Source organism: Luteibacter aegosomatissinici, assembly GCF_023078495.1.
GTDB classification, from domain to species: domain Bacteria; phylum Pseudomonadota; class Gammaproteobacteria; order Xanthomonadales; family Rhodanobacteraceae; genus Luteibacter; species Luteibacter aegosomatissinici.
The window spans coordinates 3670293-3727963 of the sequence record NZ_CP095742.1 but is presented as its reverse complement, the minus strand read 5'-3'; the positions used below and the strand labels follow the sequence as shown (position 1 = coordinate 3727963).

Annotated in this window: 47 protein-coding genes (2 of these 47 cut by a window edge); 32 read left to right on the top strand and 15 right to left on the bottom strand. The window is 64.8% G+C overall.

The window, feature by feature from the left end; translation table 11 throughout:
- From flhB to L2Y97_RS16675, 14 genes are all read left to right on the top strand, one after another.
- On the top strand, positions 1-993 hold the 3' portion of the coding sequence (gene flhB / locus L2Y97_RS16740; RefSeq protein ID WP_247428832.1) for a flagellar biosynthesis protein FlhB. The gene continues 153 nt to the left of window position 1, outside the view; only the last 993 of its 1146 coding nucleotides appear in the window; its start codon lies beyond the left edge, outside the window; it ends in the stop codon at positions 991-993.
- A gap of 6 nt (positions 994-999) precedes the next feature.
- Positions 1000-3111 (top strand): flagellar biosynthesis protein FlhA, encoded by a 2112-nt coding sequence (flhA, locus tag L2Y97_RS16735; protein WP_283248288.1) that lies wholly within the window; start codon positions 1000-1002, stop codon positions 3109-3111.
- 100 nt (positions 3112-3211) lie between these two features.
- Entirely contained in the window at positions 3212-4570 is a 1359-nt protein-coding gene (flhF, locus tag L2Y97_RS16730) for a flagellar biosynthesis GTPase FlhF (RefSeq protein ID WP_247428830.1), read from the top strand.
- A 69-nt stretch (positions 4571-4639) separates the two neighbouring features.
- Positions 4640-5515, top strand: coding sequence for a MinD/ParA family protein (locus L2Y97_RS16725; protein ID WP_247428828.1), 876 nt, complete (start codon positions 4640-4642; stop codon positions 5513-5515).
- A complete protein-coding gene (locus L2Y97_RS16720; RefSeq protein ID WP_247428826.1) occupies positions 5512-6243 on the top strand; it encodes an RNA polymerase sigma factor FliA in 732 nt (243 codons plus the stop codon). Before L2Y97_RS16725 ends, L2Y97_RS16720 begins: the two co-directional genes overlap by 4 nt.
- A gap of 30 nt (positions 6244-6273) precedes the next feature.
- Positions 6274-6675 (top strand): chemotaxis response regulator CheY, encoded by a 402-nt coding sequence (gene cheY / locus L2Y97_RS16715; RefSeq protein ID WP_247428824.1) that lies wholly within the window; start codon positions 6274-6276, stop codon positions 6673-6675.
- A gap of 9 nt (positions 6676-6684) precedes the next feature.
- Complete coding sequence (locus L2Y97_RS16710; protein WP_247428822.1) at positions 6685-7326, top strand: protein phosphatase CheZ; 642 nt, start codon at positions 6685-6687, stop codon at positions 7324-7326.
- Positions 7327-7333: 7 nt separating this feature from the next.
- Positions 7334-9448, top strand: a complete 2115-nt coding sequence (locus L2Y97_RS16705) for a chemotaxis protein CheA (protein WP_247428820.1) — start codon at positions 7334-7336, stop codon at positions 9446-9448.
- A 1-nt stretch (position 9449) separates the two neighbouring features.
- Positions 9450-10190 carry a flagellar motor protein gene (locus L2Y97_RS16700; protein WP_247428818.1) on the top strand — a complete coding sequence of 247 codons (741 nt, stop codon included), beginning with the start codon at positions 9450-9452 and terminating at the stop codon, positions 10188-10190.
- Positions 10187-11074, top strand: a complete 888-nt coding sequence (gene motD / locus L2Y97_RS16695; RefSeq protein WP_247428789.1) for a flagellar motor protein MotD — start codon at positions 10187-10189, stop codon at positions 11072-11074. The genes L2Y97_RS16700 and motD overlap by 4 nt, the downstream gene beginning before the upstream one ends.
- Positions 11074-11865, top strand: coding sequence for a ParA family protein (locus tag L2Y97_RS16690; RefSeq protein WP_247428787.1), 792 nt, complete (start codon positions 11074-11076; stop codon positions 11863-11865). Before motD ends, L2Y97_RS16690 begins: the two co-directional genes overlap by 1 nt.
- Complete coding sequence (locus tag L2Y97_RS16685) at positions 11862-12443, top strand: hypothetical protein (RefSeq protein ID WP_247428785.1); 582 nt, start codon at positions 11862-11864, stop codon at positions 12441-12443. The genes L2Y97_RS16690 and L2Y97_RS16685 overlap by 4 nt, the downstream gene beginning before the upstream one ends.
- On the top strand, positions 12440-12889 hold the full coding sequence (locus tag L2Y97_RS16680) for a chemotaxis protein CheW (protein ID WP_247428783.1): 450 nt from the start codon (positions 12440-12442) through the stop codon (positions 12887-12889). Before L2Y97_RS16685 ends, L2Y97_RS16680 begins: the two co-directional genes overlap by 4 nt.
- Before the next feature lie 80 nt (positions 12890-12969).
- A complete protein-coding gene (locus tag L2Y97_RS16675) occupies positions 12970-13386 on the top strand; it encodes a DUF2802 domain-containing protein (protein WP_247428781.1) in 417 nt (138 codons plus the stop codon).
- Between the two features lie 13 nt (positions 13387-13399).
- Here L2Y97_RS16675 and L2Y97_RS16670 read toward each other — a convergent pair whose 3' ends face one another.
- The 6 genes from L2Y97_RS16670 to L2Y97_RS16645 form a co-directional block, all read right to left on the bottom strand.
- Complete coding sequence (locus tag L2Y97_RS16670; RefSeq protein ID WP_247428779.1) at positions 13400-13687, bottom strand: hypothetical protein; 288 nt, start codon at positions 13685-13687, stop codon at positions 13400-13402.
- On the bottom strand, positions 13684-13920 hold the full coding sequence (locus L2Y97_RS16665) for a hypothetical protein (RefSeq protein WP_247428776.1): 237 nt from the start codon (positions 13918-13920) through the stop codon (positions 13684-13686). The genes L2Y97_RS16670 and L2Y97_RS16665 overlap by 4 nt, the downstream gene beginning before the upstream one ends.
- Before the next feature lie 113 nt (positions 13921-14033).
- A complete protein-coding gene (locus L2Y97_RS16660) occupies positions 14034-17783 on the bottom strand; it encodes a translocation/assembly module TamB domain-containing protein (protein ID WP_247428774.1) in 3750 nt (1249 codons plus the stop codon).
- Between the two features lie 11 nt (positions 17784-17794).
- Positions 17795-19561: an autotransporter assembly complex protein TamA gene (locus tag L2Y97_RS16655; RefSeq protein ID WP_247428772.1), complete on the bottom strand. Its 1767-nt coding sequence runs from the start codon at positions 19559-19561 to the stop codon at positions 17795-17797.
- 209 nt (positions 19562-19770) lie between these two features.
- Positions 19771-22371 carry a glycosyltransferase family 2 protein gene (locus L2Y97_RS16650; RefSeq protein ID WP_247428771.1) on the bottom strand — a complete coding sequence of 867 codons (2601 nt, stop codon included), beginning with the start codon at positions 22369-22371 and terminating at the stop codon, positions 19771-19773.
- 204 nt (positions 22372-22575) lie between these two features.
- On the bottom strand, positions 22576-23043 hold the full coding sequence (locus L2Y97_RS16645) for a Dps family protein (RefSeq protein ID WP_247328329.1): 468 nt from the start codon (positions 23041-23043) through the stop codon (positions 22576-22578).
- A 117-nt stretch (positions 23044-23160) separates the two neighbouring features.
- Here L2Y97_RS16645 and hrpA point away from each other — a divergent pair, with 117 nt between their 5' ends.
- The gene (gene hrpA, locus L2Y97_RS16640) at positions 23161-27051 is read left to right on the top strand and encodes an ATP-dependent RNA helicase HrpA (RefSeq protein ID WP_247428769.1); all 3891 of its coding nucleotides are present in this window, start codon (positions 23161-23163) and stop codon (positions 27049-27051) included.
- The gene (locus L2Y97_RS16635) at positions 27048-29171 is read left to right on the top strand and encodes a bifunctional (p)ppGpp synthetase/guanosine-3',5'-bis(diphosphate) 3'-pyrophosphohydrolase (protein WP_247428768.1); all 2124 of its coding nucleotides are present in this window, start codon (positions 27048-27050) and stop codon (positions 29169-29171) included. Before hrpA ends, L2Y97_RS16635 begins: the two co-directional genes overlap by 4 nt.
- A 3-nt stretch (positions 29172-29174) precedes the next feature.
- Here L2Y97_RS16635 and L2Y97_RS16630 read toward each other — a convergent pair whose 3' ends face one another.
- On the bottom strand, positions 29175-29750 hold the full coding sequence (locus L2Y97_RS16630; RefSeq protein ID WP_247428766.1) for a YggT family protein: 576 nt from the start codon (positions 29748-29750) through the stop codon (positions 29175-29177).
- On the bottom strand, positions 29747-30571 hold the full coding sequence (proC, locus tag L2Y97_RS16625) for a pyrroline-5-carboxylate reductase (protein ID WP_247428764.1): 825 nt from the start codon (positions 30569-30571) through the stop codon (positions 29747-29749). Before proC ends, L2Y97_RS16630 begins: the two co-directional genes overlap by 4 nt.
- Before the next feature lie 117 nt (positions 30572-30688).
- On the opposite strand from proC, the gene L2Y97_RS16620 reads away from it, so the two are divergent.
- On the top strand, positions 30689-31726 hold the full coding sequence (locus tag L2Y97_RS16620) for a type IV pilus twitching motility protein PilT (protein ID WP_247428762.1): 1038 nt from the start codon (positions 30689-30691) through the stop codon (positions 31724-31726).
- Positions 31727-31862: 136 nt separating this feature from the next.
- A complete protein-coding gene (locus tag L2Y97_RS16615) occupies positions 31863-33026 on the top strand; it encodes a PilT/PilU family type 4a pilus ATPase (RefSeq protein ID WP_247428760.1) in 1164 nt (387 codons plus the stop codon).
- Between the two features lie 84 nt (positions 33027-33110).
- On the opposite strand, the gene L2Y97_RS16610 is transcribed toward L2Y97_RS16615, so the two are convergent.
- The 5 genes from L2Y97_RS16610 to L2Y97_RS16590 form a co-directional block, all read right to left on the bottom strand.
- Positions 33111-33476, bottom strand: coding sequence for a BON domain-containing protein (locus L2Y97_RS16610; protein WP_247428758.1), 366 nt, complete (start codon positions 33474-33476; stop codon positions 33111-33113).
- Between the two features lie 288 nt (positions 33477-33764).
- Positions 33765-35513 carry a hypothetical protein gene (locus L2Y97_RS16605; RefSeq protein WP_247428756.1) on the bottom strand — a complete coding sequence of 583 codons (1749 nt, stop codon included), beginning with the start codon at positions 35511-35513 and terminating at the stop codon, positions 33765-33767.
- A 76-nt stretch (positions 35514-35589) separates the two neighbouring features.
- Positions 35590-36516: an aspartate carbamoyltransferase catalytic subunit gene (locus tag L2Y97_RS16600; protein WP_247428754.1), complete on the bottom strand. Its 927-nt coding sequence runs from the start codon at positions 36514-36516 to the stop codon at positions 35590-35592.
- Positions 36517-36551: 35 nt separating this feature from the next.
- A complete protein-coding gene (ruvX, locus tag L2Y97_RS16595; protein ID WP_247428752.1) occupies positions 36552-36971 on the bottom strand; it encodes a Holliday junction resolvase RuvX in 420 nt (139 codons plus the stop codon).
- A 3-nt stretch (positions 36972-36974) separates the two neighbouring features.
- Positions 36975-37541, bottom strand: coding sequence for a YqgE/AlgH family protein (locus tag L2Y97_RS16590; protein ID WP_247428750.1), 567 nt, complete (start codon positions 37539-37541; stop codon positions 36975-36977).
- A gap of 91 nt (positions 37542-37632) precedes the next feature.
- Between L2Y97_RS16590 and L2Y97_RS16585 the strand changes: the two genes are divergently transcribed.
- On the top strand, positions 37633-37962 hold the full coding sequence (locus tag L2Y97_RS16585) for a hypothetical protein (RefSeq protein ID WP_247428748.1): 330 nt from the start codon (positions 37633-37635) through the stop codon (positions 37960-37962).
- Positions 37963-37998: 36 nt separating this feature from the next.
- On the opposite strand, the gene L2Y97_RS16580 is transcribed toward L2Y97_RS16585, so the two are convergent.
- Both L2Y97_RS16580 and gshB read right to left on the bottom strand, forming a co-directional pair.
- Entirely contained in the window at positions 37999-38862 is an 864-nt protein-coding gene (locus L2Y97_RS16580) for an energy transducer TonB (RefSeq protein ID WP_247428747.1), read from the bottom strand.
- Positions 38859-39800, bottom strand: a complete 942-nt coding sequence (gene gshB, locus L2Y97_RS16575) for a glutathione synthase (protein WP_247428745.1) — start codon at positions 39798-39800, stop codon at positions 38859-38861. The genes L2Y97_RS16580 and gshB overlap by 4 nt, the downstream gene beginning before the upstream one ends.
- A 302-nt stretch (positions 39801-40102) precedes the next feature.
- Between gshB and pilG the strand changes: the two genes are divergently transcribed.
- The 13 genes from pilG to L2Y97_RS16510 form a co-directional block, all read left to right on the top strand.
- On the top strand, positions 40103-40459 hold the full coding sequence (pilG, locus tag L2Y97_RS16570) for a twitching motility response regulator PilG (protein ID WP_045831092.1): 357 nt from the start codon (positions 40103-40105) through the stop codon (positions 40457-40459).
- Between the two features lie 32 nt (positions 40460-40491).
- Positions 40492-40863 (top strand): response regulator, encoded by a 372-nt coding sequence (locus tag L2Y97_RS16565; RefSeq protein WP_139984296.1) that lies wholly within the window; start codon positions 40492-40494, stop codon positions 40861-40863.
- Between the two features lie 13 nt (positions 40864-40876).
- On the top strand, positions 40877-41422 hold the full coding sequence (locus tag L2Y97_RS16560; protein ID WP_247428743.1) for a chemotaxis protein CheW: 546 nt from the start codon (positions 40877-40879) through the stop codon (positions 41420-41422).
- 171 nt (positions 41423-41593) lie between these two features.
- Positions 41594-43624, top strand: coding sequence for a methyl-accepting chemotaxis protein (locus L2Y97_RS16555; protein WP_425492776.1), 2031 nt, complete (start codon positions 41594-41596; stop codon positions 43622-43624).
- Between the two features lie 4 nt (positions 43625-43628).
- Positions 43629-50069, top strand: a complete 6441-nt coding sequence (locus tag L2Y97_RS16550; RefSeq protein ID WP_247428740.1) for an Hpt domain-containing protein — start codon at positions 43629-43631, stop codon at positions 50067-50069.
- Complete coding sequence (locus L2Y97_RS16545) at positions 50062-51777, top strand: chemotaxis protein CheB (protein WP_247428737.1); 1716 nt, start codon at positions 50062-50064, stop codon at positions 51775-51777. The genes L2Y97_RS16550 and L2Y97_RS16545 overlap by 8 nt, the downstream gene beginning before the upstream one ends.
- On the top strand, positions 51774-52244 hold the full coding sequence (locus L2Y97_RS16540; protein ID WP_247428735.1) for a chemotaxis protein CheW: 471 nt from the start codon (positions 51774-51776) through the stop codon (positions 52242-52244). The genes L2Y97_RS16545 and L2Y97_RS16540 overlap by 4 nt, the downstream gene beginning before the upstream one ends.
- A 188-nt stretch (positions 52245-52432) precedes the next feature.
- Positions 52433-52630, top strand: a complete 198-nt coding sequence (gene hemP / locus L2Y97_RS16535) for a hemin uptake protein HemP (protein ID WP_247428733.1) — start codon at positions 52433-52435, stop codon at positions 52628-52630.
- A 93-nt stretch (positions 52631-52723) separates the two neighbouring features.
- Positions 52724-53287, top strand: a complete 564-nt coding sequence (locus L2Y97_RS16530; protein ID WP_247428730.1) for a hypothetical protein — start codon at positions 52724-52726, stop codon at positions 53285-53287.
- Between the two features lie 172 nt (positions 53288-53459).
- The gene (locus L2Y97_RS16525) at positions 53460-54731 is read left to right on the top strand and encodes an efflux RND transporter periplasmic adaptor subunit (RefSeq protein ID WP_247428728.1); all 1272 of its coding nucleotides are present in this window, start codon (positions 53460-53462) and stop codon (positions 54729-54731) included.
- A 31-nt stretch (positions 54732-54762) separates the two neighbouring features.
- Positions 54763-55479 (top strand): ABC transporter ATP-binding protein, encoded by a 717-nt coding sequence (locus L2Y97_RS16520; RefSeq protein ID WP_247428726.1) that lies wholly within the window; start codon positions 54763-54765, stop codon positions 55477-55479.
- A gap of 29 nt (positions 55480-55508) precedes the next feature.
- Positions 55509-56816 carry an ABC transporter permease gene (locus tag L2Y97_RS16515; protein ID WP_247428724.1) on the top strand — a complete coding sequence of 436 codons (1308 nt, stop codon included), beginning with the start codon at positions 55509-55511 and terminating at the stop codon, positions 56814-56816.
- Positions 56817-56828: 12 nt separating this feature from the next.
- A protein-coding gene (locus tag L2Y97_RS16510) for an ABC transporter permease (RefSeq protein ID WP_247428722.1) crosses the window boundary here: on the top strand, positions 56829-57671 show its 5' portion. 378 nt of this gene lie beyond the right edge of the window; the window shows 843 of its 1221 coding nt (coding positions 1-843); its start codon is at positions 56829-56831; its stop codon lies off the right edge, out of view.

Below are 57671 nucleotides of genomic sequence, written 5' to 3'. Positions count from 1 at the left end.
GCCCAGATGGCGACCCACGCCGCCAACATCATGCGCGTCGGCCTGAACTACGGCCGCGAAGACCTGTTCGCCGCCAATGGCCTGGAGCGCGCCCTGATGACGTGCGTGCTCGAGGCCCTGCGCATGCTGGGCCCGCTGTTCGCGGTGACCGTGGCCGCCTCGGTGGCCGCGCCGGCGTTGATGGGCGGCCTGAACTTCTCGTTTGAAGCGCTCGTGCCGAAGTTTGAGCGGCTGAACCCGATCGAGGGTTTCTCCCGCCTCGTATCGAAGAACGGCCTGGTCGAGCTGGGCAAATCCCTGCTGAAGCTGCTCCTGATCGGTGGCGCCCTGGCCTGGTACCTGCGCAAGAGCACCGTGGAGATGTACGCCGTCGGCTCCGGCCCGGTGGAGGAGGGTATCGCCCATGCCTTTGGCATGTTCGGCAGCGCCTCGCTCATCTTCGCGGTGGCCCTGGGCGCCATCGGCCTCATCGATGCGCCGTGGCAGAAGTACAGCTTCATGTCGAAGATGAAGATGACCAAGCAGGAAGTGAAGGACGAGCACAAGGAAAACGAGGGCTCGCCGGAACTGAAGTCAAAAATCCGCCAGATGCAGCACCAGATGGCCCGTCGCCGCATGATGGAAGACGTGCCCACGGCGGACGTCATCATCGCCAACCCGACGCACTTTTCGGTGGCCCTGAAGTACGACGAAAACCGCATGGGAGCGCCGCGCGTGGTGGCCAAGGGCATGGATGTGATCGCCCTGCAGATCCGGCAATTAGGCACGGATTCGAAGGTGCCTGTGGTGGAAGCGGCCCCGTTGGCACGAGCCTTGTATCACACGACGGAAATCGGACGCGAAATCCCCTCGGCCCTGTACGTGGCCGTGGCCCAGATCCTGGCCTACGTGTTCCGGTTGAAGCAGGCGATCGCCACCGGCGATCTCCCGCCCGATATGCCCCAGCAGGATATCGATCCGGAGCTGATGGGCCCCTACCGCATGGATAAGTGATTACAGATGGCAGCCTCCCCGAACTTCATGGGCACTTTCCGGCAGATCGGCCGGCGTGGCGTGGCCGCCCCGGTGGCCATGCTGATCATGCTCGGCATGATGATGCTGCCGCTGCCGCCGTTCATGCTGGACCTGCTGTTCACGTTCAACATCGCGCTGTCGCTGGTGATCCTGCTGGCCACCATGTACGTCATGCGGCCGCTCGAACTCGCCTCGTTCCCGACGGTGGTGCTGTTTGCCACCTTGCTGCGCCTGGCCCTGAACATCGCTTCCACCCGCGTGGTGCTGCTGCACGGCCACAATGGCCCGGGCGCGGCCGGCAAGGTGATCGAGGCGTTCGCCGAGTTCGTCATTGGCGGTAACTTCGCCGTTGGTTTCGTGGTGTTCGCCATCCTCACCATCATCAACTTCGTGGTGGTGACCAAGGGTGCTACGCGCGTCTCGGAAGTGACCGCCCGCTTCACCCTCGATGCCATGCCGGGCAAGCAGATGGCGATCGACGCCGACCTCAACGCCGGCCTGCTCACCCAGGAACAGGCGCGCGAGCGCCGCCAGGAAGTCCGCGAAGAAGCCGATTTCTACGGTTCGATGGATGGTGCCTCGAAGTTTGTCCGCGGTGACGCCACCGCCGGCATCCTCATCCTCGTCATCAACATGCTGGGTGGCTTCTTCATCGGCATGTTCCAGCACGGCCTCTCGGCAGGCGAAGCGGCCCGTACGTACACGCTGCTCACCATTGGTGATGGCCTGGTCGCCCAGGTCCCCGGCCTCATGCTCTCCATCGCCACCGCGGTCATCGTCACCCGCGTGTCGAAGTCGCAGGAAATGGGCAAGCAGGTGTTTGGCCAGCTGTTCGGCCAGCCGAAGGCGCTGGCAGTGGCGGCCGCGGTGCTCGGCACCATGGGCCTGATCCCGGGCATGCCCAACATTCCGTTCCTGTTGCTGGCCGGCCTCGCCGGGTTCGGCGCGTGGAAGTTGCACCAGCGCAAGCTGATGCCTGCCGGTGCCGTGGGTGGCACGGCGGGTGCGCCTGGCACTGAGCTGGCCGCACTCGAGGCCGCGCCGCCGGCCGAACGCCTCGAGCTCTCGTGGGAAGACGTGGCCCAGGTCGATACGGTCGGCCTGGAAGTGGGCTACCGCCTCATCCCGCTGGTCGACAAGGCCCAGGGTGGCGAGCTCATGGCGCGCATCAAGTCCGTGCGCCGCAAGCTGTCCCAGGAACTGGGTTTCCTTGTCCCGTCGGTGCACATCCGCGACAACCTCGACCTGGCCCCGCACGGCTACCGTATCTCGCTGATGGGGGTGCCCATGGGCGAAGCGGAAATCCACACCGAGCGCATGCTCGCCATCGACCCGGGCCGCGTGCACGGCACGATCAACGGTATCGCCACCCGCGACCCGGCCTTCGGCCTGGATGCGGTATGGATCGAGCCGGGCCTGCGTGAGCACGCGCAGACCCTGGGTTACACCGTGGTCGATCCGGCCACCGTCATCGCCACCCACCTTTCGCACATCCTGCAGAACCACTCGCACGAGCTCATCGGCCACCAGGACGTGCAGCAGCTGCTCGACCGCCTGGCCCAGCAGACCCCGAAGCTGGTGGAAGACCTGGTACCCAAGCGCCTGTCGCTCGGCGTCGTGGTCAAGGTGTTGCAGAACCTGCTGGCCGAGCGCGTGCCCATCCGCAACTTCCGCGGCATCGTCGAATCGCTGGCGGAGCATGCAGGCCAGAGCCAGGATCCCGGCGTACTCGCCGCCGCGGTGCGCGTCACCCTGGGCCGCCAGATCGTGCAGGAAATCGCCGGGCTCGGCACCGAGGTGCCCGTCATTACTTTGGCACCGGAACTGGAACAGATTTTGCTCCAGTCCCTGCAGGGCGGCGGTCCCGCCGGTGCGGCCGTGGAGCCGGGCCTGGCCGATCGCCTGCAGAAGAACGTGGCCGATGCGGCACGGCGGCAGGAAGCCGCTGGCGAGCCGGCCGTTTTGCTGGTCTCCCCGGCACTTCGTCCATGGCTTTCGCGCTTCGTGCGGCATGTGGCCCAAAACCTGCATGTACTTGCGTACAACGAGGTTCCGGACAACCGCCGCGTCAAGCTGGTGACGGCCCTGGGACGATAGGAATGAGACACCGCTCGGGGAAATCGCCCGGCGGACGTGACAGAACAAGGTGGCGCCGCAGGCAAGCGGGGCGCCGATCGATGAAGACAGGATCGAACGCATGAAAATCAAACGATTCGTTGCTCCGGATATGCGCCAGGCCATGCGCCAGGTGCGTGATGAGCAGGGTCCGGACGCCGTGATCCTGTCCACGCGCAAGATGGACGACGGCATCGAGATCATCGCTGCGCTCGATTACGACGAGGCGCTGGTGCGCGAAGCGGGTTTCGCCTTCGAGCCGCCGACGCCGGAAGAGAAGCTCGAGAAGATCCGCGCCGTGCGCGATACCCGTGACAGCCGCGAAGCCGAGCGCATCGCCCGTGTCGACCAGGCGCGCGCCGCGACGGCCGCCGCTGTCGAGCGCGCCACAAAGGGGGCGGCGCCCCAGTCGGCCAACGCGCCGCAGCGCCAGTCATCCGCCGCGCTGGCCGCCAGCGTTGCTGACGTGGTTCGCGCCGCGACCGTGGCTGCGCCGCAGAACGATACGGCCGTGAACGGCATGCGCGCCGAGATCAATAACCTGCGCGAGATGCTGGAAGTGCAGCTCTCCGCGCTGGCCTGGAACCAGATGGACCGGCAGAACCCGCTGCGCGCCCGCGTGCTGCGTGAGATGACTCGCCTGGGCATCGATGGCGACGTCGCCCGCGCGCTCTGCGCCGAACTGCCGGACACCATGACGGCCGAGCAGGCGCGTTACCTGCCACTGGGCATCCTGTCGCGCAACATCCGCACCAGCGGCCGCAACTTCGATACCGTCGGCGGCGGCATTACCGCGTTCGTCGGCACCACGGGCGTCGGCAAGACCACCAGCATTGCCAAGCTCGCCGCCCGTGCGGTGCTCCGCCATGGCGCATCCAACGTGGCCCTGATCAGTGCCGACCAGTACCGCATCGGTGCCGGCGCCCAGCTGGAACACTACGGCCGCCTGCTCGGCGTGCGCGTGTACAACGCGCACGATGCCCAGAGCCTGCGTAACGTGCTGTTGCAGCTGCGCGGCAAGCACACGGTGCTGATCGATACGGCGGGCCTGGCTGGCAACGACCCGAAGCTGCAGCAGCAGTTCGAGACGCTCCGGGCCATGGCCGATGTGCGTGTCTGCCTCGTGCTGGCCGCCAACGCGCAGGCCCAGGCGATTGATAACGCCGTGCGCGCCTATGCGCCGCTCAATCCGCAGAGCGCCATCCTGACCAAACTCGACGAGGCGCCGCTGCTGGGCGGCGCACTGTCAGCCCTTATCCGGCATGGCATGCCGTTGGACTACACCACGGATGGCCAGCGCGTGCCTGAGGACATTGCCTCCGCCGACGCGCGCAAGCTGGTCTGCCTGGCAGCCCAGATGCTCAAACAGCGCAACGACGAACCGGATGACGCCATACTTGCCGATCGTTTCGGCTTCGCGTCCGCCCCGGCCCTGGCCTGATCGCAGAACGTAACGAACGTGACTACGGCAACCGCAACCGCAACTTCTTTCACGGCAGTGAATTCCTTCATGACCACACACGTCGACAACTCCCAGGCCGCCGGACTCAACTGGCTCGCCGACCGCCGGCCCACGCGCAGCATCGCGATCGCGGGCGGCAAGGGCGGCGTGGGCAAGACCACGGTGGCCGTGAACCTCGGCATGGCCCTGGCCATGGGGGGCCGCGACGTCCTCCTGCTGGATGCCGACCTCGGCATGGCCAACATCGATGTGCTGCTGGGCCTGCAGCCCACCCGCCACCTGGGTCATATGCTGGAAGGCGCCTGCGCCATCGAGGATCTGGTGCTCGAAGCGCCGCATGGCCTGAAGGTGATCCCGGCCACGTCGGGCACGCGCCGCATGGCCCAGTTGCCCAACATCGAGCATGCCGCGGTCATTCGCGCCTTCGACGAATACCCGCTGGCGCCGGAATACCTGATCGTGGATACCGCGGCCGGCATTTCCGACAGCGTGTCGATGTTCGCCGCCGCCTCGGACGAGGTCGTGGTCGTGGTCTGCGACGAACCGGCTTCGCTGACCGACGCCTATGCACTGATCAAGGTGCTGTCGCGCGAGTTCGCGGTGAACCGTTTCCGCATCGTGGCCAACATGGTCCGCCATGCGCAGGAAGGGCGCCAGCTGTTCGAAAAGCTTTCCCGGGTGACCAACCGCTTCCTGGATGTGTCGCTCGATTTCATGGGCATGGTGCCGCACGACGAGTACCTGCGCCAGGCGATCCGCCGCCAGTCGGCAGTGGTCGAAGCCTGGCCGAGCAGCCGTTCGGCGGTGGGATTCAAGAATTTGGCCAGGTCGGTCGATACATGGGGTGAACCCGAACCCCGTGGTCAGGGTCGCATCGGCTTTTTTGCCGGGCGTGAGCACGTGGGGGGAGGGCTGCCGTTGTGAGTGTCGCGAGCGAATACCTTGAAATCACTAAGGTTCCGGCCGATCAACTGGTAAAAACGCATGCGCCGCTGGTGCGCCGGATCGCCTATCACCTGATGGGCCGCCTGCCGCCCAGCGTCGATGCAAACGACCTGATGCAGGCTGGCATGATCGGTTTGCTTGAGGCGGCAAGGAATTATTCGCCGACGCGCGCGGCCAGCTTCGAAACCTATGCGGGTATCCGCATACGTGGCGCCATGCTGGATGAACTGCGCAAGACGGACTGGACCCCGCGCTCTGTCCACAGGAAATTGCGCGAGGTGGCGGAAGTAACGAGGCAGATTGAGAACGAAACCGGTGGCGATGCCGACGATCTTGAGGTGATGAAGCGCCTCGGCATCGACGCCATGGAATACAACCAGATCCTGGCAGACGCGGCGAGCGCGCGGTTGCTGAGCCTGACGGCGCCCGAGGGCGACGAAGGTTCCGCCATCGACGTTGCCGACCCGGACGCTTCGGGCCCGGATGGCTTGTTCGAGCAGGACGGCATGCGCAGCGCGCTCGCCGAATCGATCGACGGGCTGCCCGAGCGCGAAAAGCTGGTGATGTCGCTGTACTACGATGAAGAACTCAACCTGAAGGAAATCGGTGCGGTGCTGGGAGTTAGCGAATCGCGCGTGTGCCAGATCCATGGCCAGGCCCTGATCCGTCTCCGGGCTCGCATGTCGGGTTGGAAAGACAAACACTAAGAAATACGCGGCTGTAAGGCGGAGAGCGCTTTGGACAAGAACATGAAAATCCTCGTGGTGGACGATTTCTCCACCATGCGGCGAATCGTCCGTAACTTGCTGGTAGAGCTGGGTTTCACCAACACGCTCATCCAGGAAGCGGAGGACGGTAACGCGGCGCTGGCACTGCTGCGCTCGCAGCCGATCGATCTGGTGGTCACCGACTGGAACATGCCGAACATGACCGGCATCGACCTGCTCCGGGCCATCCGCGCGGACGCCAACCTGAAATCGCTGCCGGTGCTGATGGTGACCGCCGAGAACAACCGCGACCAGATCATTGCCGCCGCGCAGAGCGGCGTGAATGGTTACGTCGTGAAGCCGTTCACGGCTGTCACGCTCAAGGAAAAGCTCGACAAGATCTTTGAACGCCTCGCCGCGGCCGCGGGCTAAGGGACTAACATGAATACGATGATTTCCGCTGGCCAGGACGTGGCACCCGAACTGCGCGAGCTACTCGATGCCGACGACAGCGCGGCCTTCGAGCAAGCGCTCGATCGCCTGCTGCGCAGCCGCGAACAGCATTTGTTCCTGGCCCTGGGCCACCTCGCACGCGACCTGCACGAATCCGCCCGCCGCCTTGCTTCGGATATTTCCAGCGATGGCGTGCCTGGCACCATGAGCGATGCGCGCAAACACCTGCGCGATGTGCTCGAGATGAGCTCGCAGGCGGCGCATCGCACGCTCGACTTCAGTGAGAAACTTCGCCCGCAGGCACAGGCGCTCGCCAGGCAGGCCGACGAGCTTCTCGTGCTCGACCAGGCCGATCCCGCATTCACCGCCAATGCCACGTCGCTGGCGGTGCGCGTGGGTGATTTTGCCCAGAACTGCGATATCGGCTTCGGCGAAATGGTGGAAGCGCAGTCCTGGCAGGATCTTTCCGGCCAGCGCGTTGCCCAGGTCGAGGCCTTCATGGCCAAGGTCGAAAACTCGCTGGTGGAGCTGGTGCGCCTGACCGGTTCGCTGGCAGGTGCCAATGCGCCCGCCGCCGACAAGGTCAGCCAGGACGAAGTGGATCGCCTGCTCAGCGAATTCGGTTTCTGAGCCCGCCATGAGCGTGGAGCTGGACAACGAGCTGCTCAACGTCTTCCTGATCGAGGCCCGCGAACTACTTGAGACCCTGGGCGAACAGCTCGTGGATCTCGAGGCCTCGCCGGAGGATAGCGAGCTCCTGAACGCGGTGTTCCGTGCGTTCCATACCGTGAAGGGCGGTGCGGGCTTCCTTGGCCTGAACGCCATGGTGGAACTGTGCCACCGTGCGGAGGATCTGCTGAACGAGGCGCGTAATGGCGCGCTCGTGCTCAATGCTGCCTTGATGGATGCCTTGCTCGAGTCGCTCGATCTGCTGAACGACATGATGCGTGCGGCCGATGCCGGGGTGCCGGCCGAGCCTGCGCCGCGTTCGCTGCTCGATCGCCTGGTCGTACCCGGCCGCGCGGCATCGGCGGCGCCGGTCGCGCTCGCCGTACCTGTCAGCGCGCCAAAGGCCGCTGCGGTATCGGCACCAGCCAAGGCGTACGACCCCATCGAAGATGAGTTCGAGGCGATGCTCGACGCAGCGCGCACCGAACGTGCACCTGCACCGGTTGAGTCCGGCACCATCTCCGACGACGAATTCGAATCGCTGCTCGATTCGCTGTACGGCACGGGCGCCCCCGGTGCCGATGCCGTGGCGCCCGCCGAGCCGGTTGCAGAAGCGGCCGCCCCCGCGCCCGAAAGCAACACTATCAGCGACGACGAGTTCGAAGCGTTGCTCGACCAGCTCTACGGCACCGGCGCCCCCAGCGGCACCGCTGACCCATCGGCAGCCGCACCGTCCGCGAATGGCGAAACCCCTCTAGGAGCGGGCTCGCCCGCGATCAACGACGCCCCTGCTCACACGTCGCCCGCAGCCACTCCGATTGCCGCGACGTCGCCGGTCGAAGCACCAGCCGTTACAGCGACCAAACCGAAACCCGCGCCCGCCACCGAAAAACGTCAACCCACTGCCGCCGCCGACACCACGGTCCGCGTCGACACACACCGCCTCGACAGCCTGGTCGATGCGGCCGGCGAACTCGTCCTGGTTCGCAACCGCCTGACGAACCTAGCGCCGCGTGGCACCAACGATCCGATGGAGCGCGCCATCGGTGAACTCGAGCGCGTGGCCGAAGACCTGCAGAACGCCGTGCTGCGCATGCGCATGCAGCCGGTCGGCAAGCTGTTCTCCCGTTTCCCGCGCATCGTGCGCGACCTGGCACGCCAGTTGGGCAAGGAAATCGAACTCGTCACCGAGGGTGAAGACACCGATATCGACCGCACCGTGGTCGAAGCGCTGGCCGATCCGCTCGTGCATTTGCTGCGCAACGCCGTGGACCACGGCATTGAAATGCCCGATGTGCGCGAGCAGGCTGGTAAGTCACGTTCTGGCACGGTGCGCCTCGCCGCCGGACAGTATGGCGATCGCATCGTCATTACGGTCACCGACGATGGCAAGGGCATGGATCCCGAGGTCCTGCGTCGCAAGGCCGTCGAGAAGGGCCTGATGGACGAAGAACAGGCTGCACGACTCGATGAGCGTGAATGCTACGAGATCGTGTTTCGCCCGGGTTTCTCCACCGCCAGCCAGGTATCGGATATCTCTGGCCGCGGCGTCGGCATGGACGTGGTCAAGACCAAGATCGTCGAACTCGGCGGTACGCTGTCGATCGACTCACGGGTAGGCCATGGCAGCACGGTGCGCCTGTCGGTCCCGTTGACCCTCGCCATCCTGCGCGTGCTCATGATCCGCGTGGGTAACCGCCTGCTGAGCCTGCCCATGTCCAACGTCGCCGAGGTCTTTGAGCTCTCCGAAGGCCAGGTGCAGGAGCTGGATGGCCGCATCGTTGCCGCGCACCGCAACCGCGCGCTACCGCTTGCTGACCTGGGCAACTGGGCGGGCGTAAAGGGCAGGGGAGGCCATGTGGTCGTCGTGCAGATCGGCCATCAAACGCTGGGCTGCCTGGTGGATGAAGTGCTCGGCCGTGAAGACGTGATGGCCAAGCCGCTCGGCCCGTTCCTGAAGGAAGTGCCTGGCGTGGCCGGCGCGACCATCACCGGTGACGGGCGCATCTCGCTTGTACTCGACCTCGCAGGCCTGGCCGATGACAGTGGCCAGGTGCTGCCCAGCCTGAGGATGGCTGTCTGATATGGATATCGTGAGCGTCGTCGGCACGATCCTGGCTTTCGTGGTCATCATCGTAGGGACCATCCTGAAGGGCTCGAGCATCGATGCCCTGTGGAACCCGGCCGCCTTCGTGATCGTTTTCCTCGGCACGTTTGCCGCGTTGCTCGTGCAGACCCCCGGCACCGTGCTGAAACGCGCGTGGGCCATGCTGCCATGGGTGTACCGCCCGCCGGATATCGAATCGGAAAACCTCGTCAGCCGTATCGTCGGCTGGAGCGAAATCTCGCGACGCACCGGCCTGCTCGGCCTGGAGCCCGCCATCGAACGCGAACAGGACCCCTTCATCAAGAAGGGGCTTCAGCTTTTGGTGGATGGCACCGAGCCGGATGCCATGCGCTCCGTGCTCGAGGTGGAAGTCTTCACCCGCGAACACATCGATATCGAAGCGGCAAAAGTGTTCGAGAACGCCGGCGCCTATTCACCGACGATGGGCATCATCGGTGCCGTCATGGGCCTGATGGCCGTCATGCAGAACCTGGCCGAGCCCAGCAAGCTGGGCCACGGTATTGCCGCGGCGTTCGTCGCCACCATCTATGGTATTGGCCTGGCTAACCTGCTCGCGCTGCCCATGGCGGCGCGCCTGAAGGGCCTCGCCCGCCAGCGCTCGCAAATGCGCGAAATCCTGGTGGAAGGCCTCGTCTCGATCGCGCAGGGCGATAACCCGCGGCACATCGAGAGCAAGCTGCAAGGGTTCCTGCAGTGAAGCGCCGCCACCACGAAGAACACATCAACCACGAGCGTTGGGCCATTCCCTATGGTGACCTGATCACGTTGTTGCTGGCACTTTTCGTGGTGATGTACGCCGTATCGGCCGTGAACGAAACGAAGTTCCGGGTGATGGCGGCGTCCATCAATGAAGCATTCAATGGCACCGGCAAGGTGATCGAGCCGGTGCAGGCGAACACGCCGGCGACCCAGGTGCCGTTGCCGAACGAAACCCGTTCGCCCACGGCCAGCCCCATCGCGAAGATCGATGTGCCCATCCCGCCGCGTAACCTGCCTTTGCCGGGTCACGAGGGTGCGGCCGCTGAAGCGCAGCCTGGAGAGAAGCACCAGACGGCCCCGGCGGATAACGCGACGGTCGGCAAGGTTGAGCAGGCCAGCCTCAGCCAGATCTCCGATGAAGTGAAGCGTGCGATGAAGCCGCTGATCGACAAGAGCCTGGTCAGCGTACGGCAGACGCCCGACTGGCTCGAGATCGAAGTGCGCACCGATATCCTGTTTCCCGTGGGCGTCGCGAAGCTGCAGCCCGCGGCCGAAGACGTCATTCGCAAGCTGGCGGGCATTCTTGCGCCGTTCCCTAACAGCATGCGTGTCGAGGGCTATACCGACAACACGCCGATCGCCACGGCGACGTTCCCGTCGAACTGGGAGCTCTCGGCCGCCCGTGCGGCCACCGTGGCGCGCCTGCTTACGGAACAGGGTGTGGATCCGCACCGCGTCGGGATCATGGGCTGGGGTGAATTCCGCCCTTCAGCCTCCAATACGACGGACGATGGCCGCAACCATAATCGCCGCGTTGTCATCGTGGTGATGAGTGACAAGGGCGCGCCTTCGCCCGTGCCGGGGCAAGGAGTCGCACCCTGATGCGCGTATGGGCTATTTCAAACCAGAAGGGCGGCGTCGGCAAAACGACGACGGCGATGTCGCTGGGCAGCATGCTCGCCGCCGACGGCAAGCGCACGCTGCTGGTCGACATGGATCCGCATGCATCGCTTTCGGGCTATATCGGCGTGGAGGGCGGTGCCCACGGCAGCGTCTACGATCTGTTCGGCGTCAGTGGTACGCCATTGCCGGTCGGTACCCTGGTGCACGCTACCCAATGGGATCGCCTGAGTGTCCTGCCGGCCTCGGCGGCCATGATTACGCTCGATCGCCACCTGGGCACGAAGCCGGGCATGGGCCTCGTGCTCAGCCAGGCACTTGCCGAGCTGGCGCCGGATTTCGATCATGTGCTGCTCGACTGCCCGCCTACCTTGGGCGTCTTGATGGTGAATGCGCTCGCCGCCAGCGATCGCCTGCTGGTTCCCACGCAGACCGAAGCGCTGGCACTGGCGGGCCTCGAGCGCATGCTGCGCAGCCTGTCCATGATTGAGCGTTCACGTGGCAAGCCCATGCCGCGGACCATCGTGCCCACGCTGTTCGACGCGCGGACGCACGCATCGCGCGCTTGCCTTGCGCAATTGCGTGAGCAGTACGGAGAGATCGTCAGCGAGGCGGTCATTCCTACCGATACACAGATTCGTGAGGCGAGCGCGGCGGGTGTACCGCTCGCCTCGTGGCCCGCCGCACGTCGTGGCGGCCAGGCTTACCGCCAGCTGCTAGCGGAGCTCCTGGCAAAAGCCGATGCGCCGTCCGTCACGGACGCGGCCGCGTGATCGGCAATATGAACGACGCCGAGCAGATCGTCGCCGATTACCTCGCCGAGCTGCTGACGCCCGCGCCTGTCGCGGCCGATGCCTCGCCAGCGCAGGTGCAGGTCGTTGCGATCGAGACCTGGCGCAACGCGCCGGCGGCCGAAGTTGCCGGTGAAGCGCCTCGATCGCCCCGTTATTTGCTGTGTGTCGCCGCTGGCGTAAAAGTCGCCGTGCCCATGGCCGATATCACCCATATGTTGCCCATGCCGCCGTTAACGCCGCCGCGCAACGCGAACCCCATCTGCCTGGGCCGGTGGCGTCACCCAAGTGGCGAAGCCCGCGTGGCTGATCTGGCGGCTATCCTGTCGCCTGACATGGCCGGTGCTCACGCGCCGACGCTCGTGCTGCTGGGGGATCGCCGTTGGGCACTGGCGTGCGAAGTCACCGACGAGCCAGTCGAGATCGATAGCGCGACCGTGCTATGGCGCGATGGCGCCGCGACCCGCCCGTGGCTCGCGGGCATGTCCAAAGAACCGCGGTGTGGTGTCATCGGCACCACCGCACTCATCGCATGGCTGGAACAGGAGCTTGGCCCGTGAACGAAGTGAAACACGAGGCCGGCAGCCCCTGGCTCGGCTTTTCCCTGAAAGGGCAGCGTTATGCCGTGTCGCTGACGGCGGTACGCGAAGTAATCCGCCCCGGCGACATCACGCCGGTCCCAGGCTCGCCGACCGATGTGCTCGGCATCGTGAACCTGCGTGGCCAGATCGTGCCGGTACTCGATGGCCGCCGCCGTTTCGGCCTGGATGGGGGCGCAGGCGCCGATGATGTGGACGCCCAGCGCGTTATCGTGTTCGACGACGCTGGCACGACGGTCGGCCTGCTGATCGACGTGATCGGCGAAATGCTCCAGTTCGATCCCGCCGACGTGGCACCCCCACCGCCAGGCCGCGCCGCCCGCCGCGACGACCCGGTCAGCGGGGTGATCGCACGGGATGATGGGTTTATCGCACTGGTAGATGTGCCGCGGCTCTGCCGAGCCTAGGAGCGCGCCGGCGGGCTATCCCTAGTGCCTGACCGTTCGATGCGCTACCGTGTCCCCGCTATCCCGGAGCCCATACCCGCATGAACGCCGCCATCATTGGTTACGTGCTGATCGCACTCGCCGTCATCAACCTCATCGGCCTGCTGTTCTTGTTCCGGCGTCTTGGGAATCAGGCGCCCATGAAGCCTGTACCCATCGCCGTTGAGCCCAGCACCACGCTGGAACCGACGCCGGTTCCGGTTATCCCGGCCATCGAACCAGATCAATTGGCCAGCATGCTCCGCCGCCTCGAGAATCGCCTTGGCGATATCGAAGACCAGGTCCGCCGCCAGCCGACGGTTACCGTGGCATCAGAATCGGGCGGTGCAAGCGATCGCTCGCTTGCACTCGCCCAGCGCCTTGCCCGCCAGGGTGCCTCGCCGCAGGACATCGCCGATACCTGCGGCATCTCGCTGACAGAAGCCGAACTGCTGCACCGCCTGCATTCCGCACGCTGAGCGACCCCCTGCGTTAAATCAGCTTGCGCGCAGCACGCAACGTGTTGCTGCCAAGCCATCCGATAATGCTGAACGCTGCGCCGACAGCAACCGCCAGGATAATGCGGCTGACGACGATGCGCTGTGAGAGACCACCCGCGTCGAAGAAGGCGGACATGGACAGCTGGTGGAGCGTGCAAATGGGCACGAACCAGAGAAATGTCACCCTAAGCCAGTATCGAAAGCTGGTCGACGTAGGAACAAAAAGCGCGATATGCCAACGCCATGCAGAGGCGACCGCTCGAACTACGAAACGACTCATTGTTTGCTCTCCTGCAAATCGAAGGCGCAATAGATCAAACCCAAGGTCGCTGCGCCGCTAGCGCTGAGTGCCACTGAAGGGACTCCAACAATCGGGCCGCCAGCAAAGCCGCTGAGCCCGACGAGCGCGCCGACTCCCGCGGCACTCGCCAGACGCCTTGGCTCGCAGCTCGCAGGAATCTGAATCGTGCGGCCAGCGGCCCTGTCCAGTTCATCGATCATCCACTCAATCATGGCGGCCCCTCGCTTCGTATGAGGGTGCAAGCGTGCCCTGTCTGCGGTTGGCCGTCTGTAGGCGCGTGCCGGTTCATACGTAGGCGCGCCACAAAGGACACGCGCGCGGCGCGTCAGCGTTCCAGCCGGTAGTTAAGGCTCGCGCGGCTGAAGTCGGTGGCGTTCTGCGCTTCGAAGTTCCAGCGGTGGCTGAAGAGGTAGCGCAGGGTGATCACTTGGCCGGGGTCGAACAGGCCGACGCCGTAGCTGAGGTAGAGGCGTGGTGAGAGGTACTTGCCGACGGTGAACGCGGACGTGCCACCGAGGGCATCGTTGTTGCTCACACCGATGTCGTCGACGCCGATACGTGAGCCAACGCTCTTCGCGAGAAGATCGCCGGCGGCCGAGCCGAGCGCTTGTGCCGCTGCGCCCACCATGTTGCCTTCGCCACCCTTCACCTGCGAGAGCGGCTTGCCGGTGACGAGGTAGGAAAGGGCGTCCGACTGCTCCATCACGGGGTTCGAGAACACCGTGAGGATGGGCCGGCGCGCCGTACCGGAAACGTAGAGACCCACTTTCTGGCCTTCATCGACCGTGGCATTCGGGTTGAGCGTGCGCGCCGCGCGGATATTGAGGCCCGGGTTATCGATGGGGGTGCTGGCGAACAGCAGCTGGCCCTGTTCGATTTTCAGGTCCTGGCCATAGGCCTTGTACGTACCGTCAACCGTGACCTGGCCCTGGCCGGTCGTGGCACGGCCTGGCCGTTCGCGCACATCGAGCACGCCGGTGATGCGGCCATCGATACCGAAGCCCACGAGGTGCAGCTTCTGGCCGAGATCCACACTGATATCAGCGCTGATCGGCGAAGCCTCCTCTGCGGCTTCCTGCGCCGTGTCATCGACCACGACCACATCGGACGATGCCTTGGTGGCGCCGGCACCCGGCAGGCGCTCGACATTCACATCGGCCATGTCGATCCCGACCTTGCCGGTGACGTTCATGCCCTTCGCATCCTGCACGATGGTCAGGTTCGGTGAAACCACGGCTTTCGCTGCGGGGATATCCACCGCCGTGAACTTCGAACCCTCGATGCCCATCCGTATCTGCGCGCCCTTGCCGAGCGCCGCGGTGCCCTTGATGCCAAGCGTGCCATCGCCCGAACGAATCGTGCCGTCCACGGCGTAATTCGTGGCATCGGTGGTATTGACGCTAATGCGGCCATCCTTGAGCTTCAGGCCGGCACTCGGTACTTCGGAAGCAAAGCCCCCGAGGAGTGCCTGGCCGGTAACGGCAGGCGATGCCACGGTGCCACCCAAATTGAAGTTGGCATCGAGTACACCTTTCACCGCATCGAGTTCAGTCGTGAACAATTCGATGACGGCCAGGTTCTTGAGGTGCAGCGCCACGTTCCCGCCGAGCGCCTGTTGCGCACCGCTCACGGAGACATTGCCGGCCAGCGTGCCGCCGTCGTTGAGCGTGGCGTTCACCGTGACGCGCTGGTTATCCGGCGTGAGCTGTGCGTTGAGCGCCAGATTGTTGTAAACGAGCAGCGGCTGGTCGCCGCGGTCGGGATAAATCACCGAGCCATGGGGCGAGGTGATGCTGGCTTGCCCGGACAACGCGCCGGCCGCGGTGCGGCGGATGCTGCCATCACCTTCAAGCGTTCCATCGGCGCGTATGGGTGTACTGCCCGCTTCCGCCGCCGTCATGATCAACGCCAGCGGGACGCGACGCAGCCGGTAGCTGGCATCGAGGTTCCCCGCCTTATCCTGTTTAGCCGCCACGCAGAGCAGGGGATCGCCCGCCGTGAGGCAAAGATCGCTCATGCTCATCGCGCCATCCTTGAAAGCGAGCTGGCTGGCGTTCTGCAAACGGAACTGGGGCAGGCCCTGGAACGTGATGTTCAGCGCGGAGAGCGTGCCGTTCCACGCGTTGTCCTTGTACGCCCCCGATAGTTTCAGATCAGTGGTGAGGGGCTTGCCATGCGCTTCCACAGACAGCTGGTGGCGATCCTGCGTGCCATTGGCGTTGACGGCGATGCGGTCAAAGACGAGGCCGCCGGTGTTAGCCCCGGTGGCGAGAACATCCAGCTTGCCACCGGGCGCGCTTATATCGGGAATATCCGCATTCACGGTGAGCGCATCGACCTTCTGCCCGGCATAAACGATGGCGCTTCCGCGGATATCGGCCTTGACCGCCAGTTTCGGAACGTTCCCCTTGGCGTTGATGGTGCCCTGTACGCGGCCGCCCGCATCGGGTAGCCAGTCGCCGAGCGAATTGATAGCCAGCTTCAGCTGTGCATCGTTCGCCGTATCACCCTTCGCATCGAGCGAGATCGTGCTCCCACCCGACGCGAGGTCGAGTTTGCCGTTCACCACCTCGCGTGGCTTCAGTTCCAGCTTGCCGTTACCGCGCAACGGGCGCTGGCGCAAAGTGCCGTCGAGCGTGTGCAACTCGAGCGAACCCAGCGGTTCGTCATTGACGAGCCGGCCCTCGCTGGAAAGATCGATGTCTAGGGAGCCTGCCCATTCGGCCAGCAGCTGGCCAGGATCGAAATGCTCGCCCTGCACATCCAGCTTCCATGCGATACCGGGCTTGAGCGTCACGCTGCCGCTTGCCGCAAGCTCGCCCTTGGGTTGCTTGAGCTCAAGCGTGTGGATATCGATCACATCCGGCTTGCCATTCACGTCCAGCGTGAACTTGCCCAGGTGATCCGGCGGTCCGATATCGACATCGCCCAGCGCATGATAATTTTCCGCGCCGCCTTCAAAGGTGAGCTTACCGGAGCTCGCCAATACCTGGCCCGCGACATCCTCGGGCACCAGCACATCCTTCCACTGTAGGGAGAGGTCGGCGGTCAGTGGCGTCGCGGCGATCTCGACCGTGCCCTTCGCGGTAAGCGATCCCTTTACCTGTGGTGAGCCGACGGTCAGCTCATTCAGCGTAAGTCGCTTGTATTCGTGATCGAGGGCGGCATCGATCGGTGCCAGGCGCACCTGGTAGTCGTTCAGGCCAACATCGCCCGTGAGCTTCGCGCTGTAACGGTCGCCGGAACCTTTCAAGGCGAGGCTCAGGGCTTCGAGGCTGCTGTCGCCGAGCAGGGGTTTGGGGTTGAACCGGGGGGCATCGATGGATGCCGTCCAGGCGTAGTCGCCACGCTGCACAAGGTTCGCATCGACCTGGGCCACGAACGGCAGGCGCAGCTTGATGATGGTGTGTGCTTTCGCACCGTCACTATGGGCTTCAAGGTCGCCCGCATAGTCGATGTCGCCGGCCTTCCACTGGAACGAGGCCTTGCCATCGCCCATGTAGCCCTTGCCGACGGCGAGGTTGCCTGCGAGGTCGGCCTGGCCATCGGGCGCGCGCAGGGCGAGCTTGCTTACCGCGATGCCTTTGCTGGTCCACGACGCCGCGAGGTCCAGCGTGTTCGATTCGAAGATGGGCTGGCCGGCCTGGGTCACCCTCACATGCCCGACCTTCACGCTGTCGAGCACGATATCCAGCGGCGGATTCAGCGAGAACGGCTCGCTCGGTTCGCCTGTGTCGGGCTGGCTTGCAGGCAGCGCCACGTCCACGCCATCGGTGGTCAATGTATAGACATGGGCCTTCTTGCGGAGCAGGGCGGCGAAGGAGAAATCCACGTGCGCCTTTGCCACGCGGATATCCATGCCCTTGCCATCGTTGTACCGAACGCCGGTGAGATCCAGCGGCCCAGCCAGGCGGCCTTCGGCTTGCGAGACGGAGAGCGCGTTGTCAGTGAAGACCTTCGCCCGCTCCAGTGCAAAGCGCAGGCCGGAGGCCGTGCCGACCAGCCACCACACACCCAGCGCGACGACGATCAGTAGCGCGGCCAATGCGACACCGACGCGGATCAACCATTTCATGCCCGCGCTCCTCACAAGTCTGGCCCAATGACGACATGCAGGTGGATGCCATGTTCGTTCTTGTCATGGACCGGCACCGCCACGTCGACGCGGATCATGCCCACCGGTGAGAGCCAGCGCACGCCCAGGCCCGCACCGACGCGGGGGTTGTAGTCCGTGCCGGTAAACGCGTTACCGGCATCGACGAACGCCGCCATGCCCCAGTTGCGCGTGAAGTAGTGTTCCACCTCGGTACTGCCCACCAGCAGGCTTTCGCCACCAATGACGCGCCCGTACGCATTGCGCGGCCCGATACTCTCGAAATCGTAGCCGCGCACGCTGCGGTCGCCACCGGCAAAGAAGCGCAACTGTGGCGGCAGGTCGCTGAAATCATCGGTCCAGGTCTTGCCGGCCGTGCCGCGCAGGATCAGGCGGTTACGCCCCCAGAACGACTGGATCCACTTGGCATCGCCCATGATCGTTGAGAAGCGCGCATCGGAAAGGAGCGTGCCGACGGTGCTGCGGGCGGTCAGCGTAAGCGACCAGCCACTACGCACGAAGGTGGGGTTATCGCCTTTCTTCTTGCTAAGCGAAATTTCCGGGTAGAGCAGGGTGCTCTGGCCATGTTCGAGGCCTTCTGCCGTGTCGCTCTCACCACCGCGCTTGCCCACGGTGAAGGTGCCCGTGAGCACGTTCATACCGATGGTACGGGTCCACCCGTGCCAGAGCCGCGTTTCATTGGCGACAAGTTGCAATGTGCGTGACTTCGAGGTCACCGTATTAGCGTCGCGGTAGTTCGCGCCGAAGTTGAAGCTGCGTTGGTTCGGGCCCGGCATGGGGATCTGGTAGAGCGTCGAGAGCGTTTTCAGGCGCTGCGCGACGACCAGCTCGTTCTTCCACTTGTGTCCGCGATCGTTGATCCAGCGTTTCTCGACACCGCCGCGTAGCCCCGGTCCGGTATCCGTGCCGAAGAACGGGCCCCCGGTGTAGACCGTGCGCTTGGCCGGTGCCAGGTCCACGTTCACATCCACCGTGCCGTTCTTCGCGTTGTCGGTATCGGGAATGACGTTCACGACGGCGAAGTAGTCGGCGCCGTTCAGGGCTTGCTGCAGCTGCAGCAGTTGGTCCTGCGAGAAGTAGTCACCGCTCTTGAACGGTACGTACCGGTCGAGGAAGCCGTCGCGGAACTGTGAATTCTTGAAGTTCACGTGGCCATAGCGATAACGCTTGCCAGTCTCCCACTTCAGGTCGACCTTCGCGCTGTGCTCAGCGCGATTCACTTCCACGCGATGGGTGACCAGGCGCGCATCGAGGAAACCGGTGGCCGTCAGGGCACCGCTGACGGCGTCGCGCGCACCATCGTACTGCCCGTCGTTCATGGGCTTGTCTTTCAGGTTATCGAGCCCGCGCATGGCACGCCGCACGGCGGGCACCTTCGAGGCTTCGTCGTCGATCGCCACGTTGACCGATGTGACCTTTACCGGGGTGCCCGGGACCACGTGCAGGGTGACCTGCCAGTTGGTTCCGACTTGCTTCAACTCGCCGGTGGCGGTCGCCTCGTAATAGCCATAGGGTCGAAGAGCCGTTTGCACCTGATCGGGCGCATTGGCGTAAAGGCGGCGAATCTGCGCATCAGTGACATCGCGCGCGGTGTACTGGCTGAGTTCGACGCCGGCAATCACGGCGTTCTTAAGGTTCTCGTCAACGCCATCCACGGTGACGGTGACGCCGGCATGCGCGACGGCGGGCAAGAGGAACCACGGCAGAAGCAGCAGTCCATGGCGTCTGGTTAGGCGCATGTGCGTCCTTCCGGTCGTGATCCAAGGCCATGCGGGTAGCGACGCTACCCGGGGAACGCATCCGGGCGCCCCTGTGTATGGCCGTAACTTACCGCGCGTGGGCGCCTAGGTCGATAGACAGGTGACTACAAAGCTGAACGGCGTGAAGGGCTTCGCGGAAAAGGCATCGCGCGCAAGCGCGCTCCTACGGGGTAGGGGCGCGCCTGGGGTTAGCCGGCCTCGTCGCCGGACTGGTGGGCGATCCACGCGCCTACCATGGCGGACACATACGGAATGGACTGCGCGGCCAGGATGAACATCCACAGCGTGCTTTCCACGTAATGCGTGCCGTAATGCGTGGCCATGCCGATGATGGCCAGCAGTAACGCCACCGCCATGAGGACTTCCTCACGCACGGGCGAGAACGCGGCAAAACTGCTGCCACCCATGCGCCGGCTCTTCGCCGTCACGACGAAAGCTGTCTTCTCACGGGTCAGGCCGTGCAGGATGCCGCGCGCGATGGCATGCGAAAGCCCCATGCTGGCAACCGACGCCATGATGGTGTCGTACCAGCTGCACGGGACGCGCGCGCGATACAGCACGACGCCGAAGATGGCCTTGGCGAAGAAAAACCCGATGACCGGGATCAGGAACAGCTGCATGGGCAGGTTGAAGTAATCCGGTGCGGCGATCATGCCGGCGGTCCACAGCAAGCCCATCATGGTGAAGATGTAATGAAGGGCATCGGCGAACCAGCTGAACCAGCCCGTCAGGAAGTGGAAGCGCTGGCCCGCACTCAGCGGCCCCTTGCGCGTCATCCAGTGCCAGCGGCCCTTGAGGATCTGCATGGCACCAAAGGCCCAGCGGTAGCGCTGGCTCTTGTACGCCTTGAAATCCGCGGGCGTGAGGCCCTTGCCCATCAGCTCATCGACGTACACCAACTCGTAGCCAGCGTGCATCAGGCGCAGGCCAAGCTCGGCATCTTCGCAGATCGTCCATTCGGACCAGCCGCCGGTGCCTTCCAGCGCGGAACGGCGCACCATGGTCATGGTGCCGTGCTGGATAATGGCGTTGCGCTCGTTGCGGTGGTGCATGCCGATGCGGAAGAAGCCGTCGTATTCCCATGCGGTCATGCGGCGGAAGCGGTTCTTCTCGAAATCGCGATGCGCCTGCGGGCACTGCACCACGGCCACCTTCGGGTCGTGGAAATACCCGGTCAGCGTGGCAAGCCAGTCTTCGCGCACCACGTAGTCGGCATCGATCACCGCCACCACATCCGCGCGCTCGTCCGTCGCCGTCAGGCCGAAATTGAGTGCGCCAGCCTTGTAGCCGGGCCACGGTTCGAGGTGAAAGAAGCGGAACTTGGGGCCCAGCTTTTCGCAATATTCTTCGACCGGCTTCCACACCGCCGGGTCCTTCGTGTTGTTATCCAGCACGAGGACTTCGAAGTTTTCGTAGTCGAGGGCCGCGAGCGAATCCAGGGTGATCTGCACCATCTCCGGCGGCTCGTTGTGGCACGCCAGGTGGATGGAGACGAACGGCTGCCGCTCCACGGGGTCCGGCGGAAGCATGCCGGCGTGGCGAATCCACTTGCGCCGCCACAGCACCTCGGTGAACTCGAAGCCGTTGATCAACAGGATGCCCAGGATGGCGACCTGCGCCGGGAACAGCAGGATCAGCATGGCCCAGTCGAACGGGCCAAGATAGAAGTTGAAGGGCAGGGTGGCCGACCAGACGATCAGGCCGCACGCCAGCTGGATGAGGCCCATCATGAACAGCAGGCCGGCCAGCTTGAAGCGGCGGAAGGCGATGCCGAACCAAAGCATGGGCACGAAGGCGATCAGGGAGGCGGCCAGCGCCTTCCACGGCCAGTGCACGTCCTCGGTTACCGGGCCGGTGAACGGGAACTTCAGCTGGCGATCGGCATTGAACATGCCCCAATAAGCGCCCGTGCGCCCTTCACCCAGGTTTTCTTTCCACGGCTGGTCGATGGCTTCGAGGACGTAGTAGTCATCGATGCCATGCGCCCTGGCCTGGTTGAAGAACGAACGCAGGAAAATGGCTTCGTTCGATACGCTCGGATCGGCCGCCTTGAAGCGATCGCCGTTCGAAGGCCAGCCAATTTCACCGATGACGATGTGCTTGCCCGGGAATGCAGCTTTCAGGCTTTCATAGCTGCCAATGGCATCGCCTACGCCGGCGCGCGCGGTGATGCCGTTCCAGTACGGGAACAGATGGACAGTGATGAAGTCGACGTGGTTGGCCAGTTCCGGGTTCTGGATCCACACGTGGAACGGTTCGGCCACGGAAACGGGTTGTTTCACGGCGGCGCGCACGCGGTCGAGGTACGCCATGACCTGTTCCGGCTTCAGATCGCCGCGGAACAGCACCTCGTTACCCACGATGACCCGCGTGATCGTTTTCGGGAAGCGGTGCGCCTGGGCGATCAGCGCGTCGATCTCGCGTTCGTTGTTTTCCAGGCGGGTATCGATCTGGGCGCCCGCCATCAGGTCCAGCCCTTCCTTGTCGGCAAGGCGGGCCACCTGCGGGTTCTCGAGCATTGAATAGGTGCGGATGCGGGGCGAGTAGCGCTTGATCAGGCGCAGGTCGCTATCGATCTCCGGATCGGTCGACACATCCCCCTTCATGGGGTTCTGGTAGCGCTGGTAGGCCGTGAACGCGAACCCGGGCACCGGCGCGTTCCAGTTATCCGGGCCGTTGGGCAGGTTGGCAACGAACCAGAGGCCGTAATTCAGGCCTGCAACAACGATCGCGAGGAGTACCGCGACGAGGATGGGGTGGCTTCGGTCGGTCGTGCTGGCAGCGCTCAAAACATTCCCCGGACCGATCGGCCCCCAAGTGGCTTCAATGAGGTAACCGGGGGAGCTTAACGAACAGGGCGGAATGGCTCAACGCCGGGCTGAATGGCTGGTCAGGGTTTGTGGGTGAAAATGAGGTTAACGGGGGTGGGCGGGAGCACAAAAAAGGGCCTGGCTTTCGGCCAGGCCCTTATCGCGTGCAAGCACGGTCCTACATTATTTTAATAGCGAGCGGAGCATCCAGGCGGTCTTTTCGTGCTCTTTCAGGCGGCCGGTCACCATGTCGGCGCTGCCTTCGTCGCCGGCTTCGTCGGCGGCCTTGATCACCTCGCGGGAGGTCGCCGCGGCGATTTCGTGGCCTTCGACCAGCTGGGCCACCATGTCCTTCCATTCGGGCACGCCGGACTCTTCCTTGATCGAGGTCAGCTTGCCGAACTGGCTATAGGAGCCTGGGGCGAACACGTCGAGGATGCGGATGCGCTCCGCGATCTCGTCCGCCGCGGTCCACAGCTCGTTGTACTGCACTTCGAACATGTTATGCAGGCTATTGAACTGCGGCCCCGTGATATTCCAGTGGAAGCTGTGGGTCTTCAGGTAAAGCGAATAGGTATCCGCCAGCAGTTTGGAAAGATGCTTGGCGACCGCTTCGCGGTCCTTCTTGGCAATGCCGATATCAATGGCCATGTCTCGACTCTCCGTGGTTTTTCGGTGGTATGGCAGAAATTTTAACGATCCGGCATGTAGCCGTGAAATGAAACGTTCCGATCCCGGTGATAGGCACACGCTATCATTAATACCCCCATGAGTACTTCCAAGACCCCTACGCGCCACCCGCCCACTGATCCGCGCCTGAAAGAGCTGCGCGATGCCTTGTCGCGCGTGGCCAGCCGCGACTTCGGCCGCCTGCTGGGGCGCTGGCGGGCGCTCTCGCGCAAACCCGATGCGGCCCGGATCGATCAGCTGGGCCAGGATATCGCTACCTCCATGGCACGCCGGGCCGCCCGGGCGGCGTCCAAGCCCGCGATCACGGTGGACGCGTCGCTGCCCATCGCCGCGCGGGCGGAGGACATCATCAAGCTCATCCGCGAGAACCAGGTCGTGGTGCTCGCGGGCGAAACCGGTTCGGGCAAGACCACCCAGTTGCCGAAGCTGTGCCTTGCCGCAGGCCGGGGTGAGGCAGGGCTGATCGGCTGTACCCAACCGCGCCGCCTGGCGGCCCGCTCCGTGGCGGCCCGCGTGGCCGAGGAACTGGCTACGCCGCTGGGCGAAAAAGTCGGTTTCCAGGTCCGCTTCACCGAGAAGGTGTCCGACCAGGCCCTGGTGAAGTTCATGACCGATGGCATCCTGCTGGCCGAGACTCAGGGTGACCCCTGGCTGTCCGCCTACGACACCATCATCATCGACGAGGCCCACGAGCGCAGTCTCAATATCGATTTCCTGTTGGGCTACCTGAAGCGCCTGTGTGCACGCCGGCCCGACCTGAAGGTGATCGTCACCTCGGCCACGATCGACACCGGGCGCTTCGCCGAGCATTTCGGTGATGCCCCCGTCGTGGCCGTGGAGGGAAGAACCTACCCGGTCGAGGTCCGCTACCGGCCGCCGGGCGAGAAGGGCGAAGGCAACCTCTCGCAACAGATTGCCGATGTGATGGACGAGATCACCCGCGAGGATCCCCGCGGGGATGTGCTGGTGTTCCTGCCTGGCGAGCGCGAGATCCGCGACGCTCACTTGTTGCTGTCCCGCCGCCAGTATCGGGAGACCGAGGTTTTGGCGCTGTATGCCCGGCTTTCGGCGAGCGAGCAGGATCGCGTGTTCCGTCCCGGTCCCAAGCGGCGCATCGTGCTTGCCACCAATGTCGCGGAAACCTCGCTCACCGTGCCGCGCATTCGCTACGTGGTGGACCCGGGTACCGCACGGGTGAAGCGCTACAGCCAGCGTGGCCAGCTGGAACGCCTGCATATCGAGCCGATTTCCCAGGCGGCCGCCAATCAGCGCAAAGGCCGTTGCGGCCGCGTAGGGCCCGGCATCTGTTACCGGCTGTACGAAGAGCAGGACTTTATCCTGCGCCCGGAATTCACCGACCCGGAGCTGCTGCGGTCGTCGCTCGCCAACGTCATCCTGCGTATGCTGGCGCTGGACCTGGGCGAGGTCGAGGACTTCCCCTTCCTGGAAGCCCCGGATCCGCGCGTTGTCGCCGACGGTTACCGCCGGCTGGCCGAAATCGGCGCGATTGGCGACGACCGCCGGTTGACCGAGATCGGCCGCACCGTGGCGCGCCTGCCCATCGATGTGCAGCTGGCACGCATGCTCGTGGAGGCTCGTCGCCTGGGGAGCCTGGGCGACCTGCTCACCATCGTGGCGTTCCTTTCGATCCAGGATCCGCGCGAGCGGCCGCCCGAAGCTCGTGGGCAGGCCGATGCCGCGCACGCGCAGTTCGCCGATCCCAAATCCGATTTCATCGGTGTGCTCAACCTGTGGAAGGCGCACCTCGCCGCCGCCGAGGAACTGACTTCCTCGAAGCTGCGCGACTGGTGCTCGCGGCATTTTCTTAGCTTCATGCGCATGCGCGAGTGGCGCGAGCTGCACCGTCAGCTGGTATTGGTGACGCGCGAACTGGGCTGGAACCTTGAAAAGGCGACGGCCGAGGGTGATGCGCTTTTCGAATCGATCCATCGCAGCCTGCTGGCCGGCCTTCCCACCCAGGTGGGCCACAAGGATGAGAAGGGTGTATTCCGCGGCACGCGTGAACGACGGTTCCAGGTGTTTCCCGGCTCGGCGCTCGCGAAAGCGCCGCCCGCATGGATCTTCGCCGCGCAAATCCTGGATATCGGTGGCCGCGTGTGGGCCATGATGAACGCGCGCATCGATCCGGCGTGGATCGAACAGCAGGCCAGCCACCTGGTGCGCGCGACCGCGCGCGATGCGCACTGGTCGCGCAAGCGCGGCACGGTCGTGGCGTACGAGCAGGTCACGCTGTTTGGCCTGGTTCTGGTCGAGCGGCGGCCCGTCACGTTCTACAAGCAGGACCCCCGGCTGGCCCACGAGATCTTCGTGCGCGAAGCGCTGGTACGCATCGACCTGGATAGCCGCGCCGACTTCGTGCGTGCGAACCAGCGTGTGCTCGAGCAGGCCCACGATATCGAAGCCAAACAGCGCCGCGCGGGCCTGTTGCGCTCCGACGAAGACCTGGCGTCGTTCTTCGACGGCAAGCTGCCTGAGTCCATCGCCGATACGCGCGCGCTGGATGCATGGTTCCGCAAGGCATCGCCTGGCGAGCAGGCGGCATTGCGCTGGACCCTCGCCGATGTGATGGATGCGGGCGCGGGCCTTGATCCCAAGGCTTTCCCGGCCTCGATGGACCTGGGCCAGCATCGCTACCGCCTTGAGTATCGCTTCGTACCGGGCGACCCGGCCGATGGCGTGACGATCAACGTACCCCTGGCGTTCCTCAACGCCGTGCCGGCCGCACGTGGCGAGTGGCTGGTCGGCGGTCTCCTTGCGGACAAGGTCGCGGAACTGATCCGGGGTCTGCCAAAGGCACTCCGGCGCAATTTTGTCCCGGCGCCCGATTTCGCCCGCGCATTCAGCGAAGCCGAAACGCCGCGCGACGAACCGCTGGCCAGGGCGCTTGCCGCTTTCCTCAAGCGAACCACGGGCGTCGATGTCGACGCAGCGGCGTTCGCGGATGCCGACATCCCCGCGCATTTGTTGATGCGTTACCGGGTGCACGATGAGAACGGCCGTACTGTTGCGGAAAGCCGCGATCTGGCTGCCATCCGTGCCCAGTGGGAGGGCAAGGCGCGCGAGGCCTTCTCCCGCAAGACCGACATCGAGCTGACCCGCGAAGACATCCTCACGTGGGATTTCGAATCGATTCCCGCTGAAGTGCGCTCCGAGGCAGGCCTCAAGGCGTATCCCGCACTGGTGGACCTGGGCGAGGCGGTCGCCTTGCGCGTCTTTGAGCGCGCCGACGAAGCGGCCGAGGCCCACGTGCTCGGCGTGGAACGGCTGCTACGCGGTGCTTTGGCCCCTGAGTTCAAGCGAGCCCGCCGCCAGCTGCCGATCAGCAATCCGCTGTCGCTGAAATACGCCCCGCTCGGGAGCGTGGATGGCCTGCGCGACGACCTCGTCGAGGGCGGGTTCGCTGACCTCCTGGCCGGTGCGAAGCTCAATGTACGAACGCTGGCCGATTTCGAGCACCTGAAGGCGGACCTGGGAAGAAGCCTGTTTGGCGCAGCCATGGCGCGGCAGAAGCTCGCCGAACCGATTATCGAGGCCCAGGCTGAGCTGCGGTCATGGATGGATCCGCCGCTGATGGGCTTTGCCAAGGCGAGCTACGACGACTTGCGCGAGCAGTTGGCGGGCTTGCTCCAGCCGGGTTTCCTGCGCGAACTGCCCACCAGCCGGTTGGCGCATATACCCCGGTACCTCAAAGCCATGCGCTTGCGCGGCGAGCGCCTCCGCCAGGACCCGCAGCGCGACCAGTCGCGTATGCTGCAGGTGTTGCCGTACTGGCGGGCGCTTCTGAACGCCGGTGGCACCGCACTGGATGCGGAGAGCTGGGCGGAACTACGCTGGCTCGTTGAAGAATGGCGAGTGTCGCTTTTCGCCCAGGAACTGAAAACTGCCGAGCCGGTCTCGGCCAAGCGTTTGGTCAAGGCACTCGAAGCCGCACAGGCAAGCACCACATGAAGAGTTCACAGGCCAACGCAGGCGCGCAGAACGTGACCGATACGGTCGCGCGGCTGCCGCTCACCGAGCGCGCGCGCGAGGCATGTGGCGTGCTGCCCGCCGCCGCGCGTGCCGAAGCGGAAACCATCATCGAGTTGCTGCGTCAGCTGGGCTGCGATGACGAAACCTGCGCCGCCGCACTTTGGTACTCCCTGTCGCGGGGCATGCCAGGGGCCACGGAGGGCGCCGCCGCGACGTGGCCGGCCTCGCTCAGGCGTTTGGTGGACGGGCAGGGCGAGGCCGAAAAGGTCTGGGACCTGCACGCGCAACGTGGGCCCGCGACAGGCTCCGAGGGCCTGCGCCGGCTCTTGCTCGCCATCATCCGCGACTTGCGCGTGGTATTCGTCCTGCTCGCACGGCAGCTTGCCGCGATGCGTACCGCCATGTCGCTGCCGGATGCGGAACGCCGCGAGCTGGCCCAGCTCACGGCAGATATCCATGCGCCGCTGGCGAACCGGCTGGGTATCTGGCAACTCAAGTGGGAACTCGAGGATCTGGCGTTCCGTTACCTGGAGCCGGATACCTACCGGCGGATCGCGCGCCTGCTCGATGAGCGCCGTGCAGACCGCGAACGCTTCATCGCCGAGAGCCTGGCCGAGTTGCGTACCGTGCTCGGTAACGCGGGTATCGAAGCCGAGCTGGCAGGCCGGCCCAAGCACATCTTCTCGATCTGGAAGAAGATGAAGAAGAAAGGCCTGGAGTTCTCCGACCTCTACGATATTCGTGCCGTGCGCATCCTGGTGGGGTCCGTGGCCGATTGCTATGCCGCGCTGGGCCTGGTCCACAGCCTGTGGCCACACCTGCCGGGTGAGTTCGATGATTACGTCGCCCGCCCCAAGGGCAACGGTTACCGTTCGCTGCATACCGCGGTCATCGGCCCGGAAGGCAAAACGCTTGAAGTGCAGATCCGTACCCACGAGATGCACCGCGCCAACGAACTGGGTGTCGCGGCGCACTGGCGCTACAAGGAAGGTGGCGGAGCGGATGCCGAATTCGAGGCGAAAATCGCCTGGATGCGCAAGCTGCTTGAGCCGCGTGGCGAAGACGATGCGGAGCTGGCGGCCGGCTTCGAAACGGAGCTGATGGAAGATCGCGTGTACGTGCTTTCGCCCAAGGGCGAAGTCATCGACATGCCACGCAGCGCCACGGTGCTGGATTTCGCCTACCACATTCACACTGAGGTCGGTCATCGCTGCCGAGGCGCCAAGATCAACGGCCGTATCGTGCCGCTCACCACGCAGCCGCGCAGCGGCGATCGCGTGGAGATCCTGACCACGAAGATCTCCGAGCCTAGTCGTGACTGGTTGTCGGCCCACCATGGTTACCTGGCGACCTCGCGGGCGAAGGAAAAGGTCCGCGCGTGGTTCCGTCGCGAGGCCCACGAAGCCAACATCCTTGCTGGCAAGGCCACGCTGGAAAAGGAACTGCGCCGGCTCGCGCTGGATGACGTGGACCTTGCCGCACTGGCCACGCACTTCCGCCTGAAGAGCATCGACGAACTGTTCGTGACGGTAGCGCTGGGCGAAGTGTCCCTCGGCCAGATCGCGCGGCACCTGCAGGAGCCCGAAGAACAAGCCTTCACCCAGTCGTCGGCACCGGTCACCGCCCGCGGAGCCCAACACGACCGCGGTGCGCTCTCCATCGAGGGCGTGGGTAACCTGCTTACCACCCTGGCGCGTTGCTGCCAGCCGCTTCCCGGGGATCCGGTGCGCGGGTTCATCACCCGGGGCCGTGGCGTATCCGTGCACCGTGCCGATTGTGCGTCGCTGGCGCGGCTGGCCCGTAAGGACCCCGATCGCGTGATCGAGGTGAGCTGGGGCAGGGTGGAAGTGCAGAACTACGAGGTGGACATCGAACTGCGTGGCTACGACCGCAAGGGGCTGCAGAAGGACGTCGCCACGACCATCAACAATATCGGCCCGCACATCGTGGCGTCGTCGAGCCGGGTGAACACGCGCACCAGCGAAGTGGATATGCGCTTCACGCTGCGGGTCCGCGACTATGAACAGCTTTCGATGCTGCTGGGCAGGCTCGCGGCGTTGCCTAATGTGACGGATGCCCGCCGTCTGGGCGGGCGTTGAGCGTTACATGCCAACCAGCAGGCGCCCGCCGAGGTCCTGCAGCGGCTGGGCAATCAGGATGCGCGCGAGGAACAGCCCGAGCAACACGATCGTCGGCGAGAAATCCAGGCCGCCGATGGTCATGCGCCCACGCAGTGGCCGGACCAGCGGCTCGGCCAGCGCGGTAACGAAACGCGCGACGGGGTGGTAGCGGTCGGTGGAAAGCATGCTCATCAACGACCAGACAAACACCACCACGATCCATGTGAGCAGGAAGAAATCGAGCAGTTCGGCGAGGCCCATCACCAGGATGCCCAGCACCGACACGGGCAGGCCAGCCAGCAGCACGATGAGCAAGACCTTCACGCACTCGATGACCAGCGCGATCACCAGGGCCGCCAGGTTCACCCGGCGCACGCTCGGCAGGGCCTTGCGCAGCGGCCGCACGACGGGGTTGGTCAGGCGGTAGAGGAACTGGCAGATGGGGTTGTTGAAGTCGGCGCGGTTCGCCTCCGCCAGCAAGCGCAGGACAAACAGGGCGACGAGGGCACCAAAGATGACATTGAGCAGCAGGCCGCCCGCGTTGGTAAGGTAATTCACGAGTTCGTTTCCATCTGTTCGGAGAGTTCCACGCCACGACGGCGGGCGGCGTCGACCGCACGCCCGACGACGGCAGGGAAGTGGTCGGCCTGGAAGCTATCCAGCGCCGCCTGGGTGGTGCCCTTGGGTGAGGTGACTTTCTGGCGCAGGGTGGCCGCGTCGTCGCCGCTTTCCATCAGCATGCGGCCGGCACCCAGTGCGGTCTGCGCGGCAAGGGCCCGTGCCGTTTCGCGATCGAGGCCCTGGGCCACGGCAGCGTTTTCCAGGGCTTCCACCATCAGGAAGAAGTACGCCGGGCCCGAGCCGGAGAGGGCGGTGACGATATCGAGCTGCTCTTCCTCGGGGACCCACACGGTCAGCCCGGCGGCATCCAGCACGTGCTGGGCCTCGGCGCGCTGCGGCGCGCTGACGCGGGCATTGGCGTACAACCCGGTGGCGCCGGCGCTGAACATGGCCGGCGTATTCGGCATACAGCGCACCACGGGCAGGGCCGCGTCCAGCCAGCGCTCGATCTGGGCGATGCGAATGCCGGCCGCGATGGAGACCACTACGGGCCGGTACTGCTGCACCACGGTGCGCAGGCCCCGGCATACCTCGGCCATCAGCTGCGGCTTAACGGCAAGGACCAACAGGGAGGCGCCCTCGGCCGCGGCTGCATTATCGGTATAGGTAGCCACGCCATACTGGCGCGACAGCTCCTGCAGGGCCTCGGCGCGGGGTTCCGCCACGGCAATGCCACCGGGTTGGGCGCCATGGCGGACCAGCCCCGCGACCAGTGCCGTGGCCATATTGCCGCCACCGATAAAGGCGATCCGGTTCATGGGTTCTTTCGCTCCGTTCGCGACGACTTTCACAGACCGGTAAAGCATATACGGTGTGCCGCCTTGCGCCGACCCCCGGGGGTGGTTACCTTTGGCCCACAAAGAAAGGGGACCCCAATGGATATCGCCGAACTCCTTGCCTTCTCCGTGAAGAACAAGGCCTCCGACCTGCATCTTTCCGCAGGCCTCCCGCCCATGATCCGCGTGGACGGCGACGTTCGGCGCATCAATATCCCGCCGCTGGAGCACAAGCAGGTCCATTCGCTGATCTACGACATCATGTCGGACAAGCAGCGCCGCGACTATGAGGAATTCCTTGAGGTCGATTTCTCGTTCGAGATTCCCGGCCTGGCCCGCTTCCGTGTGAACGCCTTTAACCACAACCGTGGCGCGGGTGGCGTGTTCCGTACCATTCCGTCCGAAGTGCTCACCCTGGAAGACCTTGGCGCGCCCAAGATCTTCCGTGAACTCATTGAACAGCCGCAGGGCCTCATCCTGGTCACCGGCCCCACCGGTTCGGGTAAGTCCACGACGCTGGCGGCGATGGTCGACCACATCAACAAGAACGAGTACGGCCACCTCCTCACCGTGGAGGACCCGATCGAGTTCGTGCACACCTCGCAGAAGTGCCTGGTGAACCAGCGCGAAGTGCACCGCGATACACACGGCTTCAACGAGGCGCTGCGCTCGGCGCTCCGTGAAGATCCGGACTACATCCTGGTCGGCGAGCTTCGCGACCTTGAAACCATCCGCCTGGCACTCACGGCCGCTGAAACGGGCCATCTCGTGTTCGGCACCCTGCATACGTCCTCGGCCGCCAAGACCATCGACCGCATTATCGACGTGTTCCCTGCCGGCGAAAAGCCGATGGTGCGCTCGATGCTTTCGGAATCGCTGCGCGCGGTTATTTCGCAGTCGCTGCTGAAGAAGGTGGGTGGCGGCCGTATCGCGGCCCACGAAATCATGGTTGGCATTCCGGCCATCCGAAACCTGATCCGCGAGGACAAGGTGGCCCAGATGTACTCGGCCATCCAGACCGGCCAGCAGTACGGCATGCAGACCCTGGACCAGAACCTGGCGGACCTGGTCAAACGTGGCCTCATCACCCGCCAGGAAGGCGCCATGTACGCCAAGAACAAGGAAGGGTTCCGCTGACGCGCTAGCCGGCCCGTTGGGCCTGAAAGTCGCGGCGTAGCCGCTGTAAACCGTAAGAGAAAGGGGTGTAGGCTGTTACTGACGGTTTACGCTTCACAGCCCCGGCAAAGCCGGGGCGACTAACCAGGGCCGTGCCATGAGCGAGTTCGATTTCACCTCCTTTCTTAAGCTGATGGTGCACAAGCAGGCGTCCGACCTGTTCATCACCGCCGGCGTCGCACCCTCCATGAAGGTGCAGGGCCGTATCGTGCCCATCACGCAAAGCCCCCTCTCCGCGCAGCAATCGCGCGACATGGTGCTAAACGTGATGACGCCGGCCCAGCGCGAGGAATTTGAAAAAACCCACGAGTGCCAGTTCGCGATCAGCGCCTCGGGCGTCGGCCGCTTCCGTGTCTCGTGCTTTTACCAGCGCAACTGCGTGGGCATGGTCCTGCGCCGTATCGAATCAAAGATTCCCACGCCGGAAGAGCTGAACCTGCCGCCGATCATCAAGCAGCTGGCGATGACCAAGCGCGGCATCATCATCTTCGTGGGTGGTACCGGTACCGGTAAATCCACGTCGCTCGCCTCGATGATCGGCTACCGCAACCAGAATTCCACGGGTCACATCATCACGATCGAGGACCCGATCGAATACGTGCATCGCCATGAAGGCTGCATCATCACCCAGCGCGAGCTCGGTATCGATACCGATAACTGGGAAAACGCGCTGAAGAACACGCTGCGCCAGGCGCCAGATGTCATCATGATCGGCGAAGTGCGTACGCGTGAGACGATGGAGCACGCCATCAACTTTTCGGAAACGGGCCACCTGTGCCTTTGCACGCTGCATGCGAACAATGCCAACCAGGCGCTGGACCGCATCCTGCACTTCTTCCCGGAAGACCGTCGCAGCGCGCTGTTCATGGATCTGTCCCTGAACCTGAAGGGCATCGTGGCGCAGCAGCTCATTCCCACGCCCGACGGTAAGGCACGTCGCGTGGCGATCGAAGTGCTGCTGGGTACGCCGCTCGCGCAGGACTACATCCGTCAGGGCGAGATCCACAAGCTCAAGGAGCTCATGCGCGATTCCAACCAGCTTGGCATGCGCACGTTCGACCAGAGCCTGGTGGAGCTCTACCACGCGGGCGAAATCTCGTACGAAGATGCCCTGCGCCATGCCGACAGCTCCAACGAAGTGCGCCTGCGCATCAAGCTGGCCCAGGGCGGCGACGCCCACACGCTGTCGCAGGGCCTGGAAGGCGTTGAGATCGACAAGGCCAACGACAAGAACACGTTCGGCGGCATGCTGCACCGCTAGGCGACACGCTCCTACAACGAGAACAAAAAAGGGAGCCCGAAGGGCTCCCTTTTTCGTACGCCAGGGCGTATTACCCAGCGCGTATTACTTGGCGGCTGCCGAAACCGTGAGGCCGCTGGCATCCACGCTCTTCACGCCCTTGATCTTCTTGGCGATCGCTTCAGCGTGGCTCTTTTCCTTTGCCGTGGCGACCGAGCCGGTGAGGGTCACAACGCCTTCCGTGGTGCTAACCGAAATATCGGTGGCACTCACACTCTTGTTGGCGGCGAACTCGCTCTTCACCTTGGTGGTAATCCACGTATCGTCAGCCTTGCCGGCTACCGTCTGGTTATCGCCCTTGGAGGCGGCCGCAGCGGAGTCCTGGGCATACGCCGAGGCAAACGGGACCGTGCCGAGACCGGCAACGAGGGCGGCAGCGAACAGGGCCTTGCGAATGTTGGCGTTCATCATGGGGAACTCCTTTTTACGGATCTGTGGTGGGACGACGCCGGCGCCACGCGCTGTGGCTGCCGTTGTCGCGGTGGCCATATCACCAGCGCATCCGTGAACGATTCGTGCCCATTCAATCTATTGATTCAGCTTTGCCGAATACGTCTTCACATCCTGTCGTGGCAGTGAAAGCGCGTGCAACGCGCGCAACAAAAAAGGCCGCGAGGTATCGCGGCCTTTTTTGCTTCGCCAAGGGTGCGGCGTTACCGCTTCGTTGGCTTTTCGCGTGCTAGCACGCTCCTACCGTGTTTATTTGTATTCGACGGCGCCGGAGATCACGAGGCCCTTGTCATCCATGTGAGCTTCGCCGGTCACCTGCACGACGCGTGCGGCCTGTGCCTTCATCGCATCGAACTGCGCCTTTGAACGCTGTGCCGTCGCCGTATCCGCGGCCTGCGAATCCGGTGCACCATCCGCCGTGGCCGCTTCCGCCATGGCCGATGCGTACTGCTGCGCCTTATCCGACATGACATCGACCCACGTGCGGTACATGTCACCATTCAGATGCAGGCGGCTGAGGCGGCCCGCATCGCCGGTGCTACCCATCAGCACGTCATCGAGCTTGTTGTCTTCGCCATCGCCCAGGCCAATCGCAATAGCCTGGCCGTTCATCGCGGCCCAACCGGGCATACCCAGCGATTGCGTCAGGTTGGCAGGCAGCGCCACCGGCTTGCCATCGGCCGCCAGCTTGAACTCACCGCCAAGCACGGCCTGGCTCATCGCCAGCAGGCCCGCCGGGTTGCGGGTGGCAAGCACGACGCGGCCGGTGATCTGCGGGATCGCAGCGCCCGGTGCACCCGGCTTGTACGAATCGACGACGAGACGCACGCCGCGGATATCGCCGAACGGAGGGATCGCCGCCTGCTGCATGGTCGAACCCATCTTCGCGAAGCTATCGTTGAGGCTGGCGAAGGCCGGGCAGGCGAACGGCTTGGCGGCCACGGCTTCCGACTGCGTCGTGAAGAACGTACGGATCTGCTCAACCGGCAGTGCGATGCTGGCATCGAACGGGCCGGTGGCATCGTTGCCCAGGCCCGGCAGTTCCACCTTCAGGCCCGAGAAGGCGCTGGTGATGTCGCTGGCAAGGGCAACGTCCACGCGCTGTTCCACGTGGTGAAGATCGAGCTTGGTGTAGCCGAAGCTGAAGGACGGTACGCGAGCCGCGACGCGGGTAGCCTCTTCCTGGCAGCTGGCCGGGATCTGCGGTGCCGGTTCGCCCGTCTTCTTCGACTGCTGCTTGAGGAAGCTCGCAAAGAGCGGGTCCTTGCCGGCGGCGACGAGCGGCAGCAGGCGGGTGAGATCCACCTGGCCTACCACGTAGTCCTTATAACCCTTGTCCTTGGCCAGGTCGGCGAGGCGGCCATCATCCTGCAGGTTCTTCTCCGGGCGGTCGACGCCCAGTGCCTGGCGGATAAGCGGCTGCGCGGCGTCGGCCGGGAGCAGGGCGGCGACGGCATTCTTGCCCACCGTGGCGATGATCAGCTGCGTGCCGCTATCGCCCAGGGCGACATGGCGGTAGGCCTGGCCACCGGCATCGGCGGTGTCCAGCTTCTTGCCGTAGGCGGTCTCAAGGCGGCCGACGAAGGCATCCCATGCCGCCGGATCGGCGAGCGCCGCACGGGCGACCGGGCTGAGGCCCACGCCGTACACGGCCGAGCCCGTCTTGAGGTCGACGCCGACGTTCTTCAGCACGGTTTCGGCATTCTTGCCGTCCAGTTCGGCCACGACGGCGCGCAGCAGGCGCGCGGCATCGGCATTGCCCTTGGCATCGAACTCCTGGGCATACGACTTGAGCTGGGCGACCTGGCCCGGGGCTTCATAGTTCAGCTGGGCGAGCACCGCCTCATAGGCGCTGTCGTCCAGCTTATCGAGGCTGGCCACGACGTACGGCGTATCGGCCGGTACGAAAGCCAGCGGGGCATCCTTGTCCTTGTGGCCGCAGGCCGCCAGCAGCACGCTGGCGACGCCGAGCGCGAGGAGTCGCTTCGTCGGTCGCATTCTTTATCCCGTTGATTGGTCCCTTGGAACCACCATTATGCCGGAACGCGCGGCGCGGCGGGTCCCAGCATGTTATTCACCGGCCCATCACTTCGCACAGCACAGCCATGCGCACGAAGACCCCGTTGCCGACCTGCTCGAGGATGCGCGACTGCGCGCCATCGGCCACGTCCGACGCGATCTCGATCCCGCGATTGATCGGGCCCGGGTGCATGACCAGGGCACCCCTGGCGGCGCGGGCAAGGCGCCGGGTATCCAGGCCGTAGCGCTCGAAATAGGCCGTTTCATCGGGCAGGTCCGTGGCCTCCATGCGCTCCTTCTGCAGGCGCAACATGATGACCGCGTCCACGCCTTCGATCGCCTCGTCGAAATCGTCGTGAAGGGTGACGCCCTTGAATTCCCCTTCCGCGGGGAGCAGGCGGGCAGGGCCGACGATACGGATGTCCTTGGCGCCGAGCGCGGTCAGCACGTGCACATCGGAGCGGGCCACGCGCGAATGGCGTACATCGCCGCAGATCGCGACCTTGAGCTTACGAAAATCCGGATGGTGATTGCGGATGGTCAGCGCATCGAGCAGGCCCTGGGTCGGGTGCGCGCGATTGCCGTCGCCGGCATTGACCACGGAGACGCCACTCATGGCGTGCTTCACCAGCTCTTCCGGGGTGCCGGAGACCTTGTGGCGGACGATGATCGCGTCCAGGTGCATGGCCTCGAGCGTGTGCAGGGTATCGAACAGCTCCTCGCCCTTGCTCGTGGAGGAGAGGCCGATATCGAAGTTGATGACATCGGCGCCCATGCGGCGGGCGGCCAGTTCGAACGATGTGCGGGTACGCGTCGACGGCTCGAAAAACAGGTTCAGCACGGTGCGGCCGGCCAGGATATCCAACTTGCGCGTGCCGTGCGCACACTGGTCGCGAAGGCTGATGGCCTTGTCGAGCAGGCGCTCGATGGTCTCGCGCGGCAGGTTCTCGAGGGTGGTCAGATGGCGAAGGCGGTTTGACATGACGTCCTCAAGGCTTAACGGTGGATGGCGATCGATTACGGTTGCAGCAGGTATGACTCAAGGATGACCGCGGCGGCCTCGGCATCGATGGATTTTGCATCCGATCGCTTGCGGGTGCCTGCAGCGCGCGCGGCCGCGAAACGCCGGGCGGCTTCCTGCGAACTCATGCGTTCATCGGCGAACGCCACGGTGATGCCGTAACGCTCTGCTATTTGTTCGGCAAACCGGCGCGCGGTGCGCGTCATCGGTTGCTCCTTGCCGTCGTTATCGAGCGGTAGTCCGACGACGAGCTCGCTGGGCAGCCATTCACGGCGGAGCGTGTCCAGTGCCTGCCAGTCTGGCGTGCCATCGCGCACCGGCAAGGCGGCGAGCGCGCGCGCGGTACCGGTCAGCCGGTTACCCACGGCCACACCGACCACTTTCGTGCCGACATCGAAACCAAACAGACAGCTCATGGATCAGGCGTGCCCGGCGTAGCCGGCGAGCTGCGAGGGATCACGCACTCCCATCTTGCGCGTGGCCGCAAACCAGCGCTCTTCGATGGGCGTGTCGAACACGATGTGCTCATCGGCACGCGTGGTAAGCCACGCGTTCTCCATCACTTCCTGCTCGAGCTGCCCAGCCTCCCACCCGGCATAGCCAAGGGTAACGACGGCGCGTCGCGGGCCATCGCCCCGCGCCATCGCGACCAGGATGTCGCGCGACGTAGTGACCGACCAGTCGTCGTTGATGCGGTAGCTGGAATCCCAGTGGCCATGCTCCCGGTGCAGGACGAACCCACACTCCTGTTGCACGGGGCCGCCGATGAGCACCGGGTGATCGGCGATCTCGATGTCTTCGCAGGGCAGCTTCATCTGCGCGAGGACATCGCCCAGGCGGTATTCGGAAATCTGGTTGATGAGCAGGCCTACTGCGCCATCTTCGCCATGCTGGCAGAGGAAGGCGACGCCACGTGCGAACGGCGGTTCCGCGAGGGACGGCATCGCGATGAGGAACTGGCCGGCGAAAGTGTTGGCGATACTCATGGCTCCATTGTAGCCGCAGCGGACGCTGGCCGTGCGGAATTGTTCATGCCCGGGCGCGTACCTTGTGCGCCGGTTCACACGGAGGCAACTCATGCCGAAGATGATGTTTGTTAAGGGTTTTGTGCTCGCTTTGGTGGCCGTTTCGGTGCTCCCGGCGCATGCGTCCGCGCCGTCTGCCTGGAAGGACTATGACCAACGGGTAACCCAGGCGTGCGTGGCGGCCAGCGGGCTGAAGGATGCAAGGCCGGTCGGTGGGCTGGTGAAGTACGACGACCGCGTGCCCGTCACCGCGCTGGTGCTTGCCGGGCGTTACCCGCAGAAGCACATGAAGAACGCGCCAGGGCGTGAATTGTGCGTTTGGGACCGCAAGGCGGAGAAGGCTTACGTGAGCGAGGCGGACCAGCTGCTGCCGAAACCGTGAAGCGCGCGGCCAGCGCCAATGGTGCGATGACGCCGATCAATAATTGCGCAGGACGTTACCCGGCAGGAACTGCCACGTGCGGGTGATGTAAAGCTCATCCACCTTCTCCTTGCTGTCCCTGGGCAGGCCGGGGAAGGGTGCGGCGAGGCGAACGATGCGTTGCGCGGCATCGTCGAGCAGCTTATGGCCCGAGCTCTTGATCACGTCGATGCTCTTGATCGAGCCATCGCGGTTGAGGCCCACCGTGAGCACGAGCTCACCGTAGACGCCCTGGCGGCGAGCTTCATCCGGGTAATTGAGGTTACCCACACGCTCCACGCGGTTCACCCAGCCTTTCATGTAAGCGGCGTAGGCGTATTCGCGCGTGTTCGACGAGATGAACTTCTTCTTGGGGCGCTTGGCGTACGCCTCGGATTCGTCACGGACCTCGGCGGCCAGTTTCGCCATTTCCAGCTTGCGCTGAATCTCTTTTTCCGAGGGGGGCAGTGGCCGCTCCTTCTGCTCGGTCTGCTCCTGCGTGGTATCGACGTGGAACGCGGTCTGGCCTGCGGTCGTCAGTACCTGGTCCGGCGTGGCCTCGCGCGGGGCAGGGGCCTGGGCTTCTTCCACCTCGGGCGCCGCGCCCGTATTGCGGGTCGGCAACGGGCCGCTCACCCGTTCGGAGGGGCGGGAGGCCTTGTCTCGGTCGCCGCCGCCCGAGTTGTTTGCCTGGGCAAGGAAATCGGCCTTGTCGGGTTGCTCCTGGTTCGCGACGTCCACGAGCGTTACATCCAACGTCGGGACGCTGGGGGCGGGCTTTTCGGCCTGGAACGTGACGCCGAGGATGACGACACCGTGCAGCAGCAGCGAAAACAGCAAAGTCGCGCCGATCAGGTCGGCGCCGGTGGTACGGGTCGTCATCGGGCCTCGATCGCGTCGAACAGCAGCCCGGCGATGTTAATGCCGAACTGGGCATCCAGCTCACGGATGCACGTCGGAGATGTGACGTTGATCTCGGTCAGGTAATCGCCGATCACATCCAGGCCAACGAAGCGGAGGCCGCGACGAACCAGTTCCGGGCCGACCTGGGCGGCGATCCAGCGATCGCGCTCCGAAAGGGGTACGCCGACGCCACGCCCGCCGGCGGCCAGGTTCCCGCGGAATTCGTCCCCCTGGGGGATGCGGGCCAGGGCGTAGGGCACCGGCTCACCATCGACCAGCAGGATGCGCTTGTCACCCGCGGTGATCTCGGGGATGTACTTCTGGGCAATCGTGAAGTGGTGGTTGCCGTCCAGCAGGGTTTCCAGCATGGAGTTCAGGTTGCTGTCGCCCGCCTTCACCCGGAAGATGCCCCGGCCACCCATGCCATCGAGCGGCTTCAGCACGGCCTCGCCATGCTCGGCCACGAAAGCCTTGAGCTGGTTGCGGTCGCGCGAGACCAGGGTGGGCGTGGTGCACTGCGGGAACTGCAGGGCGAACAGCTTCTCGTTGCAATCCCGCAGGCTGCGCGGGTCGTTCACGACCTTCACGCCAGCCTTCTGGGCGGCCTCGAGCACCATGGTGTCGTAGATGAACTGCGGATCCACCGGCGGATCCTTGCGGGCGAGCACGATGCCCATCTCGGCCAGCGGGCGCCAGCTGGGCTCGCCCAGGGTGAACCAGCCGTTCGGGTCATCCTTGACGGTGAGGGGCCGCAGGCGCGCCCAGGCGTCCGCCCCCCTGAGCTCCAGGTCGCCTTCTTCCATGTAAAACAGGGCGTGACCGCGGCGCTGGGCCTCCAGCAGCATCGCGAAGGTAGAATCCTTGGCGATCTTGATCGCGCGGATCGGGTCCATGAGGACGGCGACGGAGAGCGGCATGGAGGCGGCCTTCGGGGAGCAGGAAAGGAGTCAAGTTTAGTGGAGCGTTGCCGACTATTTCACAAGGCGTTGTCCCTTTAGGAACAATTCATCTTGACGGAATCCCGGCCACCCATTAAACAGCGTGGCAAGGTCCGCCGAAGAGCGGGTACCGGCACCGGGGGTGTCGGGCTTTACGACCTGGCGCACGGATACCCGGGTAAGAACGGGCTATCCTGTTGTTGGGACTTGCAGTTTTTTCGTGTGACGGGGGCGCAGTGAACGACAACGGACGCGGTACGGACCTGGCCGGCCTGCGGGTCATGGTCATCGATGACTCCAAAACCATCCGCCGTACGGCAGAAACCTTGTTGAAGAAGGAAGGCTGCGACGTGCTTACCGCCGTCGATGGCTTTGAGGCGCTGGCCAAGATCTCCGACCAGAAGCCCAATATCATCTTCGTCGACATCATGATGCCGCGCCTCGATGGTTATCAGACGTGCGCGCTTATCAAGAATAACGCCCAGTTCCGCGGCACGCCCGTGATCATGCTTTCCTCCAAGGATGGCCTGTTCGACAAGGCGCGTGGCCGTATCGTGGGCGCCGAGCAGTACCTCACCAAGCCGTTCACCCGCGACGAGCTCCTCGGCGCGATCCATCGCTATGCGACGGCCGGCTGACCGACCCTTTAAGTAAGCGTCCAGGGGGACGTGTGGCAAATATCCTCATCATTGACGACTCGCCCACCGACGTCCGCGTGTTCACCACGCTGCTCGAGAAGGCGGGTTTTTCCGTTTCCAGCGTCGATAACGCCGAAGCTGGCCTCGACCGCATTCGCGCGAGCAAGCCCGACCTGGTGATCATGGACGTGATCATGCCGGGCATGAACGGCTTCCAGGCCACGCGCACGCTCAGCCGCGACCCGGCCACGGCGGACGTGCCGGTCGTGATGATCACCACCAAATCGATGGAAACCGACCGCGTGTGGGGCCTGCGCCAGGGCGCCAAGGCTTTCATCACCAAGCCGGTGAACGAGAAGGAACTGCTCTCGACCATCGCCGATCTCTTGCCGAAGCAGAACTGAAGAAGGGCACGCCATGAGCGAGAACGCGGCACTGACGCCCTTTGAACTGCTCGCCCATTACGAACGCGCTTGCCTCGCGCACTCGGCGGGCACGCCTGAGCGGGTGGAAAACCTTGGCCTGTGGCGTGGCATCGGCTTTCGCGTCGGCCGCCGCGCCTTCGTGAGCGGCATCGACGAGATCAACGAACTGCTGGCGGTGCCGGCGCTCACCAACGTCCCGGGCACCCAGCCCTGGCTGATGGGCGTGGCCAATGTGCGTGGCAACCTGGTCCCGGCGATCGACCTGGGCCGTTTTCTTTTCGACGAACGTACACCGTCGTCGGAACGTACGCGTTTGCTGCTGGTACGCCAGCACGGTGGCACCGTGGGCTTGCTGGTCGATGAAGTGTTCGGCCAGCGCACCATGGATGAAGACCAGCGGGGCTCCGGCGGCGAGGAAGTGGATCCGCGCCTGGCGCGGTTCGTGACGGAAAACATCCAGCTGGGCGAGCAATCGTTCGGGCTGTTCAGCATGAACCGGTTGGTTCGTGCGCCGGACTTCCGGCAGGCGGCGCTTTAAGCGCCCAGTGTGGGGGACGGGACGGCCGGATGGCCCTCCCGCACAGGATAGGCGCCGGCCGGGAAACCGGTGGCGCAACGGGAACGAGGGGGTGGCCTTGTTGCAGGGTCACTCGTCTGCCGGGGGCTGCCAGAAGTCCCGGTCACCAGGTTTTGTTTGGGTGAGGTGGGTATGAGCACGACAACAGGGGGCGCAGGCCGTGAAGGTGGCTACACGATGGTTATCGTGTTCCTGCTGCTATCCATTGGCCTGGCATCGGTCGACTTCTGGCTGTTGAACAGCAAGAACGGCGAAGACCGCGAAGCGATCGCGCTGACGACGCAGGTGCAGGTGCTTTCGCAGCAGACCGCGAAGTACGCGCTCGAGGCCTCGGACGGAAACCGCGATTCGTTCCGCGAGCTTTCCGCCACGCGCAACACCATCGACTCCGCCGTGCAGCGCCTGGTCGCCGGCGATGAGAAGACCGGCATGCCGGCCTACGCCCAGCAAGCCGGCAGCACGGGCCGCGCCATCGGTGCGCTGGCGAACGCCTGGCACCAGCTCGATGCCGATATCGGCAAGATCCTTTCGAACAAGGAACTGGTGCTCGCCTCGGGTGAGCGCGCTGACTTGTTCTCCAAGCAGATGCCGCTGCTGAACGCGCGCACGGACGAAGTGCTCAACATCGTCCAGCAGAAGAACGCGTCGGTGGAGCAGACCTTCACCATCGCGCGCTGGATGCTCATGGCTGACCGCATGATCCGCCGCGTGCAGGAGATCCTGCAGGGTGGTGACGGTGCCCAGTCGGCGGCCGATGGCCTGTCCCGTGACGCCCAGCTTTACGGCTCGGTGCTCAAGGGCCTGCTGGAAGGCAACCCGGATGGTGGCGTCCGCGCCATCTCCGACGCCAATGCACACAAGATCCTGGCCGACATGCAGACCTCCTGGGGCGACCTGGTCGACCCGGTGGGCCAGCTGGTGACCGCCTCGCCGAACCTGCAGGACGTTAAGCGCGCAGGTAACCAGGCGTCGCTGGATTCGCAGACCGTGCTGCTGCGCGCAAACGAATCCGCGGACCAGATCGCCAAGCTACCCCTGACCCGCCTGTTCCCGAACGTGTGGGCCGGCTTGCTGGGCGCCATCGCCACGGTCGCCTTCGCCCTGGTCCTCGTCTTCAGCCTGGTGCGCGACCAGCGCCGCCGCCTGGAGACCACCAGCGACCTGAACCAGCGTAACCAGACCGCGATTATGCGGCTGCTGGACGAGATGGGCACGCTCGCCGAAGGCGACCTGACCATCAAGGCCACGGTGACCGAGGACATCACCGGCGCCATCGCCGACGCTATGAACTCCGCGGTGGACGAGATGCGCAATCTCGTTACCACCATTAACGAGACCGCCGTGCGCGTGTCCGCGGCAGCCCAGGAAACCCAGGCCACCGCCATGCACCTGGCCGACGCGGCCGAGCAGCAGGCGCAGCAGATCACCTCGGCAACCTCCGCGATTAACCAGATCGCCACCTCCATGGATACGGTGTCGAAGGATTCGGCCGAATCGGCGGACGTGGCCCAGCGCTCGGTGCAGATCGCATCGCGCGGTGCGGAAGTGGTGCGCGAAACGATCCAGGGCATGGATTCGATCCGTGACCAGATCCAGGAAACGTCGAAGCGAATCAAGCGGCTGGGTGAGTCGTCGCAGGAAATCGGCTCGATCGTGGAACTGATCAACGACATTGCCGAGCAGACCAACATCCTCGCGCTTAACGCCGCTATCCAGGCCGCATCGGCCGGTGAAGCGGGCCGCGGCTTCGCGGTGGTGGCGGACGAAGTGCAGCGCCTCGCCGAACGCTCGGCGAGCGCAACCAAGCGAATCGAAACGCTGGTGCAGACGATTCAGTCCGATACCAACGAAGCGGTGAGCTCGATGGAGCAGACCACTGCGGAAGTGGTGGCCGGTGCGCGCCTCGCGGAGGATGCGGGTACGGCACTGGGCGATATCGAACGCGTGTCGAACGACCTCTCGGCGCTGATTCAGAACATCTCCGCGGCGGCCCGTGAACAGTCGGCGGCCGCAACCGATACGTCGGCCACGATGAACGTCATCCAGGAGATCACTTCGCAGACGTCGCTGGGTGCCAGCCAGACGGCCGAATCGATCGGTAACCTGGCCCAGCTCGCGAACGACTTGCGCCTGTCCGTCGCGAACTTCAAGCTGCCGGGCTAATGCAGTGAGACTTCAAGACCATACCGATTTCACCACGCTGCACTGGGTCAAGGCGGAGCTCGATGACGCCTTGTCCAAGGCACGCCAGGCACTCGAGTCGTACGTCGAGGATTCGCGCGACAGCTACGTCATGCACACCTGTGCCGCGGACCTGCACCAGGTCCACGGCACGCTGCGCATGGTGGAGTTGTATGGCGCGGCCATGGTCGTGGGCGAAATGGAGCAACTGGTCGCGGCACTGATCAGTGACCGCGTGGCCAACCGCGACGAAGCCTACGCCGCGCTCATGCGCGGCATGATGCAGATGCCCGATTACCTCGAGCGCCTGCAGAGCGGCCACCGCGACGTTCCCATCGTGCTGTTGCCGCTGCTGAACGATCTGCGCGCCAGCCGCGGCGAGCAGTCACTCGACGAATCGGCACTGTTCACGCCCAACCTGGACGCTTCGCTGCCGCTGGGCGCCCCGGGCGCCGCCGATCCCGCGGTCGCCGAGGCCCATCGTGGCGAACTGCCTGAACTGCGCGCGCGCTTCCAGCAGCAGTTGCTTGCCTGGTTCCGTGGGCAGGGCAGTGATCGGCAGTTGCTTGGCATGCGTGGCACGCTCGATAGCATTGCCGCGCGCTGCTACACGATCGCCGGCCGCCGCCTGTGGTGGATCGCCGCTGGAGTGCTTGAAGGCCTCGAGCGCGGCGTGCTGCGCGCCCACGAGAAGGAAGTGCGGCAGCTGATTGGCCGCGTCGACCGTTCCATCCGTGAACTGGTGGATGGCGGCGAAGAAGCCATGCTGACGGGCGATTCGGATGAACTCGCCCGCAAGCTGCTCTATTACGTGGCCCAGGCCAAGCAGGGCAGCGAGCGGATCGAAGAACTCCGCCAGGCCTATCGCCTGGATGGTTTGCTGCCGCGCGCCGCCGAAGTCGAACATGCGCGCGGCTCCATGTCGGGCCATAACCGCGCCTTGCTTGATACGGTTTCGGCCGCGATCAAGGAAGACCTGCTTCGGGTAAAGGAATCGCTCGATCTGTTCCTGCGCCGCCCGGATGGTGATCCCGCACAGCTCGGCCCGCAGGCCGACGTGCTGGACCGCGTGGGCGATACGCTGGGCATGCTTGCCCTGGGCGTGCCGCGCCGCGTGGTCGGTGAACAGCGCCGGATCCTCGGCGAGATCGCCACCGGTGCGCGTGCGCCGGATGAAGAATCGTTGCTCGATGTGGCTGGCGCGCTGCTCTACGTGGAAGCGTCGCTGGACGATCACATCGAGCGCCTGGGTGCCGAAGGCGAAACGCCGATCTCGGAGAGCGGCCCGTCGCCGCTGCCGCGTAGCGAAGCCCGGCACATCCTGACCGCCCTCATGCGTGAGGCCACCGCGAACACCTCGAAGGTGAAGGACGCCATCGTCGCCTTCGTCGAGTCGCAGTGGAACCACGACCAGCTGGCCGGTACGCCCGAGCTGATGGCCGAGATTGGCGGCGCCATGCGCATGCTTGGCGCCCCGCGCCCGGGCGAGCTGGCCGATGGCATTGGCTTGTTCATCCATCGCGAACTGCTCGGCGATCGCCGTGTGCCCAATGGGGCGCAGATGGATCGCCTTGCCGATGCAGTGGCGGCGCTGGAGTACTACCTCGAGGCGGCCCGCGAACACCGCGGCGGCCTGGATCACATTCTTGATGTCACCCAGCAGAGCCTGGCCGAACTCGGCTACTGGCCTGTTCCGGTCGACGAGGATGGCGAAGCGCTGGGTAGCGAGGCACTCGACGATATCGAGGCCCAGGCCATCGAGCACATCGCCGTACCCTCGAGCAGCGAGGATGCCAGCGACGCGGTATCGAGCTTCGCCGATTCGTTCGATCTGGTGGACGAGCCGCCGGTTGCCGTGGAAGCGCCGGCTGCTGAAGCTGTCGCGGCCGATCCGGTACAGGCCGATGACGACTGGGTGGAGATCGAAGAAGAGATCGAGCAGGAGGTCGGTGGTGACGCCGGCGTATCCGATTTCGCTGGCTTCCAGATCACCGTCGATGGCATCGATGACGAGATCCGCGAGATCTTCCTGGAGGAAACCCAGGAAGAAATCGATAACCTGCGCAAGGCACTTGCCGCGTGGCTGGCCGATCCGGAACGACCGGATGCGCTGACGCCTATCCGCCGTTCGTTCCACACGCTGAAGGGGTCCGGCCGCCTCGTCGGCGCCCGCCTGCTGGGCGAGTTCGCCTGGAAGGTCGAGAACATGCTTAACCGCGTGCTCGACGGCACGATCGCGCCGCACGAAGGCGTGCAGGCGCTGGTGGGCCACGCCGTCGAAGCGCTGCCGCAGCTCAAGGCGGCGCTGGAAGGCGATACCCAGGTCACCGCACCGCTTGCCGCGATCATGGAGACCGCCGACCGCCTCGCCCTCGGCGACATGGCGTTCGTCGAGGACGTGGCGCGCAACGCTGTTCAGAAGGTCCGGACGAAGGTGAAGCGTCGCGTCCCGCGCGACACGATCGCCGCCGTGCCGACCGCCGCGTTCGCTGGCTATGGCCACGCGGCGCCGGTGGAGCACCCGGCGGTCGAGGAGCCGGTGTACGTGGCACCGCCACTTCCGCCGGTCGATGCCGTGCTGCTCGATATCCTGCGCACCGAAGTGGCGCAGTATCTCCATACCATTCGTGCCAACCTCGCCCGTGCGGGCGACGGCGAGCTGCCGGTGGATGATGGCCTGCTCCGCGCCGTGCACACCCTGCACGGTGCGATCGGCATGGTCGATATCCCCGTGCTGATCCAGGTGCTGGCACCGCTGGAAGGCTTGATCAAGCGTGTCCGTGCCAGCGGCGTACCGCTGCGCGCGGAAGGCGTCGATGCCCTGACCGATGCGGCCGACCTGGTCGACCACGTGATGGAGCTGTTCGATACCGAAGATCCGCGCGTGCCGGATGTGTCCGCCCTGGCGGCGCAGATCATCGCCCTGCGCGACGAGCAGCCGGAGGCCACGGTCGCTCATATCCTGTACGAGCCCGATCCGGTGCCGCTCGATGACGAACCTGTCCTCGACGTGGCCGCGGCGGACGCCCCCGAGGCTGACGCGCCGGTCCACGATGACCTCATCGTGGACGCACCGTCGTTCGTCGACGCCGAAGCCGAAGCCGAAGACCTTGCCGCCGACGAGTCCTTTGTGGACGAGCCGGTCCTCAACGAGTTCGTCGCCGAGGCGCCTGTTGCTGAAACGCCGGCGGCCGAAACGCCGGTCGTCGAGCCGCTGTCTGCCCTGGACGAAGCCGAACTCGAAGCCTTCATCAATGAAGAGGCCCGCTTCGACGCCGACGTTCGCGAAGCCGAGGCCCACCTCGCCACCGATGCCGCCGAGGCCGCGAGCCACGCTCACGATGAGCAGGTGCCTGCGGCGGCGAGCGGCGATTCGCTCGAGGCCGAGCTGGAAGCCATGTTGGCTGGCGAACTCGCTGACCTGGACGCCGCAACCGCGCCTGCCGTGAATGATGAGCAGCCGTCCGGGCCGTTCGCCGAGCCCGTGACCGAGGGCCTCGAGGCCGCGGAACCGACAGCATCCGAACTCGCGCCGATCGACCTGGTCGACAGCGAGCACGACCTGACGGCCGAACTGCTCGCATCGTTCGAAGGCTTTACTGTCGAGCCGCCTGTGGTCGACGTGAAGCCAATCGAGAAGTACGACCTGAACGAAGACGCCGCCTGGCGCGCCCTCGTCAATGAGGGTGCGACTGAAGCGTCGGCGGCGGATGAGATTCCGCAGCCGATGTCGCACGATGGCGATGTCCTCGACACCGACGACGGCATCCTGGCCGAAGAGCCGGTGGCGGAAGCTTTCGCCGAAGCCGAAGCCGAAGCCGAAGCCGAAGCCGAAGCCGAAGCCGAAGCCGAAGCCGAAGCCGAAGCCGAAGCGGATACCGCCGACACCACGGTCGACCAGGCCGAAGAACCTGGCCAGCCGTACGCCGACGAGCTCCCGGTCACCATCGAAGACCAGTCGCACGAGCCCGTTGCCGAGCCGGTGCACACGCCGGTGGAAGACGAAGCACCCGCCCTCGTGCCGGAGCTCTCGCCTTACGCGGATATCGACCCGGATCTCCTCGAAGTGTTCGTGGAGGAAGGCCGGGAGATCCTCGACCAGGCGGATACCTCGCTCGCCGCATGGCGCGTCGAACCGCAGCAGGGTGAGCACGTCGCCTCGTTGCAGCGCGACCTGCACACGCTGAAGGGCAGTGCCCGCATGGCCGGCCTCGCCATCGTGGGTGACTTCGCCCACGCCATGGAAGCGTTGCTTGATGCCGTCGCCGGCGGTCAGCGCGAGAGCGACAGCGCCGCCATCGAAGCGATGGAAAGCGGTTTCGATCGCCTGCATCGCATGATCGTGGCGATCGCGAAGCACCAGCCTATCTCGCTCAGCGAAGCCGATATCGAACCGTTCGCCCGCCTGGCAGGCGCGCCGATCGCGCCGGATACGTTGACGGCCGAGAACTATCGCGAAGAGCGCGAGGCCGCGACGCAGCCGGATACATGGTTGCCGCCGGCCCCGCAGCCCGAGCCGATCCCGGTGCTCGACCGCGTGCTGCCCGACCTGCTCCCGGAAATGGAAGAGGAAGAGCTCCAGCGCGCGTCGCAGGAGCAGATCCGCGTCCGCGCCGACATGCTCGATACGCTGGTGAACCACGCCGGCGAGGTGTCGATCTACCGCTCGCGCCTGGAACAGCAGACCGCCAGCTTCCGTTCGACCCTGACCGAGCACGAGCAGACGGTAAGCCGCCTGCGCAGCCAGCTGCGCATGCTGGAAATCGAAACGGAAACGCAGATCATCGCGCGTTACCACCAGGAGCATCGCGACAACGCGGCCGCGACGTTCGACCCGCTCGAACTCGACCGCTTCTCGCAGCTCCAGCAGTACTCGCGTGCGCTTGCCGAGTCCGTATCCGACCTTGTGTCGCTGCAGACCATGCTGGACGACCTGACCCGCCAGACCGAAACGCTGCTGCTGCAGCAGCAGAAGGTCAACGCGGAGCTGCAGGAAGGCCTGATGCAGACGCGCATGTTGCCGTTCGATGCGATGGTGCCAAACCTTCGCCGCACGCTGCGCCAGGCCGCCTCCGACGTGGGCAAGCGTGCCCAGCTGGTGGTGGAAGGTGCCAACGGCGAAATGGACCGCAACATGCTCGACCGCATCAAGGCGCCGTTCGAGCACATGCTGCGTAACGCGGTGGCCCACGGTATCGAAGCGCCGCAGGCGCGCGAAGCGGCCGGCAAGAACGCCGAAGGCACGGTGCGCATCCAGGTGGCTCGCGAAGCCACGGAAGTGGTCGTGCGCTTGTCCGATGACGGCGCCGGCATGGATCGTGATGCGATCCGTGAGAAGGCGATCGAGCGCGGCTTGCTGCGCCCGGATGCCCGCGTCTCCGACGACCAGATCTTCCAGCTCACCCAGGTTCCGGGCTTCTCCACGGCCGAGAAGGTCACGCAGGTGGCCGGCCGTGGCGTCGGCATGGATGTCGTAGCGAACGAGATCAAGCAGCTCGGCGGCACGCTGGCCATTGAATCGCAGCGTGGCACGGGCACCACTTTCGTGATGCGCCTGCCGTTCACGCTCGCGGTGACCCAGGCACTGATCGTGCGCATCGGCGAAACCAACTTCGCTATCCCGATGACCTCGGTGCATGGCGTGGCCAAGGTGGAACCGAACGAGTTGGCCCATCGCATGGCCGACGTCGACGCACAGTTCGAGTATGCCGGCGAGGATTACGCGATCCACGACCTGCCGCAGCTGCTTGGCGTGCACGTCATCGCATCGCCCGATGAGGGTGACATCCCGCTGCTGCTCGCCCGCTCGGGTGACCTGCGCGCTGCCATCCGCGTGGATGCGGTGCTCGGCTCGCGCGAAATCGTGGTCAAGCCAGTCGGCCCGCAGGTCAGCTCCGTGCCGGGTATCCTCGGTGCCACCATCATGGGTGATGGCTCGGTGCTGATGATTCTCGACCTGGCGCCGCTGGTCCGCCACGGCGTGGCCCGCCAGGCGTTCGAAGCCGAAGCAGCCATCCCGCAGGCCCCGCGCAAGCAGGACGAAGTGCGCGTCAAGCCGCTGGTGATGGTGGTGGACGATTCGATCACGATGCGCAAGGTGACCGGCCGCGTCCTGGAGCGCCACGAGTTCGAAGTGATGACAGCGAAAGACGGCGTGGATGCGCTTGAAAAGCTCAATGAGCGCGTGCCCGACCTGATGTTGCTCGATATCGAGATGCCGCGCATGGACGGTTACGAGCTCGCCACCGCCATGAAGGCCGACGAGCGCCTGGCCGGCGTGCCCATCATCATGATCACGTCGCGTACGGGCGATAAGCACCGCCAGCGCGCGTTCGATATCGGCGTCGATCGCTATATCGGCAAGCCCTACCAGGAGAACGACCTGGTGGTGCAGATCAACGATGTGCTCGGAGTCACCCATGGTTGAACACGAGCCGTCGGTCGCGCTGCTTTTCGATGACGCGGGCCTGTCGGCCCACCTGCGTGACGCCCTCGTCGCGCAGGGTGCGCGGATTGTCTACGAATCGGATCTAAAGGCGTTCGCTCCTGCCGAACTGGTGGGGTCGTCAGCCGACGTGGTCGTGGTCGACCTGGATGACCCGAGTGATTCCGATCTCGATCGTCTCTACGAGACGGTCGAGGGTGGCCATCCGCGGCTGGTCTTCAACGATGCCGATGCCAGCCGCGATCTCGCGGGTTGGGATCGCGCCCGTTGGGCGCGGCACCTCGCGGCCAAGCTGGTCGGCGGCTCGCCGCTGGATCCACCGCGTCCTGAGGAGGCCCGGGCTATCGAGCCGCGCGTCGCCGCGATCGCCAGCGAACCCGCACCGGCCGAAGAAGTCCTTGCCGAACCGATCACCGATGAGCTTTCGATCACGGGCGTCCACGGGTATCCCGATGCGCCGTCGCCCGTAGAAGCGGCCGAACCATTCCCGGCTTCGCTTGAGCCGCTATCGCTTGGCGATGACGAACTCGCCTTCTCCACGCCGCTCACCGATGCGTCGGATGAGGAGAACGGCGTGGGTCCGGAGGACCTGGCCGCAGAACTCGAGGCCGTCCTGGCCGAGACGGGCGCCGCGGAAGTGCAGGGCACCGATGGCATCGATGACCTGCCGTCGCTACCGCTCGAACTCACCGACCTGGCGTCGCTCGATCTGTCCGGCTTTGAGGTGGTCGATGAATCGCCGGCCCCGACGCCGCCGGTTGAGCACGAATTCGACGCCAGCCAGTTCAGCCTGGCATCCGAGGATGAGCCGTCGGCCGTGGCATCGTCCACGAACGATGATTCGCCCGCGTTGGAGATCACCTCACGCTCCACGCAGTACGTGCCGCCGCCGGTTCCGGAATGGGACCTGGTGGACCATGACACGATCGTGGCGGAATCCGCCCCATCAGCCAATCCTGCCGAGTTTGGCATCGAGACGATGAGCGCGGCCGAGTATCTCGCCCAGGATGTCGTGGATGACGGCAGCGTTGCGATCGAGGCAGGCCTGAAACTTGAGTTGGTGTCGCTGGAAGAGGCCATCGCGCCGAGCACCGATGGCAAGTTCATGCACGAAATGATCCTGGAGACGACCTCGCGGGCAGTCCGTCGCGTGGTCGCGCTCGCCGGCACCGTGGAGAGCGAGGACGCCATCCGGTTGTTCCTGGCGGCCATGCCCGGCAGGTTGCCGGCAACCCTACTCGTGGTGGCGCATCACGCCGACGACACCGCCGCGTTTGCGCAGCGGCTGGGCCGCGGCCGGGTCGCGACCGACGGGGTGCCCACCAATCATGGCGAAGTGCTTGTCGTGCCACGTGGCGCCCACGTCCAGATCCGCCGCGACGGCAGTGTCACGGTGCGCGACGACGGTAGTGCGTTCAATGCAGCCGGTCCGTCGATCGACGGGATCTTCAGCACCCTGGCCGGTGGCTTCGGTGCCGATGCCCTCGCCATCGTGTTCGCAGGCCGCGGCAATGATGCGGTCGCCGGTGCCCAGGCGGTCTATGACGGCGGCGGGCGCGTCTGGGTCCAGGCGGTCGCGCCCGAAGACGAGCGCGGACACATGGTCACCGGTATCCGTGAGGAGCGCGTGGCCGGCTACGCAGGCGATGTCGCCGCGCTGGCCAGGAAATTGAACGAGGAATTCCCATGAGCGAGCCGTTACCGCGCGAAATCCGCTGCGTCCTGATCCCCAGCGGTGGCGTACGCCTGCTGCTGCCCAATGCCGCCGTGGCCGAAGTCATCACCCTGACGGGTGTGGAAGCCCTCGCCGATGCCCCGGAATGGCTCGCTGGCCGTATCGAGTGGCGTGGCTGGCAGATTCCCCTGGTCAGTTTCGATCACGTTGCCCGCTTGCCAGACGATGCCGCACCGCAGGCTCCTCGCGTGGCGGTGCTCAAGGCGATCGGCAACCGGGCGGATATGCCCTATATCGCCGTGCTGACCCATGGCTTCCCCCGCCTGACCACCCTTAACGCCGAGCTGCTGCTGCCCACCCACGACGGCCACGACCTGCCGTTCGGGGTTCGCGCCCGGGTGCTGGTGCGCGACGATACGGCCGTGATCCCGGACCTGGAAGGTATCGAGGCGACCCTGGTAGAGATGCAGGAAGCCGCCTGACCCGGCACCCAGCTGTAGGAGCCCACCCTGTGGGCGACATCTTTTCGCGCCAGGGGCTCAGGCCCTCGTGGCCTCCCGCGAAAGACGTCGCCCACAGGGTGGGCTCCAACGGTTTTGCAAATAGGGCTTGACGCGTAATTGAGAATCATTATCATCAACTCCGCACCCTCACTTGCGGAGAGTAAGCCATGTTGATGAGAAGCCTTCCCCTGAACGAAGCCGCCGGCCGCGACAAGGTCGTCCCGCTGCGCGCGGTTGCCACGCCGGCTCGCCGTGTTGAAAGCAAGAACCTCCTCGATGGTTCTCGCGAGCTCGTCATCGAGCACCAGGGCGCCGAGTACCACCTGCGCCTGACGCGCAACGACAAGCTCATCCTCACCAAGTAATCCCAGGTTCCATCTCCCCGACGCCGAGCCACGCGGGTCTCCCCTCGCCGCCAGCCAGGCATCTTTTTCCAGGCCGTCACCGGGAGACGCCTCATGTTCGGTTGGCTCGCATCCTTTGGCGTGCAGCAGCGCGCCCGCAATGGCTCCACCACCCGCTGGCTTGCGGTTCCCCCGCGAACGCTGGTGGAAGGCCTTGGACAGTTGGGCGGGGTCCTTTTCCTCGCCCCGCGCCCCATCATCTGCCCGGCCAACGTGGTCCCGCCGGCCGGTTGCCTGGTGGAAAACGCGGAGTTGGCCCCCCTCATGTCCACCCACTATGTGGGCCTGACGTGCGCGATCACGGCCGAGGGCCCACGCGAATGGCTGGATTGCGTCAGCGGGGAAGGGGATACGCTCGCACGTATCTATCTCCTGCCCGATACCGACTACCTCGCGTGGGATGGCCTGTTCGCCGATGCCACCCCCATCGACGCGCCGCAACGACGCGCCCCGGATCGCGAATGGCTGCGCGCCTGCCGCGCGCGTGTCCTCAGCTTCCAGCGTCGCCGCCTCGTCGGCTTTGATGTCCTGGGTGCGCGCGAGGTTTCCATTTCCGTGCTCGGCCGCGGCGTCGCGCGCGATATCGCCGTCTCCGAATCGGTAGCCATCACCGGCTGAACCTGTCGCGCGCTCCTACAGTGACCACGGCACGAGTGGTCACTGTCCGGACACCTGTCCGCGGACACCCCTCCTGTGCGGACATGCGCTTCTAACTCTCTGAAATAAAGCTATTTCCCCAGTTGGCACGCGGCTTGCTGAAGACACCAGCAAGTTCATCAGGGAAACAGCCATGATCCGAGATACCGCCGCGCAGGACCGCCTCGTCGAGGTTCGTCCCAACCGCCACCGCAAACTGCTCATCGCCGGTGGCGGATTGGCTGTGTTGGTGGCGCTCGGCTTCTCCATCCCCAAGATCACCACGATGTTCTCCGCCGATACCTCGGTAAGTGCATCGCGCCTGTCGTTCGGCACCGTGACCCGCGGCGCCTTCGTTCGCGACATCGCCGCGGAAGGCAAGGTTGTCGCCGCAGTCAGCCCTACGCTTTACGCACCGTACGGCGGCGCCGTGGTCATGCAGGTACACGCCGGCGACGTGGTGAAGAAGGGTCAGGTCCTCGCGATCGTCACCAGCCCGGAACTCACCAACAAGCTCGCCCAGGAACAATCCGCCGCCGATGCGATGGAAGTGGAGTACCTGCGGGCCAAGGTGGACGCCACGAAGAAGCGCGCGGAGCTGCAAAAGGCATTCGATAACGCCGTCGTGGACCAGACAGCCGCCGAGCGCGACCTTAAGCGGTACCAGGGCGCGTTCGACAAGGGCGCCGTCTCGAACTTTGATGTCGACAAGGCCAAGTCCACGCTCGACAAGGCGGCGATCACGCAGAAGCACGCCCAGTCGGACATGACGATCGATAACAGCAGCCTGACCTTCGAAATCCAGTCCAAGAAGCTCGCACACGATCGCCAGGAGTTGCTGGTCAAGGATCTGCAACGCCAGGTCGAGGACCTCAATGTGAAGTCACCGGTCGATGGCCAGGTCGGCCAGCTGTTTATCGCCGAGCGCGCCACGGTGGCGAAGGATGCCCAGCTGGTGAGCGTGATCGACCTGACCGCGCTCGAAGTCGAAATGAAAGTACCTGAGAGCTTCGCCCGCGACCTCGCGATTGGCATGCCGGGCGAAATCACCGGTAACGGCAAGGAATGGAAGGGCAAGGTCAGCGCCATCTCACCCGAAGTGGTGAACGGTGAAGTCGCTGCACGGCTGCGCTTCGATGGCCAGTCCCCGCAGCAGCTGCGCCAGAGCCAGCGCCTTTCGGTGCGCATCCTGCTCGATAGCCGCGCCAATGTGCTTACCGTGCAGCGCGGCTCGTTCGTCGATGAAAGTGCAGGCCGCTATGCCTACGTCGTCAATGACGGCATGGCCGATCGTCGTGACATCCGTGTCGGTGCCAGCAGCATCGACAAGGTCGAAATCCTGGACGGCCTGAAGGAAGGCGACAAGATCGTCATCTCCGGCGCCGACACCTTCGGTGACGCCAAGCACGTCGCCATCGCCCGCTGACCGCCCAACCTTTTCCAACGAGGGATATGCCATGTTGAAGATGAACCACCTTGCCAAGGTCTACCGCACGGAAGTTGTCGAGACCTACGCGTTGCGCGATTTCAATATCGATGTGAAGGAGGGCGAATTCGTCGCCGTCACCGGGCCGTCCGGTTCGGGCAAGACCACGTTCCTCACCATCGCCGGCTTGCTCGAGACCTTCACCGGTGGCGAATACCACCTCGACGGCATCGAGGTGAGCCAGCTCAACGACAACGCGCGCTCGAAGATCCGTAACGAGAAGATCGGCTTCATCTTCCAGGCGTTCAACCTGATCCCCGACCTGAACGTGTTCGATAACGTGGAAGTGCCGCTGCGCTATCGCGGCATGAAGGCGGCCGAACGCAAGCAGCGGATCATGGACGCGCTCGAGCGCGTAGGCCTGGCCGCCCGCGCCCGCCATTACCCGGCGGAACTCTCCGGCGGCCAGCAGCAGCGCGTCGCCATCGCCCGCGCACTGGCTGGTTCACCTCGCCTGCTGCTGGCCGACGAACCCACCGGTAACCTGGATACGCAGATGGCCCGTGGCGTGATGGAACTGCTCGAGGAGATCCATCGCGAGGGTGCCACCATCGTCATGGTCACCCACGATCCGGAACTGGCCGCCCGTGCGCAGCGCAACGTACACGTGATCGATGGCCAGGTGGTTGACCTGTCCGAAGAGCCGCGCTTCCACGCGCACGGCCACGCCCATACCGCCCGCTCCTGATCCCTGGCCCCGCGCCGAAGGTGGCACCCATGTTCGCCTATTACCTCCAGCTGGGCCTGCGCAGCCTGCGCAAGAACCCGATGCTTACCGCCCTGATGGTGATGGCCATCGGCTTCGGCGTGGCCGCATCCATGACGACATACTCGGTCTTCCGTGCGACCTCGCGCGATCCGATCCCGCAGAAATCCAGCGTGCTGTTCAACACCCAGCTGGATGCCTTCGGGCCGGAGAACATCGAAAATGGCGAGCCACCGGATGCGTTGACCTATATCGACGCCACGGCCATCCTCCGTGCGCACAAGACGTCCCGCCAGGCGATCGTCTACCCCGTGAACGTGTCGGTCATCCCCGAGGACGCGTCGCGCCTGCCCATGCGTGAAGGCGCTTATGCCAACGGGGCGGACATGTTCGGCATGTTCGACATGCCCTTCATCCAGGGCGGCCCATGGACCCGCGATGACGACGAGAAGCATTCGAGCGTCGTGGTGATCACCCGGGCCCTGAATGACAAGGTGTTCAACGGCGGGCAGAGCGTTGGCAAGCAGATCAACCTCGACGGGCGGCTGTTTCGCATCGTCGGCGTCATGGATGACTGGTCGCCGCAGCCCGTGTTCTTCAATGTGCCCAACACGGGCGGTTTCGACGAAGGCGCCGCCGTGTACATGCCGTTCACCCGTGCCATCGACCTGCAGCTACCCACCAACGGCAACAACAACTGCGTGAAGGAACCCGAGCAGGGCTGGGACGGCTACCTGCGCTCCGAGTGCGTGTGGCTCGCGCTGTGGAGCGAGATGGATTCGCCGGCGGAGGTCGACGCCTACCGCAACTACCTCAACGGCTATGCGGCAGAGCAGCAGCGTGCGGGTCGCTGGAACTGGGCGCCCAACGTGAAGGTGCGCAACGTCACCGACTGGCTGGACGTGCAGAAGGTGGTGCCGAAGGAATCGACCATCTCGCTGGTCGTGTCGCTGGGCTTCCTGATCATCTGCCTGGTGAACACCGTGGGGCTGCTGCTTGCGAAGTTCCTGCGCCGTGCCCCCGAGATCGGTGTGCGCCGGGCACTGGGTGCATCGCGTCGCGATATCTACGCCCAGTTCCTTGTCGAAGCCGGTTCCATCGGTATCGCCGGTGGCGTACTCGGCCTGGTGCTGACCGGGCTTGGCATCCTCGGCACCCGGCTCGTGTTCCCCGAGAACATTTCAAGGCTGGCGACGATCGATCCCATGCTGGTGGCGCTCACCTTGCTGACCGCCATCGCGGCTTCCGTGATCGCCGCTTTCTACCCCACGTGGCGCGCCGCACAGGTGCAGCCGGCGTGGCAGCTGAAGTCCAACTGAGGGCGTGCAGGCATGAACCTCCAGATCAAACCCATCCTGGCCGCACTTCGCCGGCACAAGTCCGGCACTATCCTCATCGCGGTACAGATCGCGCTCACGCTTGCCATCGTGTGCAACGCGCTGTTCATCGTCCACCAGCGCATTGATCGCGCCAACCGCCCGACGGGTATCAACGAGCAGAACCTCATCGCGGTGCAGAACCGTTACGTGGGCAAGCCCGATAGCTTCATCCCGCAGATGAAGACCGACGTGGCTGCATTGCGCAACATTCCAGGCGTCGAATCGGCCTACGTGACGAATGCCTACCCGCTGCGTCGCGGGGGCTGGTCCACCGGCATCCAGGTCGACCCGGACAAAACCAAGGACAGCCTGCCCAGCGCGCTGTACTTCGTCGACGAGCAGGCTCTGCAAACCCTGGGCGTCAAGCTGATCGCGGGACGTAACTTCAACCCGTCCGAGGTGGTTACGGTGGGACCGCAGACCACGCCGGCCCCGCCGCAGGTCATCATCACCAAGGCGATCGCCGACAAGCTTTTCCCCAAGGGCGATGCGTTGGGCAAGACCATCTATTACTCGAAGGGCAAGCCGTCCACCATCATCGGCATCATGGAAAAGCTGACGGTGCCCTGGACCGACTTCGACCACATGGATAACGTGACCTTGATGCCGGTTCGCTTTGACAGCGGTTACCAGCATTTCATGGTGCGCACCAAGCCTGGCCAGCAGGATGCCGTGTTCAAGGCGATCCCCGGCGCGCTGTATGCCGTGAGCCGGATGCGCGTCCTGCCTGAAAAGTACGGGATCCGTACGTTCGAGACGGTCCGTGCCAGCGCGTACGAGGCCGACCACGGCATG

What these genes read in the sequence shown, in the direction of transcription:
- L2Y97_RS16700 (WP_247428818.1), top strand. Translation starts at nt 9,450, where the DNA reads ATGGATATCGTGAGCGTCGTCGGCACGATCCTGGCTTTCGTGGTCATC.
- L2Y97_RS16590 (WP_247428750.1), bottom strand. Translation starts at nt 37,541, where the DNA reads ATGAGTATCGCCAACACTTTCGCCGGCCAGTTCCTCATCGCGATGCCG.
- gshB (WP_247428745.1), bottom strand. Translation starts at nt 39,800, where the DNA reads ATGCCGCTCTCCGTCGCCGTCCTCATGGACCCGATCCGCGCGATCAAG.
- pilG (WP_045831092.1), top strand. Translation starts at nt 40,103, where the DNA reads ATGGTCATCGATGACTCCAAAACCATCCGCCGTACGGCAGAAACCTTG.
- L2Y97_RS16560 (WP_247428743.1), top strand. Translation starts at nt 40,877, where the DNA reads ATGAGCGAGAACGCGGCACTGACGCCCTTTGAACTGCTCGCCCATTAC.
- L2Y97_RS16670 (WP_247428779.1), bottom strand. Translation starts at nt 13,687, where the DNA reads ATGAGTCGTTTCGTAGTTCGAGCGGTCGCCTCTGCATGGCGTTGGCAT.
- flhF (WP_247428830.1), top strand. Translation starts at nt 3,212, where the DNA reads ATGAAAATCAAACGATTCGTTGCTCCGGATATGCGCCAGGCCATGCGC.
- hrpA (WP_247428769.1), top strand. Translation starts at nt 23,161, where the DNA reads ATGAGTACTTCCAAGACCCCTACGCGCCACCCGCCCACTGATCCGCGC.
- L2Y97_RS16545 (WP_247428737.1), top strand. Translation starts at nt 50,062, where the DNA reads ATGGTTGAACACGAGCCGTCGGTCGCGCTGCTTTTCGATGACGCGGGC.
- proC (WP_247428764.1), bottom strand. Translation starts at nt 30,571, where the DNA reads ATGAACCGGATCGCCTTTATCGGTGGCGGCAATATGGCCACGGCACTG.
- L2Y97_RS16665 (WP_247428776.1), bottom strand. Translation starts at nt 13,920, where the DNA reads ATGATTGAGTGGATGATCGATGAACTGGACAGGGCCGCTGGCCGCACG.
- L2Y97_RS16645 (WP_247328329.1), bottom strand. Translation starts at nt 23,043, where the DNA reads ATGGCCATTGATATCGGCATTGCCAAGAAGGACCGCGAAGCGGTCGCC.
- L2Y97_RS16555 (WP_425492776.1), top strand. Translation starts at nt 41,594, where the DNA reads ATGAGCACGACAACAGGGGGCGCAGGCCGTGAAGGTGGCTACACGATG.
- L2Y97_RS16620 (WP_247428762.1), top strand. Translation starts at nt 30,689, where the DNA reads ATGGATATCGCCGAACTCCTTGCCTTCTCCGTGAAGAACAAGGCCTCC.
- L2Y97_RS16605 (WP_247428756.1), bottom strand. Translation starts at nt 35,513, where the DNA reads ATGCGACCGACGAAGCGACTCCTCGCGCTCGGCGTCGCCAGCGTGCTG.
- L2Y97_RS16580 (WP_247428747.1), bottom strand. Translation starts at nt 38,862, where the DNA reads ATGACGACCCGTACCACCGGCGCCGACCTGATCGGCGCGACTTTGCTG.
- L2Y97_RS16520 (WP_247428726.1), top strand. Translation starts at nt 54,763, where the DNA reads ATGTTGAAGATGAACCACCTTGCCAAGGTCTACCGCACGGAAGTTGTC.
- L2Y97_RS16515 (WP_247428724.1), top strand. Translation starts at nt 55,509, where the DNA reads ATGTTCGCCTATTACCTCCAGCTGGGCCTGCGCAGCCTGCGCAAGAAC.
- ruvX (WP_247428752.1), bottom strand. Translation starts at nt 36,971, where the DNA reads ATGAGCTGTCTGTTTGGTTTCGATGTCGGCACGAAAGTGGTCGGTGTG.
- L2Y97_RS16585 (WP_247428748.1), top strand. Translation starts at nt 37,633, where the DNA reads ATGCCGAAGATGATGTTTGTTAAGGGTTTTGTGCTCGCTTTGGTGGCC.
- L2Y97_RS16635 (WP_247428768.1), top strand. Translation starts at nt 27,048, where the DNA reads ATGAAGAGTTCACAGGCCAACGCAGGCGCGCAGAACGTGACCGATACG.
- L2Y97_RS16600 (WP_247428754.1), bottom strand. Translation starts at nt 36,516, where the DNA reads ATGTCAAACCGCCTTCGCCATCTGACCACCCTCGAGAACCTGCCGCGC.
- L2Y97_RS16655 (WP_247428772.1), bottom strand. Translation starts at nt 19,561, where the DNA reads ATGCGCCTAACCAGACGCCATGGACTGCTGCTTCTGCCGTGGTTCCTC.
- L2Y97_RS16710 (WP_247428822.1), top strand. Translation starts at nt 6,685, where the DNA reads ATGAATACGATGATTTCCGCTGGCCAGGACGTGGCACCCGAACTGCGC.
- L2Y97_RS16615 (WP_247428760.1), top strand. Translation starts at nt 31,863, where the DNA reads ATGAGCGAGTTCGATTTCACCTCCTTTCTTAAGCTGATGGTGCACAAG.
- L2Y97_RS16660 (WP_247428774.1), bottom strand. Translation starts at nt 17,783, where the DNA reads ATGAAATGGTTGATCCGCGTCGGTGTCGCATTGGCCGCGCTACTGATC.
- L2Y97_RS16690 (WP_247428787.1), top strand. Translation starts at nt 11,074, where the DNA reads ATGCGCGTATGGGCTATTTCAAACCAGAAGGGCGGCGTCGGCAAAACG.
- flhA (WP_283248288.1), top strand. Translation starts at nt 1,000, where the DNA reads ATGGCAGCCTCCCCGAACTTCATGGGCACTTTCCGGCAGATCGGCCGG.
- hemP (WP_247428733.1), top strand. Translation starts at nt 52,433, where the DNA reads ATGTTGATGAGAAGCCTTCCCCTGAACGAAGCCGCCGGCCGCGACAAG.
- L2Y97_RS16525 (WP_247428728.1), top strand. Translation starts at nt 53,460, where the DNA reads ATGATCCGAGATACCGCCGCGCAGGACCGCCTCGTCGAGGTTCGTCCC.
- L2Y97_RS16610 (WP_247428758.1), bottom strand. Translation starts at nt 33,476, where the DNA reads ATGATGAACGCCAACATTCGCAAGGCCCTGTTCGCTGCCGCCCTCGTT.
- L2Y97_RS16725 (WP_247428828.1), top strand. Translation starts at nt 4,640, where the DNA reads ATGACCACACACGTCGACAACTCCCAGGCCGCCGGACTCAACTGGCTC.
- L2Y97_RS16675 (WP_247428781.1), top strand. Translation starts at nt 12,970, where the DNA reads ATGAACGCCGCCATCATTGGTTACGTGCTGATCGCACTCGCCGTCATC.
- L2Y97_RS16705 (WP_247428820.1), top strand. Translation starts at nt 7,334, where the DNA reads ATGAGCGTGGAGCTGGACAACGAGCTGCTCAACGTCTTCCTGATCGAG.
- L2Y97_RS16530 (WP_247428730.1), top strand. Translation starts at nt 52,724, where the DNA reads ATGTTCGGTTGGCTCGCATCCTTTGGCGTGCAGCAGCGCGCCCGCAAT.
- L2Y97_RS16540 (WP_247428735.1), top strand. Translation starts at nt 51,774, where the DNA reads ATGAGCGAGCCGTTACCGCGCGAAATCCGCTGCGTCCTGATCCCCAGC.